General features: G+C 40.2%; 48 protein-coding genes, 1 tRNA gene and 1 other RNA gene (2 of these 50 cut by a window edge). 42 read left to right on the forward strand and 8 right to left on the reverse strand.

All coding sequences use genetic code 11. The features are described from left to right. On the forward strand, positions 1–1,401 hold the 3' portion of the coding sequence (gltX, locus tag ACQRD1_RS07305) for a glutamate--tRNA ligase (protein WP_235231855.1). It extends 60 nt beyond the left edge of the window; only the last 1,401 of its 1,461 coding nucleotides appear in the window; the start codon falls outside the window, past its left edge; it ends in the stop codon at positions 1,399–1,401. 9 nt (positions 1,402–1,410) lie between these two features. Beyond that, a complete protein-coding gene (locus ACQRD1_RS07310) occupies positions 1,411–3,252 on the forward strand; it encodes an ATP-dependent helicase (RefSeq protein WP_235231856.1) in 1,842 nt (613 codons plus the stop codon). Here ACQRD1_RS07310 and ACQRD1_RS07315 read toward each other — a convergent pair. Next, the gene (locus ACQRD1_RS07315) at positions 3,235–3,525 is read right to left on the reverse strand and encodes a DUF1292 domain-containing protein (protein ID WP_235231857.1); all 291 of its coding nucleotides are present in this window, start codon (positions 3,523–3,525) and stop codon (positions 3,235–3,237) included. The genes ACQRD1_RS07310 and ACQRD1_RS07315 overlap by 18 nt on opposite strands. A gap of 168 nt (positions 3,526–3,693) precedes the next feature. On the opposite strand from ACQRD1_RS07315, the gene ACQRD1_RS07320 reads away from it, so the two are divergent. The 5 genes from ACQRD1_RS07320 to ACQRD1_RS07340 all read left to right on the forward strand — a co-directional run bounded on the left by ACQRD1_RS07320 (position 3,694) and on the right by ACQRD1_RS07340 (position 7,801). Beyond that, entirely contained in the window at positions 3,694–4,698 is a 1,005-nt protein-coding gene (locus ACQRD1_RS07320; protein ID WP_235231858.1) for a sugar ABC transporter substrate-binding protein, read from the forward strand. A 27-nt stretch (positions 4,699–4,725) separates the two neighbouring features. Continuing rightward, entirely contained in the window at positions 4,726–6,420 is a 1,695-nt protein-coding gene (locus ACQRD1_RS07325; protein ID WP_235231859.1) for an alpha-amylase family glycosyl hydrolase, read from the forward strand. 1 nt (position 6,421) lies between these two features. Next, positions 6,422–7,081: a TraX family protein gene (locus tag ACQRD1_RS07330; protein WP_235231860.1), complete on the forward strand. Its 660-nt coding sequence runs from the start codon at positions 6,422–6,424 to the stop codon at positions 7,079–7,081. A 24-nt stretch (positions 7,082–7,105) separates the two neighbouring features. Continuing rightward, on the forward strand, positions 7,106–7,648 hold the full coding sequence (locus ACQRD1_RS07335) for a DUF5662 family protein (RefSeq protein ID WP_235231861.1): 543 nt from the start codon (positions 7,106–7,108) through the stop codon (positions 7,646–7,648). A 68-nt stretch (positions 7,649–7,716) separates the two neighbouring features. Continuing rightward, a tRNA-Leu gene (locus ACQRD1_RS07340) sits at positions 7,717–7,801 on the forward strand. An 84-nt stretch (positions 7,802–7,885) separates the two neighbouring features. On the opposite strand, the gene ACQRD1_RS07345 is transcribed toward ACQRD1_RS07340, so the two are convergent. Beyond that, a complete protein-coding gene (locus tag ACQRD1_RS07345) occupies positions 7,886–9,280 on the reverse strand; it encodes an MATE family efflux transporter (protein WP_347375856.1) in 1,395 nt (464 codons plus the stop codon). 162 nt (positions 9,281–9,442) lie between these two features. Here ACQRD1_RS07345 and pap point away from each other — a divergent pair, with 162 nt between their 5' ends. From pap to ACQRD1_RS07380, 7 genes are read left to right on the forward strand one after another with little or no spacing between them, the layout of a single operon-like run. Beyond that, positions 9,443–10,960 carry a polyphosphate:AMP phosphotransferase gene (pap, locus tag ACQRD1_RS07350; RefSeq protein WP_427742221.1) on the forward strand — a complete coding sequence of 506 codons (1,518 nt, stop codon included), beginning with the start codon at positions 9,443–9,445 and terminating at the stop codon, positions 10,958–10,960. Positions 10,961–10,975: 15 nt separating this feature from the next. After that, on the forward strand, positions 10,976–11,983 hold the full coding sequence (locus ACQRD1_RS07355) for a deoxyguanosinetriphosphate triphosphohydrolase (protein WP_235231864.1): 1,008 nt from the start codon (positions 10,976–10,978) through the stop codon (positions 11,981–11,983). A gap of 47 nt (positions 11,984–12,030) precedes the next feature. Next, positions 12,031–13,806: a DNA primase gene (gene dnaG / locus ACQRD1_RS07360; protein WP_235231865.1), complete on the forward strand. Its 1,776-nt coding sequence runs from the start codon at positions 12,031–12,033 to the stop codon at positions 13,804–13,806. 39 nt (positions 13,807–13,845) lie between these two features. Beyond that, entirely contained in the window at positions 13,846–14,961 is a 1,116-nt protein-coding gene (rpoD, locus tag ACQRD1_RS07365) for an RNA polymerase sigma factor RpoD (protein WP_235231866.1), read from the forward strand. Positions 14,962–14,974: 13 nt separating this feature from the next. Then, positions 14,975–15,679: a tRNA (adenine(22)-N(1))-methyltransferase gene (locus tag ACQRD1_RS07370; protein ID WP_235231867.1), complete on the forward strand. Its 705-nt coding sequence runs from the start codon at positions 14,975–14,977 to the stop codon at positions 15,677–15,679. 26 nt (positions 15,680–15,705) lie between these two features. Further along, positions 15,706–16,494, forward strand: a complete 789-nt coding sequence (locus ACQRD1_RS07375; RefSeq protein ID WP_235231868.1) for a Nif3-like dinuclear metal center hexameric protein — start codon at positions 15,706–15,708, stop codon at positions 16,492–16,494. 28 nt (positions 16,495–16,522) lie between these two features. Beyond that, positions 16,523–18,190 (forward strand): nucleoside kinase, encoded by a 1,668-nt coding sequence (locus ACQRD1_RS07380; RefSeq protein WP_235231869.1) that lies wholly within the window; start codon positions 16,523–16,525, stop codon positions 18,188–18,190. Positions 18,191–18,267: 77 nt separating this feature from the next. Here ACQRD1_RS07380 and aroC read toward each other — a convergent pair whose 3' ends face one another. After that, the gene (gene aroC, locus ACQRD1_RS07385; RefSeq protein ID WP_235231870.1) at positions 18,268–19,374 is read right to left on the reverse strand and encodes a chorismate synthase; all 1,107 of its coding nucleotides are present in this window, start codon (positions 19,372–19,374) and stop codon (positions 18,268–18,270) included. 204 nt (positions 19,375–19,578) lie between these two features. On the opposite strand from aroC, the gene ACQRD1_RS07390 reads away from it, so the two are divergent. From ACQRD1_RS07390 to ACQRD1_RS07440, 11 genes are all read left to right on the forward strand, one after another. After that, positions 19,579–21,228 (forward strand): L,D-transpeptidase family protein, encoded by a 1,650-nt coding sequence (locus ACQRD1_RS07390; RefSeq protein WP_235231871.1) that lies wholly within the window; start codon positions 19,579–19,581, stop codon positions 21,226–21,228. Positions 21,229–21,259: 31 nt separating this feature from the next. Beyond that, on the forward strand, positions 21,260–22,393 hold the full coding sequence (gene tgt, locus ACQRD1_RS07395) for a tRNA guanosine(34) transglycosylase Tgt (RefSeq protein WP_347375853.1): 1,134 nt from the start codon (positions 21,260–21,262) through the stop codon (positions 22,391–22,393). An 89-nt stretch (positions 22,394–22,482) separates the two neighbouring features. Further along, on the forward strand, positions 22,483–22,788 hold the full coding sequence (gene yajC, locus ACQRD1_RS07400; protein WP_235231873.1) for a preprotein translocase subunit YajC: 306 nt from the start codon (positions 22,483–22,485) through the stop codon (positions 22,786–22,788). A gap of 229 nt (positions 22,789–23,017) precedes the next feature. Next, positions 23,018–25,270, forward strand: a complete 2,253-nt coding sequence (gene pflB / locus ACQRD1_RS07405) for a formate C-acetyltransferase (protein WP_235231874.1) — start codon at positions 23,018–23,020, stop codon at positions 25,268–25,270. 47 nt (positions 25,271–25,317) lie between these two features. Then, positions 25,318–26,052: a pyruvate formate-lyase-activating protein gene (pflA, locus tag ACQRD1_RS07410; protein ID WP_235231875.1), complete on the forward strand. Its 735-nt coding sequence runs from the start codon at positions 25,318–25,320 to the stop codon at positions 26,050–26,052. A gap of 82 nt (positions 26,053–26,134) precedes the next feature. Beyond that, positions 26,135–27,166 (forward strand): M23 family metallopeptidase, encoded by a 1,032-nt coding sequence (locus ACQRD1_RS07415; protein ID WP_235231876.1) that lies wholly within the window; start codon positions 26,135–26,137, stop codon positions 27,164–27,166. A 218-nt stretch (positions 27,167–27,384) separates the two neighbouring features. After that, a complete protein-coding gene (leuB, locus tag ACQRD1_RS07420) occupies positions 27,385–28,467 on the forward strand; it encodes a 3-isopropylmalate dehydrogenase (protein WP_235231877.1) in 1,083 nt (360 codons plus the stop codon). Between the two features lie 89 nt (positions 28,468–28,556). Further along, positions 28,557–30,227 (forward strand): dihydroxy-acid dehydratase, encoded by a 1,671-nt coding sequence (ilvD, locus tag ACQRD1_RS07425; RefSeq protein ID WP_235231878.1) that lies wholly within the window; start codon positions 28,557–28,559, stop codon positions 30,225–30,227. Positions 30,228–30,264: 37 nt separating this feature from the next. Next, positions 30,265–31,947 (forward strand): biosynthetic-type acetolactate synthase large subunit, encoded by a 1,683-nt coding sequence (gene ilvB / locus ACQRD1_RS07430; protein WP_235231879.1) that lies wholly within the window; start codon positions 30,265–30,267, stop codon positions 31,945–31,947. Positions 31,948–31,970: 23 nt separating this feature from the next. Further along, entirely contained in the window at positions 31,971–33,053 is a 1,083-nt protein-coding gene (gene serC / locus ACQRD1_RS07435; RefSeq protein WP_235231880.1) for a 3-phosphoserine/phosphohydroxythreonine transaminase, read from the forward strand. A gap of 2 nt (positions 33,054–33,055) precedes the next feature. Then, positions 33,056–34,219 (forward strand): phosphoglycerate dehydrogenase, encoded by a 1,164-nt coding sequence (locus ACQRD1_RS07440; RefSeq protein WP_235231881.1) that lies wholly within the window; start codon positions 33,056–33,058, stop codon positions 34,217–34,219. Positions 34,220–34,990: 771 nt separating this feature from the next. On the opposite strand, the gene ACQRD1_RS07445 is transcribed toward ACQRD1_RS07440, so the two are convergent. Further along, positions 34,991–36,172: a ribose-phosphate pyrophosphokinase gene (locus ACQRD1_RS07445; protein WP_235231882.1), complete on the reverse strand. Its 1,182-nt coding sequence runs from the start codon at positions 36,170–36,172 to the stop codon at positions 34,991–34,993. A 140-nt stretch (positions 36,173–36,312) separates the two neighbouring features. Between ACQRD1_RS07445 and ACQRD1_RS07450 the strand changes: the two genes are divergently transcribed. Genes ACQRD1_RS07450 through ACQRD1_RS07465 form a run of 4 tightly spaced genes read left to right on the forward strand, consistent with a single transcriptional unit; the run spans position 36,313 to position 40,660 of the window. Next, complete coding sequence (locus tag ACQRD1_RS07450; protein WP_235231883.1) at positions 36,313–37,632, forward strand: DUF512 domain-containing protein; 1,320 nt, start codon at positions 36,313–36,315, stop codon at positions 37,630–37,632. Positions 37,633–37,642: 10 nt separating this feature from the next. Further along, positions 37,643–38,971, forward strand: a complete 1,329-nt coding sequence (gene der, locus ACQRD1_RS07455) for a ribosome biogenesis GTPase Der (RefSeq protein ID WP_235231884.1) — start codon at positions 37,643–37,645, stop codon at positions 38,969–38,971. Positions 38,972–38,973: 2 nt separating this feature from the next. Further along, on the forward strand, positions 38,974–39,618 hold the full coding sequence (gene plsY, locus ACQRD1_RS07460; RefSeq protein ID WP_235231885.1) for a glycerol-3-phosphate 1-O-acyltransferase PlsY: 645 nt from the start codon (positions 38,974–38,976) through the stop codon (positions 39,616–39,618). Positions 39,619–39,646: 28 nt separating this feature from the next. Further along, positions 39,647–40,660, forward strand: coding sequence for an NAD(P)H-dependent glycerol-3-phosphate dehydrogenase (locus ACQRD1_RS07465; RefSeq protein WP_235231886.1), 1,014 nt, complete (start codon positions 39,647–39,649; stop codon positions 40,658–40,660). Positions 40,661–40,675: 15 nt separating this feature from the next. Here the strand turns inward: ACQRD1_RS07465 and ACQRD1_RS07470 are convergent, their stop codons facing one another. Then, positions 40,676–41,563, reverse strand: coding sequence for a LysR family transcriptional regulator (locus ACQRD1_RS07470; RefSeq protein ID WP_235231887.1), 888 nt, complete (start codon positions 41,561–41,563; stop codon positions 40,676–40,678). A gap of 248 nt (positions 41,564–41,811) precedes the next feature. On the opposite strand from ACQRD1_RS07470, the gene spoIVA reads away from it, so the two are divergent. From spoIVA to rnpB, 10 genes are all read left to right on the forward strand, one after another. Beyond that, positions 41,812–43,284, forward strand: coding sequence for a stage IV sporulation protein A (gene spoIVA, locus ACQRD1_RS07475; protein ID WP_235231888.1), 1,473 nt, complete (start codon positions 41,812–41,814; stop codon positions 43,282–43,284). 57 nt (positions 43,285–43,341) lie between these two features. Next, a complete protein-coding gene (locus ACQRD1_RS07480; RefSeq protein WP_328282587.1) occupies positions 43,342–44,256 on the forward strand; it encodes a DUF2935 domain-containing protein in 915 nt (304 codons plus the stop codon). 3 nt (positions 44,257–44,259) lie between these two features. Beyond that, positions 44,260–47,970 carry a multicopper oxidase domain-containing protein gene (locus tag ACQRD1_RS07485; protein WP_235231889.1) on the forward strand — a complete coding sequence of 1,237 codons (3,711 nt, stop codon included), beginning with the start codon at positions 44,260–44,262 and terminating at the stop codon, positions 47,968–47,970. Between the two features lie 100 nt (positions 47,971–48,070). Then, a complete protein-coding gene (locus ACQRD1_RS07490) occupies positions 48,071–49,219 on the forward strand; it encodes an iron-containing alcohol dehydrogenase (protein WP_235231890.1) in 1,149 nt (382 codons plus the stop codon). A gap of 142 nt (positions 49,220–49,361) precedes the next feature. Further along, complete coding sequence (locus ACQRD1_RS07495; RefSeq protein WP_235231891.1) at positions 49,362–49,748, forward strand: CidA/LrgA family protein; 387 nt, start codon at positions 49,362–49,364, stop codon at positions 49,746–49,748. Further along, positions 49,741–50,418 carry an LrgB family protein gene (locus ACQRD1_RS07500; RefSeq protein ID WP_235231892.1) on the forward strand — a complete coding sequence of 226 codons (678 nt, stop codon included), beginning with the start codon at positions 49,741–49,743 and terminating at the stop codon, positions 50,416–50,418. The genes ACQRD1_RS07495 and ACQRD1_RS07500 overlap by 8 nt, the downstream gene beginning before the upstream one ends. A gap of 56 nt (positions 50,419–50,474) precedes the next feature. Beyond that, complete coding sequence (locus ACQRD1_RS07505) at positions 50,475–50,945, forward strand: MogA/MoaB family molybdenum cofactor biosynthesis protein (RefSeq protein WP_235231893.1); 471 nt, start codon at positions 50,475–50,477, stop codon at positions 50,943–50,945. A 4-nt stretch (positions 50,946–50,949) separates the two neighbouring features. After that, positions 50,950–51,639, forward strand: coding sequence for an MBL fold metallo-hydrolase (locus tag ACQRD1_RS07510; protein WP_235231894.1), 690 nt, complete (start codon positions 50,950–50,952; stop codon positions 51,637–51,639). After that, entirely contained in the window at positions 51,640–52,119 is a 480-nt protein-coding gene (gene rnhA, locus ACQRD1_RS07515) for a ribonuclease HI (RefSeq protein ID WP_235231895.1), read from the forward strand. It begins immediately after the preceding gene. Between the two features lie 40 nt (positions 52,120–52,159). After that, an RNA gene (rnpB, locus tag ACQRD1_RS07520) (RNase P RNA component class A) lies at positions 52,160–52,522 on the forward strand. Here the strand turns inward: rnpB and ACQRD1_RS07525 are convergent. The 3 genes from ACQRD1_RS07525 to ACQRD1_RS07535 are packed head-to-tail and all read right to left on the reverse strand — an operon-like array spanning position 52,523 to position 54,339. After that, positions 52,523–52,969 carry an aspartate carbamoyltransferase regulatory subunit gene (locus ACQRD1_RS07525; RefSeq protein ID WP_235231896.1) on the reverse strand — a complete coding sequence of 149 codons (447 nt, stop codon included), beginning with the start codon at positions 52,967–52,969 and terminating at the stop codon, positions 52,523–52,525. It abuts the RNA gene before it with no gap. Between the two features lie 12 nt (positions 52,970–52,981). Further along, positions 52,982–53,899, reverse strand: a complete 918-nt coding sequence (gene pyrB / locus ACQRD1_RS07530) for an aspartate carbamoyltransferase (RefSeq protein ID WP_235231897.1) — start codon at positions 53,897–53,899, stop codon at positions 52,982–52,984. 56 nt (positions 53,900–53,955) lie between these two features. Beyond that, entirely contained in the window at positions 53,956–54,339 is a 384-nt protein-coding gene (locus tag ACQRD1_RS07535) for a putative ABC transporter permease (RefSeq protein WP_235231898.1), read from the reverse strand. A gap of 84 nt (positions 54,340–54,423) precedes the next feature. Here ACQRD1_RS07535 and pheA point away from each other — a divergent pair, with 84 nt between their 5' ends. The 3 genes in view from pheA to ACQRD1_RS07550 are tightly spaced (at most 41 nt apart) and all read left to right on the forward strand, a layout consistent with a single transcriptional unit that may run on beyond the window. Continuing rightward, positions 54,424–55,554: a prephenate dehydratase gene (gene pheA, locus ACQRD1_RS07540; protein WP_235231899.1), complete on the forward strand. Its 1,131-nt coding sequence runs from the start codon at positions 54,424–54,426 to the stop codon at positions 55,552–55,554. 41 nt (positions 55,555–55,595) lie between these two features. Then, a complete protein-coding gene (locus ACQRD1_RS07545; RefSeq protein ID WP_235231900.1) occupies positions 55,596–56,885 on the forward strand; it encodes an ATP-binding protein in 1,290 nt (429 codons plus the stop codon). A gap of 37 nt (positions 56,886–56,922) precedes the next feature. Beyond that, on the forward strand, positions 56,923–57,671 hold the 5' portion of the coding sequence (locus ACQRD1_RS07550; protein WP_427787217.1) for an MATE family efflux transporter. The gene runs 589 nt beyond the window's last position; the window shows 749 of its 1,338 coding nt (coding positions 1–749); it begins with the start codon at positions 56,923–56,925; the stop codon falls past the right edge of the window.

The raw sequence follows: 57,671 nt of genomic DNA on the forward strand, positions 1-57,671 counted from the left end.
TTAAGAACAGCGCTATACGCTTATTTGATTGCAAAGCATGAAGGTGGAGATTTCATGCTGAGGATTGAAGATACGGATCAGGAGCGTTTTGTAGACGGTGCGTTGGAGATCATTTATCATACATTAGCGGAGACAGGCTTGATTCATGATGAGGGCCCGGATAAAGATGGAGGAGTAGGTCCATATGTGCAGAGTGAACGTAATGCATCAGGTCTTTATCTGAAATATGCCAAGCAGTTGATCGAACAGGGAGATGCATATTATTGCTTTTGTGACAAAGAGAGACTGGATTCATTAAAGAGCAGTGTTTCTGCTGATGGTGGAACAGAAATTGTTGTATATGATAAGCATTGTCTGGGATTAAGCAAGGAGGAAGTAGAAGCGAATCTGGCAGCCGGTAAGCCGTACGTTATTCGGTTTAATATGCCGACGGAGGGGACAACAACTTTCCATGATGATATTTATGGTGACATTACAGTTCCAAATGAGGAATTAGAAGATTTGATCTTGATCAAATCAGACGGCTATCCGACATATAATTTTGCTAATGTTATTGATGATCATTTGATGGGAATTACGCATGTTGTACGTGGGAATGAATATTTGTCATCTGCGCCGAAATATAACAAGATTTATGAGGCGTTTGGATGGGAGATTCCAACATATGTACATTGTCCATTAATTACTGATGAGAATCATAAAAAACTGAGCAAGCGTTGTGGACATTCTTCATATGAGGATTTGATCAATCAGGGATTTGTTACAGAAGCAGTTGTGAATTATGTTGCATTGTTGGGATGGTGTCCATCTGGCAATCAGGAGATATTCTCGTTGGAAGAATTGGTGAAGGAATTCGATTATCATCATATGAGTAAGTCGCCGGCGGTGTTTGATATCGTGAAATTAAAATGGATGAATGGTGAATATTTAAAATCCATGGATTTTGATAAATTTTATCATATGGCAGAACCATATATCAGAGAAGTTGTGACAAAAGATTATGATCTGAAGAAAATAGCAGCTCTGGTAAAGACTAGAATCGAAATTTTCCCAGATATTAAAGAACAGATTGACTTCTTTGAAGAGTTGCCGGATTATGACACTACTATGTATTGCCATAAAAAGATGAAAACCAATGAAGAAAATTCACTTGAGGTCCTTCAGGAGATTCTTCCGATTCTTGAAGAGCAGGAGGACTTTAGCAATGATGCTCTCTTTGCCACATTAAAAGGTTATGTGGATGAAAAAGGTGTGAAGACAGGTTTTGTGATGTGGCCAGTCAGAACGGCAGTATCTGGAAAGCAGAGTACTCCTGGCGGAGCAACAGAGATTATGGAAATCCTTGGAAAAGAAGAATCTCTTAAGAGAATCAGGAAAGGAATTGAGTTATTAAGCAAATAAGGTGAATCTATGAGTTTAAATCAGGCTCAGGCTGAGGCGGTCGCCCATAAGAATGGACCATGTATGGTTCTTGCCGGTCCCGGTTCCGGGAAAACTCTTACCATAGCGAAAAGAATAGAATATCTGATTACAAAGTATAAGGTAAGACCAGAAGAAATTCTGGTCATTACCTTTACAAAGTATGCTGCAAATGAGATGAAGAACCGTTTCCGACAAATTATAGGAACATCAGGGGTACCGGTGACTTTTGGTACATTTCATGGGATTTATTACGGAATTTTGAAGTGGGCCTATGGACTGAATCAGGCTAATTTATTGTTGGAGGAAGAAAAGATTCAGCTCATTAAGCAAATTGCGGTATCTATGGATTGGGGAGAAATATCAGATGCGGAAGAGGAGAAAGATATTCTTGAAGAATTGGCAATAGAAATAGGAAATGTGAAAAATAATTGTTATGATATTCAATTCTATGAATCTTCTCGTTATGGGACGAACAGATTTCGGGAACTGTATCAGTCATATGAGAAAGAAAAAAGAAAATTAAGAAAAATTGATTTTGAAGATATGCTGGTGATGTGTCGGGATCTTTTTCGAAGTCGGCCAGATATCTTAGAGAAATGGCAGAAAAAATTCCGTTATATTCTTGTGGATGAATTTCAAGATGTAAATCAGGCGCAGTACGATGTTGTCAGGATGCTTGCTGAACCGGAAAATAATTTGTTTGTGGTAGGCGACGATGACCAGTCTATCTATGGATTCAGAGGTGCAAAACCTGGTATCATGATGGAATTCCGAAAAAATTATCCAGAATCGAAACAAATCCTTTTAAATATTAATTATCGTTCAACCGCGCATATCGTAAGAGGTGCATTGCGCGTTATTGCACATAATCAGGAACGTTATGAGAAAGAAATCATTTCCAAGAAAAAACCGGGAGAGACTATACATGTTCAGGAGGTAAAAGATCCGGTTGAAGAGAGTAAATATGTGTTGGAGAAGATAAAAGAGTATGTTGCCCAGGGGATTCCTTATCATCAGATTGCTGTGTTGTATCGGACGAATTTAGATGCAAGGGCGCTTTCTGAAACACTGATGGAGTATCAGATACCTTTTACGATGAAAGAATATCTGAATAATATTTATGATCATTTTGTAGGGATCGATATCAGTAGTTATTTCCATTTGTCACAAGGAGATTATGACCGAAAATATTTTCTTCAGGTTGCCAACCGTCCAAAACGTTATATTGGTCGTGACAGCTTAAGTGGGGATAAAATTAGTTATGAATCATTACGAAATTTCTATTGTGATAAGGATTGGATGATGGATCGAATTGACCAGTTGGAATGGGATATGAAGATGATTCAGAATAAGACGCCATTTGCTGCGATTCAATATATTCGAAAAAGTATAGGATATGATGAATTCTTAAAAGAATACGCCGCATATAGAAAGATATCCTTAGAGGAAATCATGAATGTTCTGGATGAGATACAACAGAATTCCAGAGAGTTTCAGACTATCAGAGAATGGTTTGTTCATGTAGATAATTATCGGGAGATGTTGGAAAAGCAGAGAGAAAAAAAAGAGAGTAAAGAGGGTGTTGCTCTCATGACAATCCATGGGGCCAAAGGGCTGGAGTATGACTCTGTTTTTATTATTGAAAGTAATGAAGGAAGTATACCATATAAGAAAGCAAAGACTCCTGATGATATAGAAGAAGAACGAAGATTATTTTATGTAGCTATGACACGTGCCAAAAGAAAGCTGATTATTAGTTATGTAAAAGAAAAAAACGGAAAGGATATCAATCCTTCCCGTTTTGTCGAGGAACTACTCCTCGTCGTCTAACTCTTCAAATTCCTGTGTATCCATCCATTCGTCAAAAGCGTCAGCAGCAATTTCATATTCGTCATCATCTTCGATATTCTCAAGCTCTGGTTCGCCGCTTTCGTTTTCAATATAACGGTAAAGATATACATCGCCGTCTTCTGTCTCGCCATTTTCATTAAGAGGAAGAAGAGCGATGTATTCTTTGCCGCTCGCTTCAAATAATGTTAGAATGGCACATTCAACGACTTCATCGTTGTCGAGAGTAAGCTCAACTGTCATGTATTCATCCATAGCATAATCTCCTTTATTTATAGATACTTTAACTGTACCAAAGGAGCATGCAAAATGCAAGGATGTTTTGGAGGAAATACAAGAAAATGAAAACAGTAGCCAAACAAGTAAAAATGTTGTAAAATGTATATTAAATATGCGAACATATGCATAAGGAGGAAAACTATTATGATGAGAAAGAGAATGTTAAGAGTATTATCAGTGATGCTCATATGCATTTTCGCATTGTCCGCCTGCAAGAAGAATGTAGGTACTCCGGAGGACAATGCTGTTACGGAAGAGACACAGGATAGTGAAGAGACAGAAGAAGATACATATGTATTTGGCTTTACGGCAATCGATATGGAAAATCCATATTTTATAACGCTGGAGGCAGCAATGAGAGAAGCTATTGAAGATGAAGGATATCAGATGATCACGAAAGACCCGGGATCGGATCCAGAACTTCAGGCAACCCAGATTGAAGAGATGATAGAGGAAGGCATTGATGCTATTTTCCTTTGCCCGGTGGATTGGGAAGCGATTACTCCATCTTTGGAAAAGCTGAAAGATGCAGATGTCAAAATCATTAATGTTGACACACAAGTAAAAGAGATGGATTATGTAGACGCATATGTTGGGTCGGATAATGAAAAAGCGGGATATATTTGTGGGGAAGATCTGATCGAAAGATGCCCGGATGGAGGAAAAGTTGCTATTTTAGAATGTCCGACACAGAATTCAATTAATGATAGAATTACAGGATTTGAAGAAGCAATCGCAAAAGCCGAGAAGGGATTTGAAGTTGTTGCCAGAGCCGATACGAATGGAGAATTTGAAAAGGCCTTGGATGCTGCGGAAAAGATTGTAGATGAATATCCTGATGTAATGGCTATTATGTGTGGAAATGATCAATTGGCAGTTGCAGCGAAGACGGCTGTGAATCTGGCGGGACTTGACAAGGTAATCATCTATGGTGTAGATGGTTCTCCTGACATAAAGAAGGAGCTGAAGAAATCAGAAAGTCAGATAGCAGGAACAGCAGCACAATCTCCTATTAATATGGGAAAAACAGCAGCTCAGGTTGGAATTGACATATTAGAAGGAAATGAATACGAAGAAGAGACCTATGAAGATGTATTTATGATTGATAAAGATAACGTTGATATGTATGGCGTAGATGGGTGGCAGTAAAAATATAGACGACAGGAAGGATAAAGCATGAAAGAGATACAGGGAAGACCTTTACCACTAGGAGTTACGAGGATAGGAAATACCATGAATTTTTCGGTGGCAGTACCACAGGAGAAGGAGTGTCAGTTATTGTTATACCATGCAGGAGAAAAGAAACCCTGTATGTCTTTTGGAATGAAGAAATCGATTGGGGAAGTAAGATATATTGCGCTGGAAGATATTGACCCATCTGAATATGAATATAACTATGAGATGGATGGGGAGATTGTTGTTGATCCATATGTAAAAGCGTTGGCAGGACGCGAAAAATGGGGGCAGGCAAGAGATGTTCAGATGCATGAAGTGCGAGGAAAGCTGGATATCAAAGAATATGACTGGGAAGGTGATGCGCCTTTGCAGCTTCCGTATCATAGTATTATTGCATATAGCCTGCATGTAAGAGGATTTACAAAACATTCTTCTTCTAAGGTAAAGGCCAAAGGGACATTTCGGGGAGTGATTGAAAAAATACCTTATCTGAAAGAACTTGGAATCAACCAGATTCAGTGTATGCCGGTATATGATTTTGAAGAAAATCTTCAATATTGTAATTACTGGGGATATGGGGATGCTTATTGTTTTGCACCAAAGGGTGCTTATGCCTATTCAAAAGATGCTGTAAATGAATTAAAAGATATGGTCAAATCCTGCCATAGAGAAGGAATAGAAGTTGTGTTGGAAATGCCGTTTTCTGGTAATGTTCCAAAACAGATGATGGAAGAATGTCTAAGATATTATATGATGGAATATCATGTAGATGGATTCATACTAAATCCATCTTCGGCACCCATGGAGGGTATCTGTGCGGATCCGATTTTGAAGAAAACAAAGATTATGGTACATCAGACCGGATTTCAGACGGTGATGCGACGATTCTTGAAAAGTGATGAAGGAATGATTCCTGAAGTTATGTATTGGCTGCGGCATAATTCTCTGGGAGACAGAACTTATAATTATTTTACGAATCAGAACGGATTTACTTTGTATGATCTGGTATCCTATGATGGAAAACATAATGAAGCGAATGGAGAAAATAATCAGGACGGTCCGGAATACAATTACAGTTGGAATTGTGGTGTGGAAGGTGTGACTCGTAAAAAGGCTGTTCTGGAATTACGTCAGCAACAAATAAAAAATGCATTTTTCTTGTTACTCTTTGCACAAGGAACACCTTGTATTCTGGCGGGCGACGAATTTGAAAATACACAAAAAGGCAATAATAATGTGTATTGTCAGGATAATCCAGTGGGATGGTTAGATTGGAGTAAACTAGAAAAGAAAAAAGAATTGCATGATTTTGTAAAGAAATTGATCGAAATACGAAAAGCATATCCGGTGTTCTGGCCGGAAGAAGAAATGCGGGGAATTGATCAAGTCAGTTGTGGAGTCCCTGATGTGTCTTATCATGGTGAGAGCGCGTGGAGAGTTCCATCGGAGGTTTCCAGCAGGCAATTAGGAGTTTATTATAGTGGCGCTGCTGTCGGAGGAGACGACTGCTTTGTGGCATACAATATGCATTGGCAGGAGCATCCATTTGCTTTACCGGCATTGTCGTCAGGAAAGAAATGGTATAAAATAGCTTCAACCAGTGAAGGAGTTTTAGAAGAACCAGAACTTTTGGATAATCAGAGACTGGTCGAAGTAGCAGAAAGGACTATTATGCTGGTTATAGGCAGGAAATAGCATGAGATTGGTACAGAAAATTAGACTCACATCTTATCAATTAAAATGGATTGCAATTATTACAATGGTCATAGACCATACGGGTGCAGTCCTTTTTCCAGAATGTATGTTGATGAGGGAGATAGGAAGAGTGTCCTTTCCAATATTTTGCTTTTTGTTAGTGGAAGGGTTTTTTCATACGCATGACTTATATCAATATATGATAAGGCTTGGAACTTTTGCTGTAATCTCGGAGATTCCCTATGACCTTGCTTTTCGTGAAACAATATTGGAATTCACTCATCAGAATGTTTTTTTTACTTTACTTTTAGGCGTGCTTATGATGTATGTGTTGCAAATGGCAGGTGAATGGCCGACGAAAGTGGTTGAAGTATTATTGGTGATGTGGGCGGCTGTATGTTTGAAGACAGATTATAGTTTTAAGGGAATTCTTTTGATTTTGGTTTTTTATTTGTTTCGTCAGAATAAAAGATTGAAACTGGCAGGGGGAATTTTGTGGAACTTTCTCTGGAAAGGGAACTTGCAGAGATATGGAGCTATTGCGATGTTTCCTATTGCATTATATAATGGAGAACGAGGAAAAGGAATAAAATACTTTTTTTACATTTTCTATCCAATGCACTTGTTCCTGTTATTTTTGATGAAAAGATTGATTGGATGATGAAAGAAAGAGAAGTAAAGAGATATGAAAGCTTTGCAACATTTGAAGACGATTAATCACCATAAATGGCTGGTTATGAAAGGTTGTTTTAAAGTAGGACTCTATAAACAAGGATTACTCCATGATCTGTCCAAATATACGCCAACAGAATTTTTGGTAGGATGTTGGTATTATCAAGGAAATCGAAGCCCTAATAATGCAGAACGGGAAGCAACCGGATATTCGCAGGCATGGCTTCATCACAAGGGCAGAAATAAACATCATTACGAATATTGGATTGATTATAGCGTGAATCCAGAAGAAGGTATTGTTGGGCTTAAGATGCCTGTGAAGTATGTAGTAGAAATGTTTGTAGACAGGATTGCAGCGTCTAAGACTTATCAAGGCGAGAATTATATGGATTCGCATCCGTTGGAGTATTATGAGAAAGGTGCTGCGAGACTAGGTAAGATGATCCATCCTGAGACAGCAAGATTGTTACATTCATTATTGAGGATGTTGGCAGATGAAGGAGAAGAAAAAACATTCTATTACATAAGACATCATGTGTTAAAGAAAAAAAGTTAAATTAGTTGTTGACTTTTGTAGTATAGTGTAGTATTATAATCTTCGGGCAGTTGATAAAGACGCCACTTGCGGAAGTGTCGGAACTGGCAGACGAGCAAGACTAAGGATCTTGTGACTATTGCAGTCGTGTGGGTTCAAGTCCCATCTTCCGCATCCTAATACAAAAAGGTTCAACCCTATGGGTTGGACCTTTTTGTATTAGGAGCCGAAGCGTCCCTTGAACCCGAGGTTCAAGATCTACGCTTCGCTCCGGTCGGCGCAGAGCAGACATCCCCCGGATGTCTTGCGCCTCATCTTCCGCTTGCGATAGAAATAGTAGGGAATCAGCAAAAGTGCTGTGGATGCCCAGGCGAGAGGATAACTGATCAGAATGGTGGATATACTATGATGGATTGGTGTCATGATTAAAATCCAAGGCAATCTTACGCCGCAGACACCGCCAATTGTTATCAGAGATGGAATCAGTACATCTCCCATACCGCGAAGGGCACCGGATATTATCTCTACAAATATATAGATGCTGTAGCTTGGAACAATATAGAGCAACATATATACTCCAATCTCAATGACATTCTCATCTGTGGTAAAGAGATGGAATAATGGGCGGGCGAATATCATCAGACATGCCAGGATTGTTCCGCAGATGGCCAGGGACATTCCAAGGCTTATGCGTACACTTTTGTATACACGGTTCATTTTCCCTGCACCATAATTCTGTCCGGAGAAGGTGGTAACGGAAGTGCCCAGTGCTCCGCTGATTGCCCAGAAAATGAGATCCATTTTTCCGAAAGCCGCCCATGCAGCAGTGGTATCGGTGCCGAAACCATTGATGGCAGATTGAATGATCATGTTTGTAAGTCCATAAGTGCAAGCCTGAAGTCCTCCCGGAAGTCCAATGCGAAGTTCTGATTTTAGGATTGATAGAGTGGGACGGATGGAACGAAGTTCTAATTTCAGCATATTGTAAGAAGTCATGAGTGATCTCGTTACCAGAATTGCACTTGTCCCCTGAGACAAGATAGTGGCAATAGCGGCACCAGCAATCCCCATTTTCAATACAACCACAAAAAGAAGATCCATTGTTATATTCAGGACGCAGCAGATGATCAGATAATATAAAGGCCGTCTGGAATCACCAATAGCCCGCATAATACTAGATCCCATGTTGTATATTAGTGTAGCAATAATTCCAAGAAAATAAATTCTTAGATATAAAACAGAATCGTCCATTGTATCTGATGGGGTGTTCATAATTTCTAAGAGCCATGGAGTAGAAAACCATCCGACAATAGAGATTATGATACTTACAATAATTGCAAAGGCGTATGAAGTATGTAAGCCTTTGTGAAGATTCCTGGAATCACATGCACCATAGAATTGTGAGATGATTACGGTTGCACCAGTAGATAGAGCAGTAAAAAATGCAACCACCTGATAAGAGATGACCGAAGCTGATCCTCCGACACTAGCCAAAGCTTCTTTTCCTACAAATCTACCCACAATGATGGCGTCCACAGTATTATATAATTGTTGAAACAACGTTCCAACTGCAATAGGAACGAAAAAGATTAATAGTTGTTTCCAGATAATCCCTTCTGTTATCTGATTTTTCCCCAAATTTGTTTTTGACATGATATAAACACTCCTTTATAGGAAAATTATAGCATTATAAAAGAAAAACAACATCCATATTTTGCGAAAAACCAATATATATTTGGCAAATAGTGTATAATAATAAAAGAATTAGAAATCTTAGAAATATTGGCATTCTTGGTTGTGCAAGGAGGAGAAAATATGTTGGAAAAAATAGATTTGACGAAGAGTCTTAGTAAGACGGAATATAAAGAAAAGATGTTGGGATATGAATCGAAACTTGGGAAATTACAGCGGGAATGCAAAGAGTTAGGGATTCCCGTTATGATTGCCTTTGAAGGGTATGGAGCATCTGGAAAAGGAGTGCAGATAGCGCAATTGATTCAGGCACTTGATCCAAGAGGATTTGAAGTATATGCTGTGAAGAATGAGACAGAAGAAGAACGTATGCATCCTTTTTTATGGAGGTTCTGGACAAAGATGCCAGCGAAGGGCAGAATTGCAATCTATGACAGTAGCTGGTATCGAAAGGTTTTGGTGGATCGCTTTGATAAAAAAATGAAGAAAGAAGAAATTGAGGATGCATATCATTCGATTTGTTCATTCGAAGAACAATTAACTGCAGATGGAATGGTAATTATTAAAATTTTTCTGGCAATTGGGAAAAAGGAGCAGAAAAAAAGATTCGACAAATTGTTGAGTTCAGAAGAGACTTCATGGCGTGTGAGCAAAGGAGATTTAAAGAGAAATAAAGAATTTGAAAAATATCAGAAAATGAATGAGGAGATGCTAATGCGCACAGATACAGAATATGCGCCATGGCACATTGTTGAAGCAACTGATCGGAAGTTTGCAACAGCAAAGATTTATGCAATTGTAATCCAGACTTTGGAAGAAAGAATCAAAGAACAGAAAGTGAAAAAGGAAACAGAAGAAAGGGGACAAAAAGAGGAATTCCGGGTTAATGAATCGGAAAAAGATAAAAAATTAAAGGAATCAATTCTAGCAAAAGCAGATTTAAGCCTTTCTTATACAAAAGAGGAGTATAAAAAGCGCCTGGAAAAACTACAGAAGAAGATAGAAAAGCTTCACAGTGAGTTATATCGCAGAAGAATTCCGGTAGTACTTGCATTTGAAGGCTGGGATGCTGGAGGAAAGGGAGGGGCAATCAAGCGCCTGACAGAAAAAATGGATCCAAGAGGATATGTGGTTCATCCAACCGCATCTCCAAATGATATAGAAAAAGCACATCATTATCTATGGCGTTTTTGGACGGATATGCCAAAGGCAGGACATATAACGATATTTGACCGGACCTGGTATGGAAGAGTTATGGTGGAGCGAATTGAAGGTTTCTGCACAAAACAGGAATGGCAGAGGGCTTATAAAGAAATAAATGATATGGAATTGGATCTTACGAATTCAGGTGCAATTGTCTTAAAATTCTGGATGCAGATTGATAAGGATGAACAAGAGAGAAGGTTTAAAGCAAGACAGGCGAATCCAGAAAAGCAATGGAAAATAACGGATGAAGATTGGCGTAACAGAGAAAAATGGAGTCAGTATGAAGAAGCTGTAAATGAAATGTTGATTCGTACTTCCACACCCAATGCACCTTGGATTGTAGTAGAAGGAAATTGTAAATATTATGCAAGAATTAAAGTATTAGAAACTGTGGTGAATGCAATTGAAACTCGATTAAAGGAAAAAAAGAGATAAAGAGGTGGCAGATACATGACGATCAGGGAACAGTTAGAACTTCGGGAAATAGAATATTTGAGCCCATATGCGGCCTTAAGTAAGGATTCTGTGGGAAGAGACAGACCGGAACAAGAATGTGATATTCGTCCGGTATTTCAACGAGATCGTGATCGGATTCTGCATTGCAAATCGTTTCGTCGATTAAAACAAAAGACACAAGTATTTCTTCTTCCCAAAGGAGATCATTATCGAACCAGACTTACTCATACGCTGGAGGTTTCGCAGAATGCAAGAACGATTGCAAAAGCACTTCGTCTGAACGAAGATCTGGTAGAAGCAATTGCGCTTGGACATGATCTGGGCCATACACCATTTGGTCATGCCGGAGAACGCGCATTGAATCAGGTCTGCTCTTTGGGGTTTCAACATCAGGAGCAGAGCGTTCGGGTTGTAGAAATACTTGAAAAAGAGGGACAGGGACTGAACCTGACCTGGGAAGTGAGGGATGGAATCCGCAATCACAAAACCAGTGGAACACCGCATACACTAGAGGGACAGATTGTACGGTTGTCTGATAAGATTGCGTATATTAATCATGACATTGATGATGCGATACGGGGAAATATTTTAAGAGAAGAAGATATTCCGGAAAAATATCGTAAAATTCTGGGTGCAACTACAAAAAAACGATTGAATACAATGATTCATGATGTGATTACCAATAGTATGGATCAGCCAAGGATCTGTATGTCTGAAGAGATTCAGGAAGCGTCAAATGGGCTACGTAAATTCATGTTTGAGCATGTATATTTGAATTCAAAGGCCAAAGGAGAAGAAGAGAAGGCGATTCGTATGGTGGAGGATCTGTATGAATATTACATTCACCATTTGGAACTTTTGCCACTGCAGTTTTTGGATATGCTTGAAAAAGGCGAGGCGGGAGAGGAACAGGTAGTCTGTGATTATATAGCAGGAATGACTGATACATATGCAGTAAAAAAATTTGAAGAATATTTTGTACCGGAATCTTGGAAATTTTAAAGGAAATCGGATGCTTTTGTCGAATATTATATATGAGGGCTTAAATTATGTATTATTCCGATGAACTAATTGAAGAAGTAAGATCAAAAAATGATATTGTAGATGTAATTTCCAGTTATGTGAAGCTACAGAAAAAAGGTAGTTCATACTTTGGGCTTTGTCCTTTTCACAATGAAAAATCACCGTCTTTTTCGGTAAGCAGACAGAAGCAGATGTATTATTGCTTTGGATGTGGCGCCGGAGGGAACGTATTTACATTTCTAATGGAGTATGAAAATTATTCTTTTGTAGAAGCATTGAAATATCTGGCAGACCGGGCAGGAGTAGAACTGCCTGAGCAGGAATATTCCAAAGAGGCAAGAGAACGTGCTGACACAAAGGCGATTTTGCTGGAGATCAATAAAGCGGCAGCGCAGTATTATTATGTTCAGCTGAAGAATAGTCAGGGGGCGCAGGCACTCGATTATCTGAAGAAAAGAAAGTTAAGTGATGATACTATTAAGGCTTTTGGACTGGGATATTCCAACAAATATAGCGATGATCTCTATCGATATTTAAGATCAAAGGGCTATCAGACAGAGATGATTGCGAAAGCAGGATTGATCAGTGTTGACGAAAGGCAGGGCGTTTATGATAAGTTCTGGAATCGGGTAATGTTTCCGATTATGGATGTCAACAATCGAGTTATTGGATTTGGCGGCAGAGTCATGGGAGACGCGAAGCCGAAGTATCTGAATTCGCCGGAGACTATGATTTTTGATAAGAGCCGGAATCTATATGGCTTGAATCGGGCCAGAAGTTCCAAAAAGCCATATTTTCTGCTCTGTGAAGGATATATGGATGTGATTTCTCTTCATCAGGCTGGCTTTTCGAATGCAGTGGCGTCGCTTGGAACTGCATTGACTCCGGGACATGCATCATTGATTAAGCGGTATGTGCAGGAGGTATACCTTACTTATGACAGTGATGAAGCTGGAACAAAGGCTGCGCTTCGTGCAGTGCCAATTCTAAGGGATGTAGGAATCACAGCCAGAATTATTCGGATGGAGCCATATAAAGATCCAGATGAATTTATTAAAAATCTCGGAGCAGAGGCTTTTGAAGAACGGATTCAAAAGGCAAGAAATGGATTCATGTTCAGCCTGGAAGTTCTGGAAAAAAATTATGATATGAATTCTCCAGAGGGAAAGACAGATTTTATGAAGGAAGCAGCTAAAAAGCTGACGGAATTTGATGAAGAGATCGAGCGGAACAATTACATAGAAGCGGTAGCAAAAGCTTATCATGTAGGTTTTGAAGATTTGCGGAAACTGGTCGGAAAGATGGCAATTCAGACAGGACTTGCCAAACCGGTGGAGCGGCCGAAGTCTTCACAGAATCGTGAAAAAGGTAAGGAAAATGGAATTGTCAAGTCACAGAAGATTCTTCTGACGTGGTTGATTGAGGACGAATCCATATTTCAGCAGATTAAAAAGTATATAACTCCGGAAGATTTTACCGGAGATATATATAGAACGGTGGCAGAACTCCTTTATCAGCAATATGAAGATCAGGATGTAAATCCGGCAAAGATTATGAATCATTTTACGGATGAAGAAGAACACCGGGAGGTTGCAAGTCTATTCCATACGAAGATTAAGGAATTGACAACCGTAAAAGAGCAGGAAAAAGCGTTGCAGGAAACCGTTGTTCGGGTGAAGAACCATAGTATTGAGGAAGCAACAAAAAAGCTTGACCCTACGGATATCAAGGGATTACAACGGTTGATGGATGCGAAAAGGGAACTGCAGGACCTCCAAAAACTGCATATTTCTATTAATTAAGGATAAAATATAAACAAGCAATGAGAGGATGGGCACTACATGGAAGAAAATATAGCAAAATTTGAAGAGAAACTCAAAGAGCTGGTAGCGCTGGGAAAAAAGAAGAAGAGTATTCTGGAAGTGCAGGAAATTAATGATTTCTTCTCGGATATGGATCTTGAATCCGAACAGATGGAGAAGATATTTGAATATCTGGAAGCAAATAATATTGATGTTTTGCGTATCAGTGGCGATGATGACGATGATATTGATGATGTGGATCTTCTGATTTCGGAAGAGGATGATGTGGATGTCGAGAAGATTGATCTGTCTGTTCCGGACGGAATCAGTATTGAAGACCCAGTACGTATGTATTTGAAAGAGATTGGAAAGGTGCCGCTTCTGACTGCGGAAGAAGAGGTAGAGCTGGCAAGAAGAATGGCAGATGGAGATGAAGATGCCAAAAAGCGCCTTGCAGAGGCGAATCTTAGATTGGTCGTAAGTATTGCCAAGCGATACGTTGGACGTGGAATGTTATTCCTTGATTTGATTCAGGAAGGAAATCTTGGACTGATCAAGGCTGTCGAAAAGTTTGATTATCAGAAGGGATTTAAGTTCAGTACTTATGCGACCTGGTGGATTCGTCAGGCAATTACCAGAGCAATTGCCGATCAGGCAAGAACGATTCGTATTCCTGTTCACATGGTAGAGACTATTAACAAATTAATCCGTGTGTCCAGACAGTTGCTGCAGGAATTAGGACGTGAACCTACGCCGGAAGAGATAGCAGCTGAGTTGGACATGCCTGTAGAAAGAGTTCGTGAGATTCTGAAGATTTCGCAGGAGCCAGTTTCTCTTGAAACTCCGATTGGAGAGGAAGAAGACAGTCATCTGGGAGATTTTATCCAGGATGACAATGTGCCAGTACCTGCGGAGGCGGCAGCACAGACTCTGTTAAAAGAACAGTTGGATGAAGTACTATCTACGCTGACAGAAAGAGAGCAAAAGGTATTGAGATTACGGTTTGGGATGAATGATGGACGTGCACGTACATTGGAGGAAGTAGGAAAAGAATTTGATGTTACTCGTGAACGTATTCGTCAGATTGAGGCAAAAGCACTTCGCAAATTGCGTCATCCAAGCCGCAGCAGAAAATTAAGAGATTATTTGGATTAAGAAAGAGGCGCCTATGGAACTATCAAAAAGACTTTATGCAGTTGCAAGTCTTGTGACAGAGGGCGCCTCTGTTGCAGATATTGGAACTGATCATGGTTATATTCCTATTTATTTGACTGAGCAAAAGATTGCATCAAAAGTGATAGCATTGGATATTAACAAAGGTCCATTGGAACGGGCAAGGATGCATATTATTGGGCATGGATTGAAAGATCAGATCGAGACAAGATTATCAGATGGACTTAAAGCGGTAGATCCAGGTGAAGTTGATACTATGATAGCGGCTGGCATGGGTGGAGGACTTGTGATTAAGATCCTGGAAGAAGGAAAAGATGTTGTTGATCAACTATATACTTGTATTCTTCAGCCACAGTCTGAGATACAGAGGGTTCGAGAATATCTGGCCACGAACCATCTTAAGATTATTGCGGAAGATATGGTGGAGGAAGATGGAAAGTTCTACCCTATGATGAAGGTGGTTCATGGGGAAGTTCAGCCTTACACTAGGTGTGAATGTCTTTATGGAAGATGCTTGCTGCAGCAGAGACATCCTGTCTTGGAAAAATACCTTCACAGGGAGATGGCAATTAGAGAAAGTATATTTCGTCAGTTGGAAAAAAGAAAAAACAGTGAGAGTGCAGCCGCTCGAATGGAAGAGATGCGAAAAGAAATTATCCTGATTGATCAGGCGCTGGGATATTTTCGCGAAAAGAAGTGATTATTCAAGGAGGGGCAGATACAACGATGATTTGCAAAGAGATTATAAAAATCATTGAAAATGCTTATTCCAGAGCATATGCACTGGAATGGGACAATGTGGGACTTTTGGCTGGCAGAGATGACAAGGAAGTACAGCGTATCTATGTGGCGCTGGATGCAACAGATGAAGTGATTGATGCGGCTTCTGCATACCATGCAGATATGTTGATAACCCACCATCCGTTAATTTTTAGTGGCTTGAAGAGAATCAATAATCAAGATTTTATTGGAAGACGTATCATAAAATTAATTCAGAATGACATATCCTATTATGCGATGCATACGAATTATGATGTAAAGGGAATGGCAGCGTTATCTGGAGAAAAAATGCAGTTTAAAGAGGCAGAAGTTCTGGAAGTTACGGCAGAAGACCCTGAAACAAATCTGCTGGAAGGAATTGGAAGAATTACAGAACTTACATCTCCAATTACTTTGCAGGTTTGTTGCCAGAAAGTGAAAGAAGCTTTTCAGTTAAACGAAGTGAAAGTATTTGGAGAGCTTGGACAGAAGGTGCAGAGAATTGCTATTTGTCCGGGCTCAGGAAAAAGTGTAATTCCAGAAGCGTTGAAAAGAAATGCAGATGTATTGATTACTGGTGATATTGGACATCATGAGGGAATTGACGCAAATGCACAGGGACTTGCTGTGATTGATGCTGGACATTATGGAATAGAACATATATTTATAGAGGATATGAAACAATATCTGGAAAAGAATCTGGAGGGAGTGGAAGTGATAGCCGCACCTGTCCGGCATCCTTTTCAAATGGTATAGAGCTTAGTGAGCAAAAAGGAGGCGCGCAATGGAAAAGGAAATGTATAACGTTCAGATTGGAGATGAAATCCGGCAGTATGAGTCTGGGACGACTTATCGGCAGATTGCGGAAGAATGGCAGGAGCAATATGAGAATGATATTGTTCTTGTGTTTGTGAACGGAAGATTGCAGGAACTTTTCAAAACGCTGAAAGAAGACTGCATCATACGATTTGAGACGACTGGAGACCCTATTGGACACAAGACGTATAAGAGAAGTATGAGTTTAATGCTGGTGAAAGCCATCTATGATGTAGCAGAGGTGGACACAATAAAAAAAGTAAGGATTCACTATTCTGTCAGCAAAGGGTATTATTGTACGATTGAAGGAAATGTGAACCTAAATCAAGAATTTTTAGCGCGGGTCGAAGCGAGAATGCAGGAAATGGTTTCTATGGATATGCCTATTAATAAGCGTACGATTCATACTTCAGAGGCAATCGCTCTTTTTGGTCAACATGGGATGTATGATAAAGAAAGGTTGTTCCGTTATCGCCGCGTCTCGAAAGTAAATATCTATAGTATGAATGAGTTTGAAGATTATTATTATGGATATATGGTGCCAAGCGCTGGCTATCTCAAATATTTCAAATTATTTCTGTATGATGAGGGATTCGTGATTCAGATGCCTGAACAGTCTGCGCCAAAAGTTGTTCCCCCTTTTGAACCACAGAATAAATTATTCCAGGTATTAAAAGAGTCAACGAAGTGGGGCGATATGCAAGGGATTGAGACGGTCGGTGCATTGAATGATAAAATTACCAAAAGTGATGTGCATGAGACGGTTTTGGTGCAGGAGGCACTTCAAGAGAAGAAGATAGCCGAGATTGCCGCGCAGATTGCCAAGCGACCAGAATTGAAATTTATATTGATTGCGGGTCCTTCTTCCTCTGGAAAAACAACATTTTCTCATCGCCTGTCTGTTCAGCTTCGGGCGAATGGTCTGGTACCACATCCTATTGCAGTAGACAATTATTTTGTGGAAAGAGAGGAGAACCCAAGAGACGAGACGGGGGCCTATGATTATGAATGCCTGGAGGCTGTAGATGTAAAATTGTTTAATCAGCAGTTGCAGGATCTGCTTGCCGGAAAAGAAGTAGTGATTCCGAATTTTAATTTTGTGACAGGTCATAAGGAATATGGAACAAAAACGAAGAAACTTGGACCAAACGATGTCCTTGTGATTGAAGGGATTCATTGCCTGAATCCCAAATTAACAGAACATCTTCCGGATGAAAATAAGTTCCGGATTTATATCAGTGCGTTGACGCAATTAAATATTGATGAGCATAATCGTATTCCGACGACGGATGGACGGCTTCTCAGAAGGATTGTAAGAGATGCACGTACCAGAGGAGCCTCTGCTCAAAAAACAATCAATATGTGGCCGTCCGTAAGAAGAGGAGAAGAGAGGAACATATTCCCATATCAAGAAGAGGCAGATGTGATGTTTAATTCTGCGTTGATTTATGAATTAGCAGTGTTGAAAATCTATGTAGAACCTTTATTGTTTGGAATCAGCCCGGATGTACCGGAATATCAGGAAGCAAAACGTTTGTTGAAATTTCTGGATTATTTTGTAGGAATAGGAAGTGAAAATGTGCCGACAAATTCACTTCTGCGTGAATTTATCGGTGGAGGCTGTTTTCACGTATAATTAAGACGAGTGTTATAATAAAAAGCTCTGACGGATCAGTGCATCTATCAGAGCTTTTTGAATGTTAAACATTGGTATTAATCGTTGGAATGATAAATTGTTCTCAGGTGATCCATACGTGAAGCCATATTTGTCATCAGTAGATCGACAAGTGTAATAGCTGCCATTGATTCAACGACAACAACGGCTCTTGGAACAATTACAGGATCGTGACGACCGGTGATAGCAATAAGGGTATTTTGTAGATTTTTATCAATGGTTTCTTGCTCCTGGGAGATAGAAGGTGTTGGCTTGATTGCTGCCCTTAAAATGATAGGACTTCCATCGCTTAAACCACCCAATGTACCTCCGGCGTGATTCGTCTTCTTAGTAACTTTTCCATCTTCGGAATAGAAAGCATCATTATTACAGCTTCCTTTTGAAACGGAGGCCTGGAATCCATCGCCAATTTCGACTCCTTTTACAGCTCCGATTGACATGATAGCCTGTGCGAGTCTGGCGTCTAGTTTGTGGAAGACAGGGTCTCCAATTCCCACTGGCATTCCGTTGATTATGCACTCAATAATGCCTCCGGAAGAATCCTGACTTTTCATGCAATTCTCTAAATATTCACTTGCGATTTCAGCATATTTCTCATTCGGCATATAGAGCTTGTTGTTGGAAATACATGTGTAGTCGTAGTCAGATTCAGGGATTACAATATTACCGATAGCTTTCGTATAAGTAGTAATATGAATTCCGAGCTGTTCCAATATCTTTGAAGCAATTGCACCAGCGGCAACGCGACCAATAGTTTCTCTTCCAGAAGTCCTTCCGCCACCGCGATAATCACGAAATCCATATTTGCAGTCAAAAGTATAATCGGCATGTCCGGGACGATAGCAGTCTTTGATTATGCCATAATCTCGAGAACGTTGATCTTCATTGTGGACAATTAAGGAAATTGGGGTACCTGTTGTGTATCCTTCAAAAATACCAGAAAGTATTTCCACTTGATCGGATTCGTTTCGGGCGGTCGTGAACTTACTCTGCCCAGGTTTCCGTCGATCTAAGAACTGCTGTATATCCTCTAGAGTGAGGGGGAGTCCTGCAGGACATCCGTCAACAACTACACCAATTGCTGGTCCGTGAGATTCTCCCCAGGTTGTGATTGTAAATAATGTTCCATATGTTGATCCTGCCATAGATAAATCTCCTTTTTTATTCTATATAATCAGATGTTTTATTTTCACATAGTCCATTATATTATAGAATAGAAAAAAAACACAACCAGCAATTGTATTCTCTTCAGGAAATCTTCATTTATTTTTTGCATTTTTTTCTGTACTTTTGAATATATGCATATTATAATAAAATGACATGATAATTATTATTGAGGTGTAAGGTGAATGGAAGATAGAGATAAAAAAGCTGATGAGATTGTAGAGGAGACCATGAAAGAAATTTTTGAAGATCTCAACAATTCAGAAGCTTTTCAAGAAACGGAAGATAAAAATGAAGAAATATATATGGATAGCGATGATATACCTTCTGATGACGATTCTTCTACAACAGAAGAATTAGAAGAAGATGATGATTTTGAAGATTCAGATGAGGAAGAAGATGATGATCAGGCAGATATGGAGGAGAAAGCGGCCAGAAAGAAAAAGCACAAAAAAACTGCTGCAATTATAATTGGAAGCATTTTTTGTGTTTTGCTGCTTATATATGTTGGATTTGCAATTTTCTTTAATAATCATTTTATGTTTTATACAAAGATTAACGGTATAGATTTTTCGTTGAAAAATGTTAGTCAGGTAGAAGCATATATGGAACAACAAGTAAAAGATTATGTTCTGACGTTGGAAGAATCTGATGGTGATAGAGAAGAAATCAATGGTTCTGATATTTCTTTGGAATATGTGCCTGGAGATGAATTAAAAAAACTTGTGAAAGAGCAGGATAATTTCTTGTGGATTACATCTTTATGGAATCATCCGGAGATTGAAGCAGAAGTTGGTGTGAAATACGATGCAGATGCGTTGTCTGCTATTATTAGTAATCTTGAGTGCATGAAGGAAGAGAATCAGACAGTTTCTGTAGATGCACATCCGGAATTTCAAAATGATCAATTTGTAGTTGTCCCTGAGGTTGTGGGGACTCAGATCAATATAGAAGTATTCAGTGAAAAAGTAGAAGAAGCGATTAATGGATTTCAGCCAACACTGGATCTCTATGAGACAGGATGTTATATATTGCCTAGATTTCTGTCTGATTCAGAGGAAGTCATTGCTGCAAAAGATGCTATGAACAGTTATCTTGGAGCTAATATTACTTATGATTTTAACCCTTATACTGAAGTAGTGGATGCATCTGTTATATCTCAATGGGTGAGTGTGGATGCAGATATGAATGTAACTTTTGATGAAGGGGCTGTCAGGGCATATGTACAGTCTCTGGCGAATAAGTATGATACCAAAGGAAAACCAAGAAACTTTACTACAGCGACCGGTAATGTGGTAACAGTTGAAGGTGGAAGTTATGGATGGAAGATTGATCAGGAAGCAGAGTATAATGCATTGATTGCGAATATTCAAAATGGTGAGACAGTGACAAGAGAGCCTAATTATGTCAGTCGTGCAGCCAGCCATGAAGGAAATGATGTAGGGAGTACATACGCAGAGGTGGATCTTACTGCACAGCAAATGTATTTTATACAGGATGGTCAGGTGGTTCTACAGTCTGGTGTTGTAACTGGTAACCCTAATAGAGGAAATGGAACCCCGCAGGGTGTCTATACTCTGGCTTATAAAGCATTAGATCAGACTTTAAGAGGTACAAAAAAGCCGGATGGAACATATGAATATGAGACTCCGGTGAAATATTGGATGCCGTTTAATGGAGGAATTGGCTTCCATGATGCTACCTGGCAATCGTCATTTGGAGGATCAAGGTATTTAACAAATGGCTCACATGGGTGTGTGAATTTGCCATATGATGTAGCCGGACAATTGTATAACCTGATATCAGCGGGAACTCCAGTAGTTTGCCATTATTAAATAGAATATTTTGAAGAATGAGGAAAAGACCATGTATGAATTGATAAAAAGAGATGGTCTTGCCAAAAGAGGAAGATTACATACAGTGCATGGGGTCATTGAGACCCCTGTATTTATGAATGTGGGAACAGCGGCTGCAATCAAGGGTGCAGTTTCTACGACTGATCTGCAAGAAATTAAAACGCAGGTAGAGCTTTCTAATACATATCATCTTCATGTTCGACCTGGAGATGAAGTGGTGAAAAAGTTAGGAGGACTTCATAAGTTTATGGTCTGGGACAAGCCGATTTTGACCGATTCCGGCGGATTCCAGGTTTTTTCTCTGGCAGGACTTAGAAGAATTAAAGAAGAAGGTGTTTATTTTAATTCTCATATTGATGGAAGAAAGATCTTCATGGGACCGGAGCAGAGTATGCAGATTCAATCGAATCTGGCCTCTACCATTGCCATGGCATTTGATGAGTGCCCTTCAAGTGTAGCGGAAAAAGAGTATATTGAAAATTCTGTAGACAGAACAACACGATGGCTGAAACGGTGTAAAGAAGAGATGGATAGGCTGAATCAACTGCCGGATACGATTAATCAACATCAGATGTTATTTGGAATTAATCAGGGTGGTATTTATGAAGATATCCGTATTCGTCATGCACAGGAAATTGCAGAATTGAATCTTGATGGATATGCTGTCGGAGGGCTGGCTGTTGGAGAGTCTCACGAAGATATGTATCGAATTCTGGATGCAGTTGTTCCGTATCTTCCGGTAGATAAGCCAACCTATCTTATGGGGGTAGGAACTCCGGTGAATATATTAGAAGCTGTTGATCGTGGTGTTGATTTTTTTGACTGTGTTTATCCAAGCAGGAATGGCCGCCATGGGCATGTATATACCAATCAAGGTAAACTTAATCTATTTAATGCAAAATATGAGTTGGATGACAGTCCAATAGAAGAAGGTTGCCAATGCCCTGCATGTCGTACTTATTCTCGGGCATATATCAGACATTTGCTGAAGGCAAAAGAGATGCTGGGGATGCGCTTATGCGTACTTCACAATTTGTATTTCTACAATACAATGATGGAAGAGATTCGTCAGGCCATTGATGAAGGAAATTATCAGGAGTATAAAAAAAGAAAAATTGCCAGTATGTTGAAAAAAGAAGCATAAAAAATGATGAATTCAAGAAAATTACTTGATGAAAGTTGCAATATTGTGTATGATAGCAATAGTGTTTAAAGATATTAGGAGGAATTAATATGTACGCATTAGCATCACAAAGTTCAGGTGGAAGCTGGGTATTACTGATTATTGTATATGCAGTTATTTTTGGTGGTTTTTGGTTTATTTTTATAAGGCCACAGAAAAAGGAGCAGAAAAGAGTTCAGGCAATGATCTCAGAGATGGAAGTCGGAGATACAGTATTGACAACAAGTGGTTTCTATGGTGTTATTATTGATATCAGCGAAGAAGATGTCATTGTAGAATTCGGAAGCAACAGGAATTGCCGTATCCCAATGCAGAAAGCAGCAATAGCACAAGTAGAAAAAGCTTCAGCAGAATAAAAGGAAAACGTAAAAAGACCCTTAATCAAAAGGGGTCTTTTTTTGTTGCTTTGAAGGAGGTGCGAAAGGATTTTTGGGAAAATTCCTGTTCCCCTGTAGATTGCACAAAATTAGATACATAGCTTTAAATGATAATTACTGTCTATAATCCCATTGATATTTTTTTCACAAGATAATATACTGTGCGGGCAAACGGTAATAAGTAGAGAAAGAAAGGGGATAAAAGTCAATGAGACAATGTGAACAGTGGATAGGATTTGAAGGCAAAAATTGGAGAAATTCTGTTGACGTCCGTGATTTTATTCAGAATAATTACAAACCTTATGAAGGAGATGAGTCTTTTCTGGTTGGTCCGACAGATGCAACGAATCAGTTATGGGGTAAGTTGCAGGAACTGCAAAAAGAAGAGCGTGCAAAGGGCGGCGTTCTTGATATGGAGACAGAGATTGTATCAGGACTTACTGCATATGGACCTGGCTACATTAGTGAAGAGTTAAAGGATTTGGAAAAGGTGGTAGGCCTGCAGACAGATAAACCTCTTAAGAGAGCATTTATGCCTTATGGGGGAATCAAGATGGCAGAGCAGGCTTGTACTACCTATGGGTATCAACCAAGCGAGAAGCTTCATGAGATTTTTACAAAATATCATAAAACACATAATCAGGGAGTATTTGATATCTATACACCTGAGATGAAGAAGGCGCGTCATAATAAGATTATAACAGGTCTTCCGGACACATATGGAAGAGGACGTATTGTTGGTGATTATCGTCGAGTAGCTTTGTATGGTATTGATTTTCTGATTGAGAAGAAACATTATGATTTTGAGCGTTACGCAAGACATGGAATGAAAGGAACGGATTTCCGCCTTCGTGAAGAGATTGCAGATCAGATCCGTGCTTTGGAGCAGATGAAAGAAATGGCAGCTGTATATGGATTCGATATTTCTAAACCTGCGAAAGATGCAAAGGAAGCAGTACAGTGGTTGTATTTTGGATATCTTGCAGCAATCAAGACTCAGAATGGTGCGGCCATGAGTGTTGGGCGTATTTCTACTTTCCTGGACATTTATATTGAAAGAGATCTTCAGAATGGAACTTTGACAGAAGCGGAAGCACAGGAATTAATTGACCATATGGTCATGAAATTCAGAATGGTTAAATTCGCAAGAATTCCTTCTTATAATGAATTGTTCTCTGGAGACCCGGTATGGGCAACTCTGGAAGTGGCAGGTCTGGGACAGGATGGACGTTCTATGGTAACAAAGAATGACTACCGTTTCCTCCATACATTGGAAAATATGGGACCATCACCAGAGCCGAACCTGACGGTTCTCTATTCTGAGAGATTGCCTGAAAACTTCAAGAAGTATGCAGCGCATATTTCCGTGACGACCAGTTCTATTCAGTATGAAAATGATGATGTAATGCGTCCGGTATGGGGAGATGATTACAGTATCTGTTGTTGCGTATCTGCGACTCAGACCGGAAAAGAGATTCAGTTCTTTGGTGCACGTGCGAACCTCGCAAAATGCCTGTTATATGCAATTAACGGTGGTATCGATGAAAAATCAAAACAGCAGGTAGGACCGGCATATCAGCCGATTACAGCTGAATATCTTGACTATGATGAAGTAATGGAAAAATATGATGCAATGATGGAATGGCTGTCAAAATTATATGTAGATACCTTGAATATGATTCATTATATGCATGATAAGTATTACTATGAAGCAGCTGAAATGGCGTTGATTGATACAGATGTCAGACGTACATTTGCAACAGGAATTGCAGGATTCTCACATGTGGTAGATTCTCTGAGTGCTATTAAGTATGCGAAAGTAAAAGTGCTTCGTGATGAGAATGGTCTTGCCATAGGATTTGAGCCAGAAGGAGAATTCCCAAGATACGGGAATGATGATGACCGTGCCGATGATATTGCAATCTGGATTCTGAAGACATTTATGCATAAACTGAGCAAATGCCATACATACAGAGATTCTGAACCAACAACTTCTATTCTTACGATTACATCCAATGTTGTATACGGTAAGGCAACAGGATCTCTCCCAGACGGAAGAAAAGCTGGTGAGCCGCTTGCGCCAGGTGCCAACCCATCTTATGGTGCGGAAAAGAACGGACTTCTTGCATCATTGAATTCTGTAGCTAAGCTTCCATATGAACTTGCGCTGGATGGTATATCTAATACACAGACCATTAGTCCAGGTGCGCTGGGACACGATGACAAAGAGCGTACAGAGAATCTGGTAAATGTAATGGATGGATATTTCAGACAAGGAGCTCATCATCTGAACGTGAACGTATTTGGTACAGAGAAATTGATTGACGCTATGGAGCATCCGGAAAAACCAGAATATGCTAATTTCACGATCCGAGTATCAGGATATGCTGTAAAATTCATTGACCTGACACGTGAGCAGCAGATGGATGTTATTGCAAGAACATGCCATAAGGAAATGTAATTATATACAAATGTAAACTTGAAACTATGGTTAAAAAGGGCAAGATAATGACAAAAGGATATGTTCATTCTTTGGAAAGCTTTGGATCTGTAGATGGACCAGGCGTCCGATTTGTGATATTTACGGCCGGCTGTGCCATGCGCTGCCAGTTCTGTCATAATCCGGATACCTGGAATCTGCAGTCGGGGACGATCTATACAGCAGACGAACTGATTGAAAGGGCATTAAGATACCGTTCTTACTGGGGAAGTACGGGAGGTATTACCGTCAGTGGAGGAGAACCCCTCTTGCAAATAGATTTTTTGTCAGAGTTATTTCAGAAGGCGAAAGCAAAAGGAATTCACACAACGTTGGATACCAGCGGTAATCCATTTACAAGAGAAGAGCCATTCTTTGACAAATTTCAAAAACTCATGGAGTACACCGATTTGATTCTGTTGGACGTTAAGCATATAGATGATGAGCAGCATAGAATCCTCACCGGATGTACTAATGAAAATATTTTGGACCTGGCGAAGTACTTGTCTGATATTAAAAAACCAGTCTGGATCAGACACGTATTAGTACCAGAACGAAATGATAAAGACGAGTATCTGATGAAACTACATCAATTTATTGAAACACTTGATAATGTAGAAAAAGTAGAAGTACTTCCATACCATACTTTAGGAGTATACAAATGGAAAGAACTTGGAATAGAATATGAGTTGAAAGATATTGCTCCGCCAACACAGGAGCGGATAAAGAATGCAAATCTGATATTGGGGACGGAGGAAATTTAAATTTCCTCCGTCCCCAATTAAATATTCTTACATCTTTGAGCATAAAGTATTGTGATAAGAATGAGAGCGTGTAGGAATTGGAATGAAGAAGCAGAGGATTATTGTGATGTTGTGTCTGATAGTTATGGTGAGTGGCATATATAGTTATCAGATATCGCAATCGAGAACTGTAGAGACTGTGGATTTGATGAAGGATGAGAATAAAACTTTTATTCAGTGGGTGGAATTTAATGTAACTTGTGATGCAATGAAACAGGCCTATGAATACGATGTAAAGACTTATGGGGAGAAGATTCATCTGAACTGGGTGGAGCTATTGGCATATTTGGGGGCAAAATATGGTGGTGATTTTTCAAATTATCAATCAAAGGATATGAAAGAAATCGCAGATTTGTTAGTCGAGGGAAAGATTTCAGTTAATGAACTGTCAAAAAATATGCAGTATTTTGACTATTACCGGGAAGCTTATGGTGCTGTGCTGGATGGCTTGGTAGGGGTCTATGAGATGGAACAGCCTAAAGAAGATAAAACAACTGAAAAGGTTTGGAAAAAAGTATATGGTCTTAAAGGGTTTCACCCTATTGCAAAAGGATTCCCATATTCTGATTATGATGATTTTGGGGTGTCTAGAAGTTATGGATATCAGAGAAATCATCTGGGACATGATATGATGGGGCAAGTCGGAACACCGGTGATTGCGGTGGAATCAGGGTATGTGGAAGAGCTTGGATGGAATCAATATGGTGGATGGCGTGTCGGAATCAATAGCTTTGATGGCAGACGTTACTATTATTATGCACATCTCAGGCAGAACCGTCCTTATGCGGAGGGATTAAAAAAAGGAGATATTGTGCAGGCAGGAGATGTCATTGGATATATTGGAAGGACTGGATACAGTACAGAAGAAAATGTAAATAACATTGATGAATATCATTTGCATTTTGGTCTTCAATTAATATTTGATGAATCACAGCGAGAAGGAGATAATGAGATCTGGATCAATTGTTATGAATTGGTCAGATTTCTTTATCAGCATCAGTCAGAAGTGCAACGAAATGATGAGACGAAAGAATGGACGCGATTATATCAGATGAAAGACCCTGCTATTGAGTAATGTAAAGATGAAAAGGATTTTACTGATTGAATTTGCATAAATATACTTGACTTACATTATAATTATAAACAATTTCTGATAAATATCTATTTCTAAGATGTAAAAACTGCATGAATCGACATTGAATCGACAATTTAGTCAATTAAAGTCTTGAAACATGAATAGAAATAAGATAATATAAGTGGTAAAGATTTTTTGTCTTAGGAAGGATGAGAATTATGAATCTGAAAATTGGAGTTATTAAAGGGGATGGAATCGGACCGGAGATTGTAGCGGAAGCCATGAAAGTGTTGGATAAAGTTGCAGAAGTATACGGACATACCTGTGACTACACACAACTTTTAATGGGAGGAGCATCTATAGATGTACATGGGGAGCCGCTTACAGATGAGACAGTAGCAACGGCGAAATCCTGTGATGCAGTGTTGATGGGATCCATTGGGGGAGATGCCAAGACTTCACCATGGTATCAGTTGGAACCATCCAAAAGACCTGAAGCAGGCCTTTTAAGAATTCGCAAGGAACTGAATCTATTTGCTAACTTAAGACCTGCAATTTTGTACGATGAATTAAAAGGTGCATGCCCGTTAAAAGAAGAGATTACAGAAGGTGGTTTTGACCTGATGATCATGAGAGAATTGACGGGTGGTCTCTATTTCGGTGAAAGAAAGACTGTTGAAAAAAATGGCGTTATGACGGCGTACGATTCCCTTACATATAATGAAAATGAGATTCGTCGTATTGCCAAACGTGGTTTTGATATTGCGATGAAAAGAAGAAAAAAAGTGACCAGTGTTGATAAGGCAAATGTGTTAGATTCTTCCAGACTCTGGAGAAAAATTGTAGAAGAAGTTGCCACAGAATATCCAGAAGTGACATTGGAACATATGTTAGTTGATAACTGTGCAATGCAGCTTGTAAAAGATCCAAAACAGTTTGACGTAGTACTGACAGAAAATATGTTTGGCGATATTCTGTCTGACGAAGCAAGTATGGTTACTGGATCCATCGGAATGCTTGCAAGTGCAAGCCTTAACGAGACCAAATTCGGTCTTTACGAACCAAGCGGTGGATCTGCACCAGATATTGCGGGTAAAGGAATTGCCAATCCGATTGCAACCATTCTATCTGCAGCTATGATGCTACGCTTCAGTTTTGATTTAGATCAGGAAGCAGATGCAATTGAAGCAGCAGTCCAAAAAGTGCTGAAAAAAGGATATCGGACCATTGATATTATGTCTGATGGAAAGAAACAAATCGGTACAGTCGAGATGGGAGATCTGATTGCAAGTTACATTTAGGTACAGGGCATTTAACATTTAGGTACACCACAAAATTAATATAGGGACGTAGTATTTTTTAAAAATACTACGTCCCCAGGAGGATAGATATGAGAAGTGATACAGTTACAAAAGGGAAACAGCAGGCGCCTCATCGTTCTTTATTTAACGCATTGGGGCTTACAAAAGAGGAGATGGAGAGACCGTTAGTAGGTATTGTCAGCTCTTATAATGAGATCGTTCCGGGGCATATGAACCTGGATAAAATCGTGAATGCAGTCAAGCAGGGAGTTGCCATGGCAGGGGGAACGCCAATTGTATTTCCGGCAATTGCAGTATGTGATGGAATTGCGATGGGACATATTGGTATGAAGTATTCTCTGGTCACCAGAGATCTTATCGCGGATTCTACGGAAGCTATGGCAATGGCACATCAGTTTGATGCATTGGTCATGGTACCGAATTGTGATAAGAATGTGCCAGGACTTTTGATGGCTGCAGCCAGAATTAATGTGCCGACAATTTTTGTGAGCGGTGGTCCAATGCTGGCTGGACATGTAATGGGACAGAAGAGAAGCCTTTCCAGTATGTTTGAAGCAGTTGGAGCAAATGCAGCGGGTACCCTTTCGGATGAGGGATTGTGTGAATTTGAAAATAAAGTTTGTCCGACATGTGGTTCTTGTTCCGGTATGTATACTGCGAACAGCATGAATTGTCTGACGGAAGTGTTGGGTATGGGCCTTGGTGGAAATGGTACTATTCCAGCGGTATATTCAGAAAGAATCCGCCTTGCAAAACAAGCAGGCATGAAGGTTATGGAACTTTGGGAGAAGAATATTTGTCCGAGAGATATTATGACAGAGGATGCAATTTTAAATGCGTTAACTGTGGATATGGCATTGGGATGTTCAACAAATAGTATGTTGCATCTTCCAGCAATTGCACATGAAATTGGCATGGACTTTGAAATCGATTTTGCAAATGGAATCAGTGAGAAGACTCCAAATTTGTGTCACCTCGCACCGGCTGGCCCAACTTATATGGAAGATCTTAACGAAGCTGGTGGTGTTTATGCCGTTATGAATGAATTGAACAAGAAAGGTCTCCTTCATACAGAATGTATGACCGTTACCGGTAAGACAGTAGGTGAAAATATCAAAGATGCAGTCAATAAGAACCCGGAAGTTATTCGTCCAATCGATAACCCTTATTCTCAGACTGGCGGTCTTGCAGTATTAAAAGGAAATCTTGCGCCGGATGGAAGCGTTGTAAAACGTTCTGCAGTAGTGGAAGAGATGTTAGTGCACGAAGGACCTGCAAGAGTATTTGATTGTGAAGAAGATGCAATTGATGCAATCAAAGGCGGTAAGATTGTCGCTGGTGATGTTGTTGTTATTCGCTATGAAGGGCCAAAAGGCGGACCGGGTATGAGAGAAATGTTAAATCCGACTTCTGCAATTGCAGGAATGGGTCTTGGTTCTAGTGTGGCATTAATTACAGACGGCCGATTTAGCGGAGCATCCAGAGGAGCATCTATCGGTCATGTGTCACCGGAAGCGGCAGTCGGTGGACCAATCGCATTGGTAGAAGAAGGCGATATTATCAAGATTGACATTCCTAACCTGAAGTTAGAAATCGATGTTTCTGATGAAGAGCTGGCAAAGAGAAAAGAAGCATGGAAACCAAGAGAGCCAAAAGTAACAACTGGTTATCTGGCAAGATATGCATCTATGGTGACATCCGGAAACCGTGGGGCAATTCTGGAAATACCAAAGAATTAAGAAAAGATACTATAGATAGAACAGGAGAGCTTAAGGTATGCAATTGACAGGATCACAGATCGTAATCGAATGTTTGAAAGAACAAGGCGTGGATACCGTATTTGGATATCCAGGCGGAGCAATTTTGAATGTATACGATGAATTATATAAACATAGTGATGAGATCACCCATATCCTGACCTCACACGAGCAAGGAGCAGCTCATGCTGCAGATGGATATGCAAGAGCAACCGGAAAAGTTGGTGTATGTTTTGCCACCAGTGGGCCGGGAGCTACCAACCTGGTTACAGGAATTGCTACAGCATATATGGATTCTATTCCGATTGTAGCTATTACTTGTAATGTTGGAGTATCACTTCTTGGAAAAGATAGTTTTCAAGAGATCGATATTGCTGGAATTACTATGCCGATTACAAAGCATAATTTCATTGTCAAAGATGTAAAAAATCTTGCAGATACCATACGTAAGGCATTTGTTATTGCCAAAAAAGGAAGACCAGGTCCAGTTTTGATTGATATTCCAAAGGATGTGACTGCAAACAAGGCTGAGTATAAAAAAGCAGAGATTAAACCGGTAGTACCATCCACTGATATTTGCGAAGAAGATATCCAATCTGCATTGAAAATGATATCCAAGGCAAAGAAACCATACATATTTGTTGGTGGCGGAGCTGTATTATCTGGTGCCAGTGAAGAACTTTATACATTTGTAAAAAAAGTAGATGCACCAGTTACAGATTCCTTGATGGGAAAAGGAGCCTTCCCGGGAACAGATCCATTATATACAGGAATGTTGGGAATGCATGGAACTAAGACGTCCAATTATGGAGTTAGCGAATGTGATTTATTGATAGTAATCGGTGCAAGATTCAGTGACCGTGTAACAGGAAATGCAAAAAAATTTGCCAAAAATGCTAAAATCTTACAGTTTGATGTAGATGCGGCAGAAATGAATAAGAATGTTCTGATTACAGATGGGGTGGTAGGAGATATCAAAGTTGTTCTCAGTATTCTCAATGAACGTCTGGAACAGCAGAGCCACCCAGAATGGATAGAAAAGATCATGGATTATAAGAAGCGTTATCCATTATCTTATCATCCAGATATGTTAACAGGACCGTATGTTGTGGAAGAAATCTATCGTCAGACTCAGGGAGATGCAATTATTGTAACAGAAGTAGGACAGCATCAGATGTGGGCAGCACAGTTTTATAAATATACAAAACCGAGAACATTGTTGACTTCCGGAGGTCTTGGAACAATGGGGTATGGTCTTGGAGCATCCTTGGGTGCCAAGACAGGAATGCCAGACAAGACAGTAGTGAATATCGCCGGAGATGGTTGTTTCCGTATGAACATGAATGAAATTGCAACAGCTGTACGGCATAATATTCCGGTTATTCAAGTTGTAATCAATAACCATGTACTCGGAATGGTACGTCAATGGCAGAATCTATTCTATGAACAGAGATATTCGGCGACAGTTTTGAATGATGCTGTAGATTTTGTAAAACTTGCTGAAGCTATGGGTGCAGTTGGATTAAGAGCGACTACGAGAGATGAATTTAAAGAAGCGTTTAAAAAAGCCCTGTCTCTTGGAAAACCAGTAGTCATTGACTGTCAGATCGACTGTGACGAAAAGGTATGGCCAATGGTCGCACCGGGAGCAGCCATCAGTGAAGCGTTTGATGAAAAAGACTTGAAGGAAAAAAATAACTAATAAAGAAAATGGAGGAACTTGAAATGAGCAGAGTGTACAATTTTTCAGCAGGACCGGCAGTCTTACCGGAAGAGGTATTAAGAGAAGCAGCAGAAGAGATGTTAGATTATAATGGAACAGGAATGTCCGTGATGGAAATGAGTCACCGCTCGAAAGCGTTTCAGGAGATTATTGAAACTGCAGAGGCTGATATCCGCAAGTTGATGAATATACCGGATAATTATAAGGTATTATTCCTGCAAGGCGGAGCATCTCAGCAGTTTGCCATGATTCCAATGAATTTAATGAAAAATGGCGTGGCAGATTATATCGTAACAGGTCAGTGGGCGAAAAAAGCCGCTGCCGAGGCAGAAAAATATGGAAAAGTAAATATTGTCGCATCTTCTGCAGATAAGACATTCAGTTATATCCCAGATTGCTCTGATCTGCCAATATCAGAAGATGCAGATTACGTATATATCTGTGAGAATAATACAATCTATGGAACTAAGTACAAAGAACTTCCAAATACAAAAGGTAAGATTCTGGTAGCAGATGTATCCTCATGCTTCCTATCAGAGCCAATAGATGTTACAAAATACGGAGTCGTATATGGAGGTGTCCAGAAGAACGTAGGACCTGCAGGTACTGTTATCGTGATTATCAGAGAAGATCTGATTACAGATGATGTTCTTCCAGGAACACCGACAATGTTGAAGTATAAGACACATGCAGATGCAGGTTCTTTATACAATACACCGCCGGCTTATGGCATTTATATCTGCGGAAAGGTATTTAAATGGCTAAAAAAACAAGGTGGTCTTGAAGCAATGAAAGAGCACAATGAAAAGAAGGCAAAGATTCTCTATGATTTTCTGGATCAAAGCAAACTGTTCAAGGGAACAGTTGTGCCAAAAGATCGTTCTCTCATGAATGTACCATTTGTGACTGGCGACGCTGACCTGGATGCAAAATTCGTAAAAGAAGCTAAAGAAGCTGGATTAGAGAATCTGAAAGGCCATCGTACAGTAGGTGGAATGCGTGCAAGTATTTATAATGCAATGCCTGTAGAAGGTGTAGAAACATTAGTAGCATTTATGAAGAAGTTTGAGGAGGAGAATTTATAATCATGTATAAATATCATTGCTTAAATCCAATTTCTGGCATAGGATTGGAAGAATTTACAGAAAATTATGCACCAGTAAGCGCAGCAGAAGATGCAGATGCTATTTTGGTAAGAAGTGCAGGAATGCATGAAATGGAATTTGCACCTGAGTTAAAGGCAATTGCAAGAGCAGGGGCAGGAGTTAATAATATTCCTCTGGATAAATGTGCTGAGGAAGGAATTGTTGTATTTAACACTCCAGGTGCCAATGCAAATGGGGTAAAAGAGTTGGTTATTGCCGGAATGCTTCTGGCATCCAGGGATATCATTGGAGGAATCAACTGGGTGCAGGAAAATGAAGAAGATGGCAATATCGCCAAAGATGCCGAAAAAGCCAAGAAAGCATTTGCCGGATGCGAACTCGAGGGTAAGAAGTTAGGTGTTATTGGTCTGGGAGCTATCGGTGTATTGGTAGCGAATGCAGCAACGAATCTTGGAATGGACGTATACGGATATGATCCATATGTATCTGTTGAATCGGCATGGAAATTATCCAGAAACATCCATCATGCGAAGACGGTAGATGAATTGTATAAGGATTGTGACTATATTACAATTCATGTGCCAGCACTTGACAGTACCAAAGGAATGATTGATAAAAATGCAATCGGTCTTATGAAAAAGGGTGTTGTTGTTCTGAATTTTGCAAGAAATGTTCTGGTTGATGAAGAGGCAATGGTAGATGCACTGGTATCCGGGCATGTAAAACATTATGTATCTGATTTCCCGACACCTATTACAGCAGGAGTGAAAGGAGCAATTGTGATACCGCATCTTGGCGCTTCTACAGAAGAATCAGAAGATAATTGCGCAAAGATGGCAGTAAAAGAACTGAGAAATTATCTTGAGCATGGCAACATCAAAAACTCTGTAAATTACCCGGATTGTGACATGGGATACAGAGGAGAAAATACAAGAATTCTTCTCCTTCATCACAACGTTCCAAATATGATTGGACAGTTTACCAAGATTCTTGCAGACGACAACATGAACATTGCAGATATGACTAACAAGAGTAAAGGTGGATACGCATATACGATGATTGATATTGATTCAGATGTGCCGGAGAAAGTTGTAAAAGATCTGAAAAAAGTAGGAGAAGTATTGCGGGTTCGTGTTTTAAGATAGGAATTTAGATGAGTTAGTTGGTGATTGGGTGTGTGCGGCGCAAGGGAGTTGGATAGACTGTTCTGTATCCGATATCCTTCGCCAAGAATCCATAACATAAAAAAGAGTTGCAATTTCGTGACCGGACTGATTCACCGAGAAATTTGGATAATTTCTCGATTCAGCAGTCCTTTCGAATTTGGCTGGATGCCAAATTCTCACACGGAATTGCAACTCTTTTTTATGTAACGGATTCTATCGCTTGGATAGACGGATACAGAACAGTCTATCCAGCTCCCTTGCGCCTGACATTCCCAATTACTGAACGAACTCATCTGGGGAAATTCCTGGCGCGAAGCGCAATGGGGAACGATGTTTTTATACTATTCATCATTATTTCAATGGAAGAATCAGTTAGTTATTCTGCCAGTTTTTTGATAATATCTTTACTATGATCTTTCCCTCTGCATGACGCGCAGGAATTCTCCCAGATGAGGAAGTTGCGGACTTGGGGGATGTCAGGCGAGAAGATGGATGGGATGGTTGCCATTCGTTGGACAAGCGCTAGAATCCGTTACAGGAAAAGAAGCAGATATTATGTGTGAAGATTTGGCTTCAAGCCAAATCTGAGAAGGCTGCTGAGCCTCGAAATCATCAAGATTTCGGGGTGAATCAGCCTGATCACAAAATATCTGCTTCTTTTCCTGTTATGGATTCTTAGCGAAGGACTCCGCAATGGCAACCATCCCATCCATCCTCTCGTCGTACACACCCAATCACCAACTAACTCATCTAAATTCCCAATGACTCATTATGCTTTTTTAACAGTGCATGAATCTTATCTGTTGGGTTCAACACAGCTCCAATGGAAATATCATGGTTTAGTGCATCAATGATTAATGCGATGAATTTGCTCATATCTGCAACTACAAAATATGGTTTTTCATAAGCTACCGGAGGCAGATATGTGAGATTGGTCGTAATCACACGGTCGATGTAACCATTGTTATAATAATCGTCGAAAATATCGAAACCTTCTGTGAATAATCCAAAAGTGGTGCAGACAAACACACGGCTTGCTCCGCGTTCTTTGATCTGTCTTGCAACATCAAGCATACTTTCACCGGAAGATATCATGTCGTCAATTATAATGATATCTTTACCATGAATATCATCTCCCAAAAATTCATGTGCAACGATTGGGTTTTTGCCGTTGATGATAGTAGAGTAGTCACGACGCTTGTAAAACATACCCATGTTGACACCCAGTACGTTAGAAAAATATACCGCACGATGCATTGCACCCTCATCAGGGCTGACGATCATTAAGTGTTCTTTATCTACAATTAACTCCGGTTCTGCACGCAGAAGGGCTTTCATGAACTGATACGGAGGATTAAAGTTATCGAATCCATGTAGTGGGATGGAATTCTGCACTCTAGGATCATGCGCATCGAATGTAAGAATGTTATCGACGCCCATATCAATCAATTCCTGGAGTGCCAGAGCACAATCTAGAGATTCACGTTTGGTACGTTTATGTTGGCGGCTTTCATATAAGAATGGCATAATGACATTTAGACGATGTGCTTTACCGTTAGCAGCCGAGATAATACGTTTTAAGTCTTGATAATGATCGTCCGGAGACATGTGATTAAGATGTCCATTTACCTTGTAAGTCAGGCTGTAATTACATACATCAACCATGATGAACAGGTCTTTTCCTCGAATGGATTCACTAATTAGTCCCTTGGCTTCTCCAGAACCAAAACGCGGACAATTACATTTGACCAGATAGTTATCTAACTGATAACTGGAAAAAAGAGGGGAATCCAAAGATTCTTTTAATGTCTGCTGCCTAAATTGAACGATATAATCATTGACTTTTTGTCCAAGGTCTTTACATGAATCAAGAGCAGCAATTTTTAATGGCGCTATCGGAAGCGCATTTTCCATTAATTTAATATTCGGCATAGTAATCTCCTGTATTTTAGAATTTTATATTATGTTCTAAGTTATTTATATCACTTTTACTATAAAAAGGTCAACTACAGATTGGACTATTTGAAGAAGGTGTGCTATAGTAATGACAAAAGTTCATAAGGAGCAAATGTATGAAGCATGAGCATATAATAAAAGATGTCTTGCCGGGAAGCATTGCAGATGAATTAGGAATTGAGGCAGGAGATAAATTAATTTCTATAAATAATAATGAAATTGAAGATGTGTTCGATTATCATTTTTATGTTAATGATGAAGAGTTAGTTCTTTTGATTGAAAAGCCAAATGGTGAAGAATGGGAACTTGAGATAGAGAAAGATTACGAAGAAGATTTGGGAATTGAGTTTGAACAGGGGTTGATGGATGAATATCGCTCTTGCCATAATAAATGCATGTTCTGTTTCATTGATCAGATGCCGGAGGGAATGCGAGATACCTTATATTTTAAAGATGATGACTCCAGACTTTCTTTTTTACAGGGGAATTATGTGACACTGACAAATATGAGTGATCATGATATAGAACGTATTGTTCGTTATCATTTGGAGCCAATTAATATCTCTTTTCAGACAACAAATCCAGAGCTGCGTTGTAAGATGCTCCATAACCGTTTCGCCGGAGATGCTTTAAAAAAAGTGGATACACTGTATGAGAGCGGGATTCAGATGAATGGGCAGATTGTATTATGTAAAGGAATTAATGATGGCGAGGAGTTAGAAAGAAGCATTCGAGATTTATCAAAATATGTTCCGTGCCTGCAAAGCGTATCTGTTGTACCGGTAGGGCTTACCAAATACAGAGAGGGTCTGTATCCTTTGGAACCATTTACCCGTGAGGATGCAGTCAAGATCTTAGATACGATCCATAGGTGGCAGGACAAGTTCTACGAAGAATATGGAATCCATTTTATTCATGCCGGAGATGAATGGTATATTTTAGCAGGAGAAGAGATGCCAGAAGAAGAGCGGTATGATGGATATCTGCAGCTGGAGAATGGTGTGGGAATGTTGCGGTTGTTGGAAAATGAATTCGAAGAAGCTTATGAAAAAGTAGATGGGGATGATCGCGACAGGGAACTTTCAATTGCAACAGGGTTTCTGGCATATCCATATATACAAAAGATGGCTTCCAGGATAGAAGAGAAGTATTCCAATACCCAAATACATGTCTATCCGATTCGCAATGATTTTTTCGGAGAATTGATTACAGTGTCCGGATTGATTACAGGTCAGGATTTGATTCATCAGTTACAGAATCAAAAGCTGGGGGACAGATTATTGTTGCCATGTAACATGTTCCGCAGTCAGGAAGAGGTGTTTTTGGATGATATTACGCTTGCGCAGGTGGAAGATGCTTTACAAGTGCGGGCAGATATTGTAAAATCAAGCGGACAAGATTTTATAGATGTTATTGTCAATGAGATATTAGAATAGGAGTTTTAACATGAGTAAACCAGTTGTGGCTATTGTGGGGAGACCGAATGTCGGAAAATCAACTCTTTTTAATGTTTTAGCCGGTGAGATGATCTCAATTGTGAAAGATACGCCTGGTGTGACCAGAGACCGAATTTATGCAGATGTTTCCTGGCTGGATAAAGAATTTACCTTGATTGATACCGGTGGTATTGAACCGGAGAGTAAAGATATCATCTTATCACAGATGAGAGAACAGGCACAGATTGCGATTGATACTGCTGATGTAATCATATTTTTGACAGATGTCCGTCAGGGACTTGTGGATTCAGATTCTAAAGTTGCAGATATGTTAAGAAGATCTGGAAAACCAATTGTTCTGGCAGTAAATAAAGTCGACAATTTTGACAAGTTTATGCCGGATGTCTATGAATTTTATAATCTCGGGATTGGAGACCCGATGCCAATATCAGCAGCATCCAGACTTGGAATGGGAGATATGCTGGATGAGGTGGCAAAGTATTTTTCAGAACATTCTGGGGAAGAAGAAGAGGATGAACGTCCGAGAGTAGCAATCGTAGGTAAGCCCAATGTTGGAAAGTCATCGATCATTAATAAGTTATTAGGTGAACAGAGAGTCATTGTATCCAATGTAGCCGGAACAACCAGAGATGCAATTGATACAGAGATTGTTCACGATGGAAAAGAATATGTTTTTATCGATACGGCAGGTCTTCGAAGAAAGAATAAGATTAAAGAAGAAATTGAACGTTATAGCATTATCCGCACGGTAACTGCTGTAGAACGGGCAGATGTGGTGCTGGTGGTCATTGATGCCACAGAAGGTGTCACAGAACAGGATGCAAAGATTGCAGGAATTGCCCATGAACGCGGAAAAGGGATTATCATAGTTGTCAATAAGTGGGATGCTATTGAGAAGAATGATAAGACCATGCGGGAATATGAGAATGAGATTCGGCGTGTGCTGTCTTTTATGCCATATGCCGAAATCATGTATGTTTCTGCACAGACAGGGCAGCGTCTGCCTAAATTGTATGATATGATTGATATGATTATTGAAAATCAGACCATGCGTGTAGCAACGGGTGTCCTTAATGAAATCATGGCGGAGGCAGTAGCGATGCAGCAGCCTCCTTCTGACAAAGGAAAGAGACTAAAACTATATTATATTACGCAGGTGTCAGTTAAACCGCCAACATTCGTTATATTTGTAAATGACAAAGAATTGATGCATTTCTCATATACAAGATATCTTGAGAATAAGATTCGAGAGGCATTCGGATTCAGAGGAACGTCTCTGAAATTCTTTATTCGAGAAAGAAAGGAAAAGGATCACTAGTTATGGAACGTTTGATATGTGTAATGATCGGATATGTGTTTGGATTATTTCAGACAGGATATATATATGGGAAGATGCATAATATTGATATTCGTAAACAGGGAAGCGGCAATGCCGGGACAACCAATGCGCTTCGCACAATGGGTTGGAAAGCAGGCTTGGTTACCTTCCTTGGCGATTGTTTTAAATGCGTGTTTGCTGTGGTTATAGTTCACCTCCTTTATGGCAAGACCCATGCCGATATGATACCGCTTCTTGCAATGTATGCAGGTATGGGGGCAGTTCTTGGGCATAACTACCCATTTTATCTCAAATTTAAAGGAGGAAAAGGAATTGCGGCAACAGCAGGGCTTCTGGTCAGTACAACAAATGTGTGGATGGTACTGATTTGTCTGGTGGCATTTGTAGCAATTGTAGGCGTAACAAGATATGTTTCATTAGGTTCTCTTGCGGTTGTTATTATATATCTTGTGGAAGTTGTGGTATATGGACAGATGGGAGGATTTGGAGTGGCAGCGAATTATCTCTGTGAGATGTATGCGATTGTTGCGTTCTTGATGCTGTCAGCCTTCTTTAAACATAGAGCAAATATTCAAAGATTATTATCTGGCACGGAGAATAAATTAAGCGTCGGAAAAAATAAATAAGTAATAAAAGAAAGGAACGGATACGATTATGGCAAATGTAGGCATTATGGGAGCAGGAAGCTGGGGAACTGCTTTGGCACTTTTGCTCCACAAAAATGGTCATCAGGTAACGGTCTGGTCAATCAATGAAGATGAGGTAAAGATGCTTTCGGAAAAGAGGGAACATGAAAGTAAACTTCCTGGCGTTAAGATTCCAGAAGATATGATGTTCACAACGGATATCGAAAGCACTGTAAAGGGAAAAGATTTTGTGGTTCTTGCGGTTCCGTCTCCATTTACAAGAAGTACTTCTCGTAATATGTGTCCTTTTATTGCAGAAGGACAGATCATCGTGGATGTGGCAAAAGGAATCGAAGAAAGTACATTAATGACTCTTTCGCAGCAGATTGAGGAAGAGATACCTCAGGCAGATGTGGCAGTATTGTCAGGACCGAGCCATGCAGAGGAAGTAGGAAGAGGCCTTCCGACAACGGTTGTCATTGGGGCAAGAACTAAGAAGACGGCAGATTATCTTCAGGAAATGTTTATGAGTGAAGTGTTCCGTGTATATACAAGCCCGGATATTCTGGGAATGGAACTAGGTGGTTCACTTAAGAATGTTATTGCTCTGGCAGCTGGAATTGCAGATGGATTGGGATATGGTGATAACACAAAAGCAGCTCTTATTACCAGAGGAATTGCAGAGATTGCAAGACTCGGTGTTAAGATGGGCGGTGCAATTGAAAGTTTTACAGGACTTACAGGTATCGGTGATCTGATCGTAACATGTGCCAGTGTGCATAGCCGTAACCGAAAGGCAGGTTACCTTATAGGTCAGGGAATGAGTATGCAGGAGGCAATGGATGAAGTCAAGATGGTGGTTGAAGGTGTATATTCTACGAAAGCAGCTGTAAAATTAGGAGAAAAATATGATGTTTCGCTTCCAATCATCAATAAAGTAAATGAAGTATTATTTGAAAATAAAGATCCAAGAGAAGCTGTGAACGAACTTATGCTTCGAGATAGTAAAGCTGAACATACTGCTTTACCTTGGAAAGAATAAAAAGAACGGAGGTTTTTAAAGACCTCCGTTCTTTTTTTCTATGAACTGTTTGAATTCATGAACAATAGGTGCCTGATATACATTTTTTAAAGTTGCCATGTAAAAAATACGCTCCCAGGTGGAATTTGTAATCTCAATGATTTTAACTGGCATATTATTTAATGTTGGCATGTGTGGAATAATTGCGATTCCAAATCCAGCACTTACAAGATCTGCCACAATCTGGTCGTCGCCTATGGAGTAGGCAACTTTGGGACGTCCGCCACAATCTTCGAATAATTTGTCTATCACAGGTTCTAGTCCACTTTCTTTTGAGAACATAATCTGAGGATAAGGGAGAGTTTCTGCAAGATCTACAGAATCTCGATTTTCCAAGGGATGACCTTTGGGTACAATGAGCACCAGCTTTTGTTTGGAAATTGGAACAAAATCAATCAAAGGTTCATTTTCCTGCAGTGTACAGAAAGCGATATCATAGCGGCGTTTTTTTAATCCATGAAGAATATCTGAAGTCAATCCGGTAGATGTATGAAAATAGAAGTCAATTCCTTTATCCGGTTGTGAATCTAGAAAATCTTTTGCATGGCGAGAAACAATAGTACTGAGAGAAGGAAGCATGGCGATGTCAATATGTCCTTCACCGCTTCCCGTCATTTGTAACTTGTTAATACATGAATCCAGTATACAGAGCGAATGTTCAACATCATCTAGGAATGCCTGCCCGCATTTGGTCAGAACAACATTGCGACCATCTTTTTCGAATAATTTTACCCCAAGTTCTTTTTCGAGAGAAGAGATGGCATGACTGAGACTTGGTTGAGTGATTGATAATATCTCCGCTGCTTTCGTGTAATGTTCTAAGTGGGCCAGTGTTACAAAATATCTTAAATGATATAGATTCATAAGACTTCCCCTTTCGTCATTTGTTTGAGCATATCTTAACATGAACTTAAAATAAAATCCACGAATTTTATTGCCCCAACAATTAGTTCTATTATTAATGCCAGAATTGGGTAAAATGTATTGATAAATGTAATAATTTTTGATTGAAAATCTTGCGTTTATCCAGATATTTCCAGCTGATTTTCTTAGTCTAAATCAAAAATAGACCGCATATATTCTAACAGCATAGACGTAAAGGAGTCAGGACAATGGATCAGTATCATTTATACAAAGATATACAGGCAAGGACCAACGGAGAGATATACATAGGAGTTGTAGGACCGGTGCGGACGGGAAAATCAACATTTATCAAACGATTTATGGATGTTCTGGTATTACCACATATGAAGGATGAGCATGGCAAAGAACGGACAAGGGATGAATTGCCGCAGTCTGCTTCTGGACGTACTATTATGACAACAGAACCCAAATTCGTTCCTAAGGAAGCGGCCGAAATTCAGGTGTCAGATGATGTCACAGTGAAGGTGCGTTTGATTGATTGTGTGGGATATATGGTAGAAGGAGCATCAGGACATATTGAGGGGAATGAAGAAAGACAGGTAAAAACGCCTTGGTTCGATCATGAGATTCCCTTTACAAAAGCAGCAGCCATCGGAACCAGAAAGGTGATTCATGATCATGCAACGATAGGAATAGTAGTGACAACAGATGGCTCAATTACAGATATTCCAAAAGAAAATTATCGTGACGGAACCGAGAAAACAATCCGGGAGTTGCAGAGTATTGGCAAGCCATTTATTGTACTGGTTAATTCTAAGAAGCCATATGGGGATGAGGCAAAGCAGACTGTAGAAGAATGGGAAAAACAGATGGGGGTATGTGCATTACCGGTGAATTGTGAACAGTTAAAAGAAGAAGATATTATGCGGATTATGGAGGCTGTGCTCTATGAATTCCCAATATCAGAAATTCAATTCTATATTCCGAAATGGACAGAGATGCTCTCGAGAGATCATAAAATTAAGCAAGATATGTTGGTACATATAAAAAATGTTATGGGTCATTTTTGCGAGATTAAAGATGCTGCGGCCGGAATTGAGAAACCAGACAGTTCATATATAGAAGATATGAAAGTAGATTGTATCGAAATGGATACGGGATGTGTTAAAGTTCGGATTGCTGTAGCAGAGAAGTTTTATTATGAGATGTTGAGTGAATTGACAGGGACACATATAGCCGGACAATATGAATTGATTTCGACAATGAAAAGTCTGTCGGAGTTAAAAGCAGAATATGAAGGAGTACGAGATGCATTTTCTGCTGTAAAGATGAAAGGGTATGGGATGGTCTGCCCGAAAAAAGAAGAGATTACATTAGAAGAACCGACGATTATTAAACAAGGTAACAAATACGGAGTTAAGATTCATTCAGAGGCTCCATCTATTCATCTGATCCGGGCTAATATTGAGACAGAAATAGCACCGATCGTGGGAAGTGAACAGCAAGCAGAAGATTTGATACGATATATTAAAGATACAAAGGAGCGGGAAGGAGGTATCTGGGGAACGAATATCTTTGGAAAATCCATTGAAGAACTGGTAATGGATGGAATGAGGAATAAGATGGCAATGATCAATGATGAAAGTCAGGAAAAACTTCAGGATACCATGCAGAAAATTGTAAATGACAGTAATGGCGGACTGGTATGCATCATCATCTGACACTTTATAGATTCCTACATATATTATAGAGAAAAATAAATAACAGGAATATGCAAGATGATGGAAAATTATGTAACATTATCAATAGAAACACACCTGTTTTTTGCAAGAATCATGAAGGAACACGCATTGTTTCTTGAGGCAGGATTCCCATGCAAAGAAACACAGTGGATTCAAAGAGCAGACCGACTGCGTAATGAGTTCGAGAATCTGTTGCGTCAGGTCATGCAGTTTAATTGTGGCCTGATGAACCATGAGATATTGAAATCACAAGAACTGGTCACACAGTTCACACTTCAGGCAGAGAGAAGAACTAGTCAGTTAACGGGAATTTCGATTGACCATAGAATTACAATGGCAGAACAACAGCTTGAAGCAGATTGTTCTGGCAATAGACACAAAAGAATGATACGTTCGATCGATCAGTTGAATCGAAAGGCTATTCATTTGTTGGATGAATTGATAGGATTTAAGGAAAGTATCTTAAGAGAAGTGGAGGAAGGATGTTTATTTACATTTAATTATCCATTGTTAATCCAGCACATTTTAAGGGAAGCAAAATTGTACCGGTCAATTTTGACTGACTTGGTTGAAGATCAGCGAGTATCCTATAAAAAAATCAGAGATCAGGAGATGTTCTGGAATCAGATCATGATGGAACATGCATGGTTTATCCGGGGACTTCTCGACCCGACAGAGACAGAATTAATCGAATCGGCAGATCATTTTGCAGTGGAATATGGCGAATTACTTGAAATGGCAAGGACGCAGAATTGTAAGGCGATGGATGGGATACGGAGAAAATCTCTGGAAGAGACATTAAAGTATCGAAAATTCAAAGAGGCAGGAGCAGAAGGTATTCTGAATTGTGAGATTGCATCCCTCATATTACCATTATTGGCGGACCATGTGTTACGGGAAGCCAATCACTATATCCGAATCTTGGAATGTGGAATGGAAAGGACCTACTAAAAGATGTTGGAATTATGTGATTACTCATTGCGCAGAAAAGTCCGCTGCTATGAGATAGAGGCGATAGAAATTCCGATTGTATATAATAAATATGGAGATCATGACCCAAATGGTCTTCTCTATGTGTTAAAGAAGGATGCAGATCGAATACGCAAAAATGCAATCCGGAATTTTCAGAAAGATATTCCACAGCCTTATGAAGAAGTGAAGCCGCTGGTTATCCGGGCAAATGTAGGAGAGAAAGTAGAGATTATTTTCTCTCATTCGTTGAATCGGCCATTGTCTATACATGTACAGGGACTGGCTTATGACGTTCAGACTTCGGATGGCGCCAGTGTAGGATATAATAAGGATACAACAACGCAGAATCAGATTTTATATACATGGTATGCAGATCGAGAAGGAGTCTATCTGTTTCAGGATATGGGAGATACCAGAAGTAGTGAAGATGGTACGAATGTACATGGATTATTTGGTGCGATTATTGTGGAAGAAGCAGAATCCAGATGGCTGGACCCAGAGAGCGGAAAAGAGCTGGAAAGTGGATTGTTTGCAGATATCTATCATCCCTGGAAACCTGCTTTTCGGGAATATGCGGTATTTTTCCATGATGAACTGGAAATCAAAGACAAAGATGGTAATCAGCCGAAAGATCCTCATACAGGGCTTCCCTCTGCTACAACAGCAATCAGCTATCGTGCAGAACCCATGAGGAACCGAATGCCGCTGACAGAAGAACATGCAGATACGGGAGAAGATATTTCCATGAGTTCCTGGGTCTATGGAGATCCGGCGCCACCGATCCTGAAGGCGTATGTAGGGGATCCGGCGAAGATCCGTCTGGTTCATGGAGGAATCAAAGAGACGCATGTATTCCATCTGCACAATCATCAGTGGAGACTGGAAGGACAAAATCCGAATTCTACGATCATAGATTCTATTTCCATCAGTCCTCAGGAATGTTATACGTTGGATATCTTGCACGGAGCAGGGAGTCTGAACAGAACGATTGGGGATGTCATTTTCCATTGCCATTTGTATCCGCATTTCCATGAAGGAATGTGGACCTTGTGGAGAATCTATGACAGACTGCAGGATGGAACAGGATGCCTGCCAGACGGAACGGTTATCCCGCCATTACAGCCATTAAAAGACAGAGTTCTTCCGCCAAAGAAAGAAAAGGAACATCCGGGATATCCGAATTTTATTCAAGGTGAATCGGGAGAAAGACCATTGCAACCACCGTTGGGAATCGTTGATAATGAAGGTGATAACCAGATTGAGCCAACAGAACTGGAACGGGCGAATTTTGTAGAAGACTTTGAGCCTGGAGCGCTCTATACAGATACCTGTCCATGTTATACCGATGCTCGTTCCCCTGGAGATGATGGATGTGAATGTTGGGGAGAAACGGATGAAAAGGTGAAGATTTTTGAGATTGCGCTGGTACAGGCGAAGGTAGTATACAATCGTTACGGATGGCATGATCCCCAGGGAAGATTCTTTGTAATGAAGGAAGAACTGGAAAAACATGGAGGATTGGAATCCTATATTCGAAAAGTAGAAAAAGAACAGATTCAGGTAGAACCGCTTGTCATCCGGGCAAATGCAGGTGATTGTATTGAAGTGAGATTGACAAATCTTCTGCCGGAATATTTAAATGCGAGTCCATTCCAGATGGAGACAAAAACGGATATCGTGGGATACCATATTCATCTGGTAAAATTCGACACGATTGTATCTGATGGAGCAGCGAATGGATGGAATAATATTGCAGGAGCAAGACAGTATGAGACATTGATAGAACGTTTCTTTGCTAATACGGAGTTAAGAACGGTATTCTTCCATGATCATCTATTCGCAAATTCACACCAGCAGCATGGAGTGTTTGGCGCTTTAGTCATAGAAGAAGCAGGTGCAACATTTCACGATATACGTACAGGAGAAATATTGCCATATGGTACCAAAGCAGTCATACGCAGGCGTGATGGAACATCGTTCCGAGAGTATGCTTTATTTGTCCATGACTTTGCATTGCTTTTTGATAAGAAGGGAAAAGCGCTGAATCCACCGGAAGTTCCTGGATCTCATGATGATCCTGGAGTGATGGGAATTAATTACCGCTGTGAACCAATGCGGGAGAGACTTTCTGGAAATAATGATCCAGCTTATATTTTTAGTTCTTATGTTCATGGGGATCCAGTAACGCCAGTTTTGGAGACGTATCCGGGAGATGAATTGATGATCCGCCTGCTGGATGGGGCTCATGAAGAACAGCATGCTCTTAATATTACTGGGATGTCTTGGAAAAAAGAAGTTGCAGATATCGTGTCACCAGATGTAGCTTCTCAGACACTGGGGATATCAGAAGCATTCAATATTCGGATTACAAAGTCATATGGTCCGGGGGATTATCTGTATTATTTTGGTGGAATTGACGATGTCTGGTTAGGATTATGGGGAATTATCCGTGTGTATCAGCATCAGGAAAAATGTCTGAAGCCATTATGCAAGGAGAAAAATCAGATCCTTCCACTTCCGCCATGTCCTGGAAGAAATGCTGTCATACGCCGTTATGAAGTTGCAGCAATTCAAAAGAATATTCTATATAATGAATACGGAGATCATGATCCCGATGGACTACTTTTTGTTCCGATTGATGATGCAGAACGAGTTCTGACTGGAAAGCAAAGACCAAGACCTTTGATTCTAAGGGCAAACGCAGGTGACTGGATTGAAGTAACGCTTCACAATCTGTTTGATCCGAGAAAACCAGTTACATATTATGATTATCCGAAAGTACCATTGGATATTGCCCACAGGCCATCAATGCGCGTTTCACTGAATCCGCAGTTCCTACAATATGATCCGCTATATGACTCTGGTGTCAATATAGGATATAACAATCGAGAACAGACAGTAGGAATTGGGGAAAGTAAGAAGTATCTCTGGTATGCAGACCGAGAATATGGTGCATGTATCATTCAGTCTTTTGGCGACATGAGAAATCACAGATATCATGGATTATTCGGAACAATTTTAATCGAACCGGCAGGATCAAAGTGGTATCAGAATTCATCTCTTAAGAAAGCAATCTATGATGAAGAAGCTGTCATTGCGCCGCCGGATGCAGAGCATTTCCGCGAGTGTGTAGTATTGGTACAAAACGGAATTCGTCTGCTGGATAAAGAGAATAAGCTGATTCAGACAGCAGCAGGCGAAAGGGAAGAAGTAGATGCAGAAGATACAGGAGAAAAGGGATACAATTATCGCTCGGAAAGATATGCAAACAGACTAAAACGGGATTCAAGAATTGCGAAGATATTCAGCAGTAAAGTTCATGGTGATCCGGCAACCCCGTTATTCAGAGCTTATGCAGGAGATCGAGTCATCTTCCGTACGATGATGCCGGCTGATAAACCTAGAAATGTTGGATTTTGCATACATGGACATGAGTGGAAGGAGCAGCCAGAGGATTCTCATTCCAGAATCATCTCTGTACAAGGAGCAGTCAGCATCGGAAATACATTCAATCTGGAATTGAAAGAGGGTGCTTCCTGTCCGGGAGATTACCTATATCGGTCCGGAAGTCTGAAATGGGATGTAGAATCCGGTATGTGGGGAATCTTCCGTGTAATGAAACATGGAATTAAGAGAAAATGTAAGGATGTATGCCACAGAACTTTCGCATGCATCTGTGGAAAAAGGACTTGAATCTGAGGAGAAAAGTAGTATAATAGTCATGACAAAGGAGTCACATGTTTCTATGTGACTCCTTTTTATGTTAAATTGAAGGAACAAAGGAGATTGGAAAATGAAGGATTATACGTTTAAAGTACCTCAGGACATCGTGTTTGGAATGGGCTCATTAAAGAGACTGCCAGAATTGCTGGAAAAATGTGGTTCTAAAAAAATGATGATTATTTCTGACCATGGCCTGGAAAAATTAGGAGTTGTTGAGAAGATTCAGAAAATTGTTGAAGATGCGGGAATTGAGACTTGCACATTCCTTGATATTTTACCGAATCCAACGGTTGATATGGTGGATGCGGCAACGAAGATATATAAAGAGTCTGGAGCGACCAGTATTGTAGCATTAGGTGGAGGAAGTCCGATGGATGTGGCGAAAGCAGTTGGTGTACTGGCAAGGTATGGTGGATCTATTGTGGAATATGAAGGCGCACATCTGGTACCAGGTTCCATTGAACCAATCATTGCGATTCCAACTACGGCAGGAACCGGAAGCGAGGTTACTGCATTTTCTGTTATTACGGATACCTCCAGAAATTATAAATTAACAGTATTCAGTTACGAGTTGCTTCCAAAATACGCATTGCTGGATCCAGAGATGATCATGTCTGTACCACCATCAATTGCAGCATCTTGTGGTATTGATGCGCTGATCCATGCCTGGGAAGCATATACTTCTCTGGGAGCATCTCCATTCTCAGATGCGATGGCAGAAAAAGCTATGGAGCTGATAGGAGGAAATATCCGCCGATTCGTCGCAAACCGTCAAGATGAAGAAGCTGCCTGCGCGATGATGTCAGGAAGTATGTTCGCTGGTATTGCATTTGCATGGGCAAGACTTGGCAATGTCCATGCTATGTCCCATCCGGTCAGTGCGTTCTTCGGTGTTCCACATGGCGTGGCGAATTCGATTCTTCTTCCAGTCATTGTAGAATATAATGCACTTGCAGATCACGGCCGGTATGAAAAGATCTACAATTACATCCGTGAGAAAAAGGAACCTGTTTCTGATTTCAGACCGGAGATGCTGGTAGAAGAGATTAAGAAGCTGAATGCGGATCTTGGAATTCCAAAGACATTATCAGAGGTTGGTGTGACAGAAGATAAGATTCCACAGATGGCGGCAGATGCAATGAAGAGTGGTAATATTGCTGCTAATCCAAGACAGTCTACATTAAAAGATATTGAGATGCTGTATCATAAAGCAATGTAACATTGGAAATCTATGGATCAGATTTCGAGAAAGTGAATACAGAAATGGCGCCAGGGGTAGAACTTGGCGCTGTTTTTATGTTATACTGTTACAGTGCGTTCAATCTAATGTGATGCAAATGATAAAAGCAGGGAGAAAGAATATGCATAGAAAAATATTAAAGCAATTAAGTATTATTTTGTGTCTTTGTCTTATAGCAGAGTTTATCGTTTCGCTGCTTCCGATTACATTTCCAAGCAGTGTCATGGCGATATTGATACTTGCATTGTTACTAGGAACAAAGACACTAAAAGAAGAACAGATTCAGGAGACAGGAGATTTTCTGCTGTCCAATATGGCGTTAGTCTTTGTGCCGTTGTCAATAGGAATGATTGAGGATCTAGAACTTTTAAAAGGGCAGATCGTAGGGTTTGTTGTGGTTGTGATGATCTCATTGGTTCTGACATTCCTTGGAACCTATGCATCTGTGAGGGCTGTTCAGATCTGTATGAAAAAAATAGGAGAAAAAGGAGAAAAGAATCATGAGTGAAATCTGGTCAAATCCTTTGTTTGGTGTGTTGTTAACTGTCTTTTCCTTCTATATCGGCGGACAGGTGTCGAAGAAAATAAAATCACCGATTGCAAATCCGCTTTTGATTGCCATGGTAATCTGTGTTCTTGTGATGAAGGTGTTACATATCTCTTACGATGATTATATGGAAGGAGCACAATTTGTATCCATGTTTCTTGTACCGGTGACTGCGATGCTTGGGTTGTCCATCTACAGGCAGCGGGCGGTTCTGAAAGAACAATTTTTCCCAATTGTAATCGGATGCCTGCTTGGAAGCATCTTGTCGATGGGAAGTACAGTAATCTTGTGCCGTATGCTGGTAATGCATGAGGAGATGATATATTCGCTACTTCCAAAGTCTGTGACCACGGCGATTGCCCTGGATGTATCGGAGCAATTAGGCGGATTAAAATCCATCACGATGATGGCAGTGATCATCTGTGGAACTGTCGGTGCAATCATCCATCCGTTTTTGATCAAATTATTTCGTCTCAAAGATCCAGTGGCAACAGGTGTTGCTTTTGGGACCGCAAGTCATGCAATAGGAACGGCGAAAGCACTCGAGATTGGAGAAGTAGAAGGTGCAGTCAGCGGAGTCGCAATGGGGGTTGCTGGAATTTGCACGGTTATCATTGCATTATTTCTGTAAAAGATATAATATATAAAATATATGAACACTGATGAAAAATTAGATGGAGGTACAATATGAGAGTTGCGATTATCACAGCGAACACTGATATATACAGAGGAAATGAAGAAAATAAGAGTGGAGAAGTGATTAAGAAGATCGTGGAAGAAGCAGGACTTGAGATTGTATTTATGAGAGCTCTTCCAACAGATAGAGAAGTGTTATCAACAGTCATGGAGAGATTGGCAGATGGGCATCTGACAGACCTTGTCCTGACGACAGGCGGAGCTGGATGCGGTCCGGAAGACTGTACACCGGAAGCAACCATGGATGTGGTAGAAAGACCGCTGCTTGGCATTCCGGAAGCTATGCGTGCCCATACCATGCAGCTGACAAAGCGTTCTATGCTGAATAGAAGTACAGCTGGTATCCGTAAGGATGTATTGATTGTTAATCTGCCGGGTAAGCCGCAGGCAGTTAAGGAAAGTCTCCGTTATCTGCTTCCAGAGATCATGCATGCAGTAGATGTCATTCAGGGAGAGGCTTAAAAGAATGCGTATTACTTATTTGAACCATAGTGGATATGTGGTGGAAGAGAAAGATATTGTCCTGATCTTTGATTATTATAAAGGATATCTTCCTCCAATTACAGAAGAAAAGAAAATCTATGTATTTGCCAGCCATGTTCATTATGATCATTTTAAAAAAGAAATTTTCCAATGGGCAGACAGGTATAAGAATATACAATATATTTTGTCAGATGATATTATGGCGGAAGGACCGGATGGCAAGACTATTTATATAGGGCCTCGTCAGGAAATACAAGTAGATGAGTTACAGATTAGAACGCTTCGCTCTACCGATGAGGGTGTAGCGTTCTTTGTACGCTTTCGTGACAAAGTGATCTATCATGCCGGAGATCTGAACTGGTGGCACTGGGAAGAGGAAAGTGAAACTTATAATCTGATGATGAAGCGAATGTTTCAGAATGAGATCGGGAAGATAGAGGGAGAGAGGATAGATGTGGCTTTTGTGCCGCTGGATCCGAGGCAGGGCGAACAATATTACTGGGGACTTGATTATTTTATGAAGCATACGGATACAAGATGTATCTTCCCTATGCATATGTGGGAAGATTATGATATATATGAACGTTTGATGGAGAATCCGGCTGCGGAAGAATACAAAAATCGAGTGATGCATGTGATCCGACCACAACAGGTGTTTGAAAGGAGTATGTAAATGCAGGTAAAAATATATACAGATGGCGCTGCCCGGGGGAATCCGGATGGACCAGGAGGATATGGAACAGTTCTGGAATATGTAGACTCAAGAGGAGAACTGCACACAAAAGAAATCTCCCAGGGATATCAGCGTACCACGAATAACCGGATGGAACTGATGGCAGTGATAGCCGGGCTGGAAGCTTTGAACCGGTCATGTGAGGTAGAACTTTACTCAGATTCCAAATATGTCGTGGATGCATTTAATCAGCATTGGATTGACGGATGGATGAAAAAGGGATGGAAGAGGGGAAAGAATGAACCGGTCAAGAATGTCGATCTGTGGAAACGTTTATTAAAAGCAAAGGAACCTCATCATGTTACATTTATCTGGGTAAAAGGTCATGATGGACATCCTCAGAATGAACGATGTGATACATTGGCGACAACGGCGGCTGATGGGAATGATCTGATCGTGGATGAGGGAATTGCAAAATAAGAATTGTATTTTAAAATAAGATGTGATATAGTAACCAAGGCAAGTAAGACAAGTAATCGCAGCTGTAAGTGCCGAAAGGCAGCAGGTGAGGAAAGTCCGGGCTTCACAGGGCAGGATGCCGGATAACGTCCGGTGGAGGCGACTCCAAGGAAAGTGCAATAGAAATGAACCGCCCGTGCAGAAGACTCCTTCTGCACAGGTAAGGGTGGAAAGGCAGTGTAAGAGACTACCGCCTTGCTGGTAACAGCAGGGGCATATGTAAACCCCATCCGAAGCAAGACCGGATAAAGACAATGTGGCGGCCCGTCACGTCTTAGGTAGGTCGCTGGAACCCATCGGCAACGGTGGGTCTAGATAGATGATTACTCAACGACATAACCCGGCTTATCGTCTTGCTTGCTTTTTATTTTCGATTGCCATCGTATTTTTCTTCACAGTACATGCATCGATAGATTTCTTTTTCAGGATCGGTCAATACGAATACGTGGTCCAATTCCTGCTCAATAGAGGTAATGCATCTTGGATTCTTGCATCGGATGATGTTCGTAATCTTTTTTGGAAGATGCAGGGATTTCTTCTCTACAATCTCAGAATCCTTAATAATATTAATCGTGATATTGTGGTCGATGAATCCTAATACATCCAGGTCAATAAAATCAATTGGGCATTCAATCTTCATAATGTCTTTTTTGCCCATTTTACTGCTTTTTGCGTTTTTAATAATAGCAACACAGCAGTCTAATTTATCTAAGTGAAGGTATTTATAGATTTCCATACTTTTGCCGGCCTGAATATGATCTAATACAAATCCCTCTTCAATACGTCCTACATTCAAAGTGTTATTTACCATGTTCATATCCCCCTATACTTCGATTTCTAACAATGTCAATATCAATGCCATACGAATATATACACCATACTGGGACTGCCTAAAATAAGCTGCTCTTGGATCATCGTCAACTTCAACAGAGATCTCATTGACACGTGGCAGTGGGTGGAGAACATACATGTCTTCTTTGGCCAGCTGCATTTTCTTGGCATCCAGAATATAGAAGTCCTTCATTCTTACATAGTCTTCTTCGTTGAAGAAACGTTCTTTCTGTACACGAGTCATATAGAGTAGATCCAGATTCGGAATTGCATCCTCCAGACGAACAACTTCTTCATATGGAATATGATTCTTGTCCAGAACATCGGAGCGGATATAGCTTGGAAGTCTTAATTCTTCCGGTGAAATCAAAACAAATCTGATGCCCGGATATCTGACTAATGCATGAATCAAAGAGTGAACCGTACGGCCAAACTTCAAGTCCCCACAAAGACCAATGGTCATATTGTCGAGATGACCTTTTAGACAACGAATGGTCAATAAATCGGTCAGTGTCTGGGTCGGATGCTGATGCCCGCCATCGCCTGCATTGATTACAGGGATTGTAGCATGCTTGCTGGCTACCATAGGTGCGCCTTCTTTTGGGTGGCGCATTGCACAGATATCTGCATAACAGGAAATCATACGGATGGTATCGGATACACTTTCTCCCTTGGCGGCAGAACTGGAATCTGCAGATGAAAATCCGAGAATGCTCCCGCCCAGATTCAACATGGCAGCTTCATGACTTAATCTTGTTCTTGTACTTGGTTCATAGAAGAGGGTCGCTAATTTCTTCCCCTCACAGGCATGCGCGTATTTCGTTGGATTGGCTTCAATATCAACCGCCAGATCCATTAATTTGTCTAGTTCTTCCACGGAAAAATCCAGTGGACTCATCAAGTGTCTCATAATAACCTCCCACATCGAAAATCTTTCATACATCATATAATAAATGCGAAAGATTTTCAATGTTTGTTGAGAATTTTTTCGAACAACAGTCCAGCGCCGAACCATAGAGGTGCATAGTCCAGTCGTATCAGACCATCAATATTTAACGGAGCATTACTATAATCCCATGGGCAGGCATTATGTTTCTTCAGAAAAGAGCCTGTGACATATTCTCCAATAAAAATACAACATGTATAGACCCCTCCTCTTAACCATATACTCTTTCCTTTTAATCGCCTGCAGATTGGAGATAGAAAGCTAGCCATTCCGTAGATGGGGAACATCCAGATAGAAGTATTCCCAGTAAGTTTCGGATTGTCTTCACGAAGAGAACGAAGGCCGGTAAAAAGGATTTCCATGCACCAGCCAGCAGTTCCACAAGTTAAAAAATTGTGTCTCATAACAATAAGTATGCCAATGGAAGGTGGATTTTATGCGAAAAATGTATTATAATACAGATTAGTTTGTGTAAAGGAGATTGCCAGATGTCGACATTAGAGGAATTAAGAGAGAAATTAGATCAGGTAGATGATCAGATCGTAGAGTTATATGAGCAAAGATCAAAACTTACCGAAGAGGTGGGAGAATATAAGATTCGTAACGGGATTAAGGTATTTGACCGTCAGCGGGAACATGATAAATTACAGAATGTAGCAGCAAAAGCAACTACGGATTTTAATAAAAAAGGGATTCGGGAAATATTTGAACAGTTGATGTCTATCAGTCGTAAGAAACAATATCAGCAGCTGGTGGAAGCCGGAGCACTTGGCCGTCTTCCATTTATTGAGGTAGACAGCCTGAATGCAGAACATGCAAGAATTGTTTTCCCGGGTACAGAAGGAGCTTATAGTCAGGCTGCAATGCAAGATTATTTTGGAGAAAACTGCAATAGCTTTTATGTGCGGACATTTCGAGATGCCATGGAGTCTATCGAAGAGGGGGCAGCTGACTTTGCAGTGCTTCCAATTGAAAATACAACAGCCGGAGCTGTAGATGAGATGTATGATCTGCTGGTAGAATTTGAAAATTATATCGTAGCAGAAACCATTATTCCGATCACGCACACGTTGTCCGGACTCCCAGGAACGAAATTGTCAGATATTGAACGGGTATATTCGAAAGGTGTTGCATTGATGCAGGCATCCAGATATCTGGATGAACATAGTGATTGGCAGCAGATCAGTGTTGCAAACACCGCGATTGCCGCAAAGAAGATCCTTGATGAACAGGATATGACTCAGGCGGCGGTCTGCAGTGCATATGCTGCAAAGGTACATGGACTGGAGCTCCTCGAAGATAATATCAATGATAATCCAAATAATTTTACAAGATTTATCGTTGTTACAAATCAGAAGATATTTTTGAAAGATGCGAAGAAGATCAGTATCTGCTTTGAAGTGCCTCACGAAAGCGGATCTTTGTACCATTTACTTTCGCATTTTATCTATAATGATCTGAACATGAGCAAGATTGAGTCCAGACCAATTGAGGGAAGAAACTGGGAATACCGTTTCTTCGTTGATTTTGAAGGTAACCTTGCTGATGCGGCTGTGAAAAATGCAATCCGCGGACTGAGAGAAGAGAGTCGCAGTCTTAAAATCTTAGGAAATTACTAAGCGGAAGATGACATATAGAGAAATACCAGGGAGTGACGAAGATGAGAACAAATGAATTGATGCTATACAAACATATGGAAGACGGACAGATTCTTCAGGATATGACGTTTCTTATGGAAAATTATGACAACGATTATTACAATCAGGAAGACTTGAAAGGATTATTATTCGAGTCTGTCAATGAGATATTGGAAATGGCAGTGAGTCATGGATTTGAAGGAAATCTGTGGCACAATTATCTGACCTATCTGTTGGCAAGCCATGAAAATGCTTACAGTACTTCTTGTGAAATTGTTGGAGAAGTGGAAGGAAGCATTAATCAGGTAGCTTTACATGATTTTGCCATTTTTAAAGAATTATTTGATTATAATTTTAAGGAGTTGGAAGAGGCACTGGATGCCAAATGTCTGTCAATTCTGATGGAATATCAGGGAACTAGTGGGTATGGTAAGGTATTTAATCGAAGAGTCCGTGACAGAATCTGTGATCTTAGCAGAAGCCTTGCAAAGACAAAAGATGTAGAGGAATTTAAGGCAACTCTTACACAGTTTTATAAAGAATTTGGGGTAGGTAAGCTTGGACTTCATAAGGCATTTCGTGTTGAACATACAGAAGAAGGTGCACAGATCGTTCCAATTACAAATATTGCACATGTACATTTGGACGATTTGATTGGTTATGAACTTGCAAAAAAGAAATTGATAGACAATACCAAGGCATTTGTAGAAGGAAGAAAGGCGAATAACTGCCTGTTGTTCGGTGATGCGGGGACTGGTAAATCTTCATCCATTAAGGCTATTTTGAATCAGTATTATGATCAGGGACTTCGAATGATTGAAGTGTATAAGCATCAGTTTCAGGATCTGAATGATGTGATCGCACAGATCAAAAACCGTAATTATAAGTTCATTATCTATATGGACGATCTCTCTTTTGAAGAGTTTGAAATTGAGTACAAATATCTGAAAGCAGTAATTGAGGGAGGTCTGGAAAGAAAGCCAGAGAATGTTCTGATCTATGCAACTTCTAATAGAAGACATCTGATTCGTGAGACCTTTAAGGATAAGGAAGATCGGGATGAGGAACTTCACACCAATGATACCGTGCAAGAGAAACTGTCGTTGGTTGCAAGATTTGGTGTGACTATTTATTTTGGAAAACCGGACAAGAAGGAATTCCAGGAAATCGTACGCCAGCTGGCAGCAAAGAATGGTATTGAGATGCCAGAGGAAAAGCTTCTGTTGGAGGCTAATAAGTGGGAATTAAGCCACGGTGGATTGTCTGGAAGAACTGCACAGCAGTTCATTGACTATCTGGCAGGAACTCAGTAAAAAACAAAAGGTATAAGATGAGAGTCAAGATAGAGTTATGGGGAAGAATCTGACAGAAGGAAATGTCTCGAAAACAATGCTGTTGTTCTCGGGACCGATGATATTGGGAAATCTGTTACAACAGTGTTATAATATCGTGGATACGATAATCGTAGGGCAGGTCCTTGGCGCTGAGGCATTGGCAGCTGTAGGAGCTGCCTATACTTTGATGACGTTTTTGACTTCTATATTAATAGGAATGTGTATGGGAAGTGGAACGTTATTTTCGTTTTATTATGGAAAAAGGGATTATGAGCGGCTGAAGGATGGAATAGTGGCATCTTTCCTTTTAGTCGGTGGAATATCTGTACTGATGAATATCCTGGTCTTTGTAAAGATAGATTTTATCTTTAGATTCTTAAATATTCCAGATTCTTTAATGGGTATGATGCATGATTACGTCTGGAGCATCTTCTGGGGAATCTTCTTTGTGTTCTTATATAATTATTATGCGTTTTTACTCCGTGCAGTGGGTGATTCTGTGACACCACTTTGGTTTCTGGGAATTTCCTCTGTATTGAATGTTCTTCTGGATGTGATATTTGTCATGAAATTGCATTGGGGAATTGAAGGAGCAGCATTTGCCACTGTATTTTCACAGATAGCTGCAGGAATCGGAATTGCCATATATACATGGTGGAAAGAGCCTGGGATTCGAATCAGCATTCGAAGGGCACGCCAGTCTATGGGACGGATGCCGGAAATGGCGAGATATTCTTTTGCATCCAGTATCCAGCAATCTGTGAT

The organism is Bariatricus sp. SGI.019 (genome assembly GCF_050315235.1).
Lineage (GTDB): Bacteria > Bacillota > Clostridia > Lachnospirales > Lachnospiraceae > JAFBIX01.

Excerpts from the sequence above, each read along its gene's own strand:
- ACQRD1_RS07310 (WP_235231856.1), top strand. The coding sequence starts at position 1,411 with ATGAGTTTAAATCAGGCTCAGGCTGAGGCGGTCGCCCATAAGAATGGA.
- ACQRD1_RS07315 (WP_235231857.1), bottom strand. The coding sequence starts at position 3,525 with ATGGATGAATACATGACAGTTGAGCTTACTCTCGACAACGATGAAGTC.
- ACQRD1_RS07320 (WP_235231858.1), top strand. The coding sequence starts at position 3,694 with ATGATGAGAAAGAGAATGTTAAGAGTATTATCAGTGATGCTCATATGC.
- ACQRD1_RS07325 (WP_235231859.1), top strand. The coding sequence starts at position 4,726 with ATGAAAGAGATACAGGGAAGACCTTTACCACTAGGAGTTACGAGGATA.
- ACQRD1_RS07330 (WP_235231860.1), top strand. The coding sequence starts at position 6,422 with ATGAGATTGGTACAGAAAATTAGACTCACATCTTATCAATTAAAATGG.
- ACQRD1_RS07335 (WP_235231861.1), top strand. The coding sequence starts at position 7,106 with ATGAAAGCTTTGCAACATTTGAAGACGATTAATCACCATAAATGGCTG.
- ACQRD1_RS07345 (WP_347375856.1), bottom strand. The coding sequence starts at position 9,280 with ATGTCAAAAACAAATTTGGGGAAAAATCAGATAACAGAAGGGATTATC.
- pap (WP_427742221.1), top strand. The coding sequence starts at position 9,443 with ATGTTGGAAAAAATAGATTTGACGAAGAGTCTTAGTAAGACGGAATAT.
- ACQRD1_RS07355 (WP_235231864.1), top strand. The coding sequence starts at position 10,976 with ATGACGATCAGGGAACAGTTAGAACTTCGGGAAATAGAATATTTGAGC.
- dnaG (WP_235231865.1), top strand. The coding sequence starts at position 12,031 with ATGTATTATTCCGATGAACTAATTGAAGAAGTAAGATCAAAAAATGAT.
- rpoD (WP_235231866.1), top strand. The coding sequence starts at position 13,846 with ATGGAAGAAAATATAGCAAAATTTGAAGAGAAACTCAAAGAGCTGGTA.
- ACQRD1_RS07370 (WP_235231867.1), top strand. The coding sequence starts at position 14,975 with ATGGAACTATCAAAAAGACTTTATGCAGTTGCAAGTCTTGTGACAGAG.
- ACQRD1_RS07375 (WP_235231868.1), top strand. The coding sequence starts at position 15,706 with ATGATTTGCAAAGAGATTATAAAAATCATTGAAAATGCTTATTCCAGA.
- ACQRD1_RS07380 (WP_235231869.1), top strand. The coding sequence starts at position 16,523 with ATGGAAAAGGAAATGTATAACGTTCAGATTGGAGATGAAATCCGGCAG.
- aroC (WP_235231870.1), bottom strand. The coding sequence starts at position 19,374 with ATGGCAGGATCAACATATGGAACATTATTTACAATCACAACCTGGGGA.
- ACQRD1_RS07390 (WP_235231871.1), top strand. The coding sequence starts at position 19,579 with ATGGAAGATAGAGATAAAAAAGCTGATGAGATTGTAGAGGAGACCATG.
- tgt (WP_347375853.1), top strand. The coding sequence starts at position 21,260 with ATGTATGAATTGATAAAAAGAGATGGTCTTGCCAAAAGAGGAAGATTA.
- yajC (WP_235231873.1), top strand. The coding sequence starts at position 22,483 with ATGTACGCATTAGCATCACAAAGTTCAGGTGGAAGCTGGGTATTACTG.
- pflB (WP_235231874.1), top strand. The coding sequence starts at position 23,018 with ATGAGACAATGTGAACAGTGGATAGGATTTGAAGGCAAAAATTGGAGA.
- pflA (WP_235231875.1), top strand. The coding sequence starts at position 25,318 with ATGACAAAAGGATATGTTCATTCTTTGGAAAGCTTTGGATCTGTAGAT.
- ACQRD1_RS07415 (WP_235231876.1), top strand. The coding sequence starts at position 26,135 with ATGAAGAAGCAGAGGATTATTGTGATGTTGTGTCTGATAGTTATGGTG.
- leuB (WP_235231877.1), top strand. The coding sequence starts at position 27,385 with ATGAATCTGAAAATTGGAGTTATTAAAGGGGATGGAATCGGACCGGAG.
- ilvD (WP_235231878.1), top strand. The coding sequence starts at position 28,557 with ATGAGAAGTGATACAGTTACAAAAGGGAAACAGCAGGCGCCTCATCGT.
- ilvB (WP_235231879.1), top strand. The coding sequence starts at position 30,265 with ATGCAATTGACAGGATCACAGATCGTAATCGAATGTTTGAAAGAACAA.
- serC (WP_235231880.1), top strand. The coding sequence starts at position 31,971 with ATGAGCAGAGTGTACAATTTTTCAGCAGGACCGGCAGTCTTACCGGAA.
- ACQRD1_RS07440 (WP_235231881.1), top strand. The coding sequence starts at position 33,056 with ATGTATAAATATCATTGCTTAAATCCAATTTCTGGCATAGGATTGGAA.
- ACQRD1_RS07445 (WP_235231882.1), bottom strand. The coding sequence starts at position 36,172 with ATGCCGAATATTAAATTAATGGAAAATGCGCTTCCGATAGCGCCATTA.
- ACQRD1_RS07450 (WP_235231883.1), top strand. The coding sequence starts at position 36,313 with ATGAAGCATGAGCATATAATAAAAGATGTCTTGCCGGGAAGCATTGCA.
- der (WP_235231884.1), top strand. The coding sequence starts at position 37,643 with ATGAGTAAACCAGTTGTGGCTATTGTGGGGAGACCGAATGTCGGAAAA.
- plsY (WP_235231885.1), top strand. The coding sequence starts at position 38,974 with ATGGAACGTTTGATATGTGTAATGATCGGATATGTGTTTGGATTATTT.
- ACQRD1_RS07465 (WP_235231886.1), top strand. The coding sequence starts at position 39,647 with ATGGCAAATGTAGGCATTATGGGAGCAGGAAGCTGGGGAACTGCTTTG.
- ACQRD1_RS07470 (WP_235231887.1), bottom strand. The coding sequence starts at position 41,563 with ATGAATCTATATCATTTAAGATATTTTGTAACACTGGCCCACTTAGAA.
- spoIVA (WP_235231888.1), top strand. The coding sequence starts at position 41,812 with ATGGATCAGTATCATTTATACAAAGATATACAGGCAAGGACCAACGGA.
- ACQRD1_RS07480 (WP_328282587.1), top strand. The coding sequence starts at position 43,342 with ATGATGGAAAATTATGTAACATTATCAATAGAAACACACCTGTTTTTT.
- ACQRD1_RS07485 (WP_235231889.1), top strand. The coding sequence starts at position 44,260 with ATGTTGGAATTATGTGATTACTCATTGCGCAGAAAAGTCCGCTGCTAT.
- ACQRD1_RS07490 (WP_235231890.1), top strand. The coding sequence starts at position 48,071 with ATGAAGGATTATACGTTTAAAGTACCTCAGGACATCGTGTTTGGAATG.
- ACQRD1_RS07495 (WP_235231891.1), top strand. The coding sequence starts at position 49,362 with ATGCATAGAAAAATATTAAAGCAATTAAGTATTATTTTGTGTCTTTGT.
- ACQRD1_RS07500 (WP_235231892.1), top strand. The coding sequence starts at position 49,741 with ATGAGTGAAATCTGGTCAAATCCTTTGTTTGGTGTGTTGTTAACTGTC.
- ACQRD1_RS07505 (WP_235231893.1), top strand. The coding sequence starts at position 50,475 with ATGAGAGTTGCGATTATCACAGCGAACACTGATATATACAGAGGAAAT.
- ACQRD1_RS07510 (WP_235231894.1), top strand. The coding sequence starts at position 50,950 with ATGCGTATTACTTATTTGAACCATAGTGGATATGTGGTGGAAGAGAAA.
- rnhA (WP_235231895.1), top strand. The coding sequence starts at position 51,640 with ATGCAGGTAAAAATATATACAGATGGCGCTGCCCGGGGGAATCCGGAT.
- ACQRD1_RS07525 (WP_235231896.1), bottom strand. The coding sequence starts at position 52,969 with ATGGTAAATAACACTTTGAATGTAGGACGTATTGAAGAGGGATTTGTA.
- pyrB (WP_235231897.1), bottom strand. The coding sequence starts at position 53,899 with ATGAGACACTTGATGAGTCCACTGGATTTTTCCGTGGAAGAACTAGAC.
- ACQRD1_RS07535 (WP_235231898.1), bottom strand. The coding sequence starts at position 54,339 with ATGAGACACAATTTTTTAACTTGTGGAACTGCTGGCTGGTGCATGGAA.
- pheA (WP_235231899.1), top strand. The coding sequence starts at position 54,424 with ATGTCGACATTAGAGGAATTAAGAGAGAAATTAGATCAGGTAGATGAT.
- ACQRD1_RS07545 (WP_235231900.1), top strand. The coding sequence starts at position 55,596 with ATGAGAACAAATGAATTGATGCTATACAAACATATGGAAGACGGACAG.